The organism is Labrys sp. ALF-8 (assembly GCF_059699065.1).
In genome coordinates this window covers 1,961,980-2,014,807 of sequence record NZ_AP048538.1, presented here as the reverse complement: position 1 = coordinate 2,014,807, position 52,828 = coordinate 1,961,980, and the positions used below count along the sequence as shown (strand labels likewise).

Genomic DNA, 52,828 nt, shown 5'->3' with positions numbered 1-52,828 from the left:
GTGGCGGTGGACCGTAGATCGGTCCCTTCATGGGTGGGGCGCGGGCGCCGTTCGCTCCTGCCGTCTGCGGTTTGCGAGGTAAGGAAGTATGATTCTCGTTCGCCTGTGCAAGATTGCCCTGTTGTGCTCCGCTGCCTTGTTCTTCTCTCTTGTGGCATTCGGGAACGTCACCGACTACGATAGCAACTGGATGTTCGTGCAGCATGTCCTGTCGATGGACACGACCTTTCCGAATTCCTCGCTGCACTGGCGCGCGGTTTCCAATCCCTCCCTGCAGCAGGCCGGCTATCTGGCAATCATCGCCTATGAGACCGTCGTTTCCTTGCTACTATGGGTTGGAGCCTTGTTGCTGCTTAGCAGGATTGCCGCCCCAAGCTTCGACGAAGCAAAGTCGGTCGCGATAGCGGGACTCACGCTCGGGCTGCTTCTCTATGCCGTCGGCTTCATCGCCATCGGCGGGGAATGGTTTGCCATGTGGCAGTCCCAGATCTGGAACGGGCAACAGAAGGCGTTCGATTTCATCGGCATGCTCGGTATCATCCTTCTCGCCTTGCTCATGCCGGACGCGGGACACAAGAGCCGGTGACGCCGCCGCGTGAAGCGCGCGCTCGGATTTTCAGGCTGGCGCATTGTACGCTGGAGCGCGTTGCAAGCTCTGTCCGGACGGAACGCAATCCGAATGGCCGTTGCCGCCTGACCCAGCATCGCGCTTAACGCATTGTAAACTTTTTGTATTCCCTAGCGAAATGTAACGCATTATTTTCCAATTTTGTGATCGTCGTTTCAACAGGCAGGCACAATGCGTCTCTGCCGTGCCGCGCACTCTATAAACGGGCAGGGCGTTGACCGAAGAAGCAAAAAGCATTCGGTATATTTTTCTAAGAAGACTTTAAATTGTTCTGCTATCCATTTACTGGACACGGACCACGGCGCACCAAGTTAACCAGTTATTCATTATGATATACGGTTTCGGGTTGATCCGGTCCTGCCCTTTGGCGTAAGGTTGCGATCCGGGGCAGCGCTCCCGCGGCGTAGCGTGATGAGGGCGCTGTACTATGGCGAGGGGTGGACCAGAGGGGATGAGGGGGCTTTTGCGGCTGAACCGCCTCGCCTTGTCACGCCAGCAACTTGCCAGGAGCCTGGCAGTTTCGGCCGCGGCCTTGGCGCTCCTGGCTGGTCTGAAACCTCAGCCCGCCTCGGCGTTCAAGCTCTTCGGCTACAGCTTTTTTGAATCCGAGCAAAAGTCGACTTCGCCCGACGCGCAGCCCTACACCATCACGGTAAACGTCAGCGGGGGCGACAAGGCCATCAAGTCGGCCGTGGAGGGAGCTTCCAGCCTCTACAGCGGGAAGGACGAGGTGCCTCCGCCCAGCACGCCGGCCTTTCTTTCCAAGGCCCGCGCTGAGTATGACCGCGTCCTCGGCGCTCTGTATGCCAATGCCCATTATGGCGCTTCCATCTCCATCCTGGTGAATGGCCGGCCTCTCGAGCAGATCCAGTCAGACGCCACCCTGCCGCATCCCGTGCCCGTGGTGATCAACGTCGATCCGGGGCCGGCCTTTACCTTCGGCCAGATCAATCTCGAGAACCGGGCGCCTCCAAGCCCTGCCGACGAGAATCCGAAGACAAAAACGCCGGAGCGCCTCGGGCTCGTACCGGGCCAGCCCGCCAATTCCGATATCGTCCTTTCGGCCGAGCAGGCGATGATCGACGCGTGGCGCCGTCAAGGCTATCCCAAGGCCAAGGCCTTGCCGCGCAAGATCGTTGCCGACCACGTCAACAACCGTCTGAACGTGACGCTGGCCGTCGAGCCCGGTCGGCTGGCCCATTACGGGCAGATCACCGTCGACGGTACCAAGGACATGGACCCCGCCTTCACGGCGCGGCAGATGGGGCTGGAACCGGGCGGGCGCTATGACCCGGCCGAGATCGAGCTCGCCAAGCGCCGCCTCCAGCATCTGCAGGTGTTCTCCACCACCAGCATCACAGAGGGCGCCATTGCCAGCAACGGCATGATGCCGCTGATGGTCACGGTGGCCGAGCGCCCGCTGCATGTGTTCGGCGCCGGCGCCGAGTATTCGACCACGGATGGTGCCGGCCTCAACGGCTACTGGGAGCACCGCAACCTTTTCGGCCAGGCCGAGCGCCTGCGCCTGGAAGCCAGCGTCTCGGGCATCGATTCCGTCGATACCTCCAACTTCACCTATTCGGGCGGCATCACTTTCGTAAAGCCGGGCATCTGGGATCCCTTCACCGATCTGACCGCACAACTCCTCGCCAAGCGCGAAGTCTACGATCCCTATTCCCAGAACACCTATCGCGCCCGCATCGGCCTCTCGCATGAATTCTCGGAGCAGCTGACCGGCAAGATCGCCGTGAACGGCGAATACGATCAGGTCGACGACGCCTACAACAAGCGCGACCTGCTGTTCTTCAGCCTGCCGGCGGAACTCGCCTACGACACCACGGACGACAAGCTGGAGCCCACGAAGGGGTATCGTCTCAAAGGGCAGGTCGAGCCATTCTACGAAGCCAAGTTCGGCAATTTCGGCGTGGTGAGCCGGTTCGACGGCTCCGCCTATTTCTCCTTCGATTCCATGGGCCGCTACGTTCTTGCCGGGCGCGTCGCCCTGGGCTCGATCGCCGGGGCTCCCGCCGACGAGATGCCGGCCGACCGCCTGTTCTTCGCCGGCGGCGGCGGATCGGTGCGCGGCTACGACTATCGCAGCCTGGGACCCCGGCTTGCCAACGGCTTCATCGTCGGCGGCCAGTCCTTGGCGGAAGCCTCGCTCGAAATGCGGATACGCGTGACCGACACCATCGGCGTCGTACCCTTCGTGGATGCCGGCAGCGCCTTCTCCTCCTCCTTCCCGTCCTTCGACGAGGATATAAAGGTCGGCGCGGGCATTGGCCTGCGCTACTATACCGGCCTGGGAGCCATCAGGCTCGATATCGCACGTGGCCTCACGCAGATCGACGGTCGCGTCATCGACAACGGCAAGGTCAAGCGGCAGCATACCCCACCCTTTGCCCTCTATATCGGATTGGGGGAGAGCTTCTGATGCAGCGCAGGACGATCCTCGCAATCGCGGTGGTGGCGGTCGTGGTGCCGCTCGGCCTGCGCGAACTTGCGCCCGCGCGCGCTGACGACGCCAGCGACAAGTCGTGGTTCGTCTCCTATGTCGAGAATACCATCTCGACTCCCGACCAGAAGATTTCGCTTGGCCAGATCGACGGCGCCCTGTCCTCGGACGTGAAGATCTCCTCGATCACCATCGCGGATCGGCAGGGTGTGTGGCTGACCATCAAGGATGCCCATCTGGTATGGAGCCGCACGGCGTTGCTGAGCGGCAGGCTTGATATCGATTCGCTCGAGGCGAGTTCGATCGAGATCACCCGCAAGCCCAATCCGCCCGAGGGTGTGCAGCCCGCCGCGAGTTCTCAGGGCTTCTCGCTGCCGGAACTGCCAGTATCGGTGAAGCTGGGCAAGCTCGCAGTGCCCGTCGTCAAGCTCTCCGCGGCGCTGGCCGGCGAGGAGACGGTCTTCGATGTCAATGGCAATGCACTGCTCGAGGGCGGCAAACTGCACGCCGAATTGGCGATCAAGCGGACCCAACCCCCGGGCGGCGACCTGACTTTCACCACCGATTTCGACAACGCCACCCGCCAGCTCAACCTCAATCTGTCGCTGCAGGAGCCTCATGGCGGCTTCCTGAGCAGCATGTTGAAGGTTCCGGGTAACCCGGCGCTCGGCTTCACCATCGTCGGTTCGGGGCCTCTCGATAATTTTGCGGCCGACCTTGCCCTTTCCGCCGACGGCACGAAGCTGTTCGGCGGCAAGACGATCCTCGCCCAGGGAGCGAACGGCCTAACCTTCAGGTCGGACCTGAGCGGTTCGCTGGAGCGGCTGGTCGATCCCGCCTATGCCGATTTCGTCAAGGGCCAGTCGGTCATCTCCGTGGCCGGCGGGCAGGCCGCGGGCGGCGGCTATACCCTCGATCACGCCACGATCAAATCCGGCGTGATCGATCTCGCCCTCTCGGCCGCGCTTTCCCGCGATGCCTTCCCGACCGAACTCAAGCTCGACGGCAAGTTCGGCGCTGCCGACGGCCATGACATCCTGCTGCCGGGCGGGGGCGCCCATATCCGGGGCATGGCGCTGACGGCGCAATTCGGCAATGGCGGCTGGAATGCCAACTTCGACCTGCAGCAGCTGGTGGCCGGTACGGTGCGGGCCGAGAGCGCGACCATTCAGGCCGGCGGCGATGCCCAGAACCTGGAAAACCCGCAGAGCCGGAGCCTGACATTCAAGGTCACCGGCCATGGCGACAAGTTGAACTCGAGCGATCCGGCGCTCGCCAAGGCACTCGGCAAGGTGCTTGATCTGACCGCCGCCGGCAAATGGCAGGCGGGGCAGCCGGTAATCGTGGACGGCGTGCACCTGGCGGCCAACGCCGCTCAGGCCGGTTTCACCGGAAAGATCGATGGTACCACGCTGAGCGGCGTCTACACGCTTTCCACGCCCGATATCTCCGTCTTCTCCGGCCTTGCCGGTCGCGACATGCGCGGCAAGACCGATCTCTCCGCCAAAGGCGATATCGCTCTGGTGGGAGGAGCCACGAACCTCGCCTTCGAGGGCAATGCGACCGACGTGGCGATCGGCGACCCGCGGGCCGACGCCTTGTTGAAAGGCATAACCAATCTCAAGGGTGGGGTGCGGCGCGATGAGCAGGGCCTGCATTTCGATGCCGTCAATCTCGGCAACAAGCAGTTCACTGCTTCCGCAAACGGCCTTTACGGCGCCAAGGCCATGGACTTCAAGGCTACCGCCGGTCTCACGGACATCCGGCTGGTGACGGATCGAGCGTCCGGCGCCATCGACCTCGTCGCCACGCTGAAGGGCTCGGCCGAGAAGCCCGATGTCGTCGCCGACATCAACGCGCCGAAGCTGACGCTCCAGGGCAAGCCCTTCACCGAGGGCAAGGCGAATTTCACCGGTTCTGTCGCAGGCGCCGCCGTCAACGGTGCCTTCAGCCTCTCGGGCTTGCTAGACCACATGCCGGTGAAGGCGGCTGCGGGCATTGTCACCACGGATGACGGTACGCACCAGATCAACGGCCTTTCCGTCAGCGCAGGCGCTGCCCAGATCGCGGGCGACCTCGCATTGCGGCCCGACGGGCTCGCGAGTGGGAAATTGAATGCCGCGGTGCCGGATGTGGCTGCCGTCGCGCCGTTGCTGCTCATCAAGGCATCCGGTTCGGTCACCGCGAACGTCGCGCTTTCGGTCGATGGGACGAAGCAGAACGCCGCGGTCAAGGCGCAGGCCAAGGCTCTGAAGATCGAGAACAATACTGTCGGCGGCGCCAACATCGACCTGACGGCCACCGATCTGAAGGGAGTGCCCGCCCTGGCCGGCAGTGCAACGGCCAGCAATGTTCAGTCCGGATCCTTCATCCTCAACCAGTTGCAGGCCAACGCGCGCTCCGAAGGGGCCAACAGCACGGCATTCCAGGTCCAGGGCACCATGCCGAAGGGCAAGCTTGCCGTTTCCGGCGCCATCAAGCCGGCCGGTGACGGGCTCGATGCTCGCCTCGATGCACTCAACGTCCAGCAGCAGGGCATTTCCGCTTCGCTTGCTTCTCCTGTCACTATCGCCAGCCGCAAGAGCGGCGTGACCATTCCGAAGACCGTGCTGAGGATCGGGCAGGGAGGACAGGTCTCGGTCGACGGCACGGTAGGCGACAATATTGCCATGAACGTGGTGGTCAGCCAGTTGCCTGTCTCGCTGGCCAATCTCTTCTCCCCAGGCCTCGGAGCGAGCGGCACCCTGTCCGCCAATGCCCGGGTCTCAGGCAAGACTGCCGACCCCAATGCGGAATTCCAGGTCACCGGTGCCAATCTCAACGCAGCTCCCCTCAAAGGCATGGGGCTCTCGGCCCTCCAGCTCTCGGCCAGCGGGCGGTATGCCGGCAAGACGGTGAGCATCGAACGCGCAAATGTGACGGGTGGCGGGGGCCTCACCGTGTCAGCGCATGGCCAGGTGCCGCTTTCCGGGCCGGGCCTCTCGGTATCGGTGCAGGGTTCGGCGCCGCTCGCGCTCGCCAACGGCCTGCTTAGGGATCGCGGCGGGAGGGCAACCGGCACTCTCACGCTGAACGCCAGTGCCAGCGGCTCGATTGCCTCGCCTGTCGTTTCCGGACAGGCGGTGATTGCCGGCGGTACGGTGACCGATCCCGAGACCGGCATGAAACTGACAGGTATTGGCGCCACTGTGCGTTTCGATGGCGATCGCGCCACCATCGCCCAGTTCAGCGCGACCACGCAGGGCGGCGGGACGATCGGCGTCAGCGGCTCGGTCTCGCTCAAGCGGGATCTGGCGGCGGATCTCGCCATCACCATGCGAAACGCCAAGTTGACCGACGGCGACCTTGCCACGGCCATTGTCAGCAGCGACGTTACGGTGCGCGGGCCGCTGATGTCGCAGCCGGTGGTGGGCGGGCGTATCACCATCCAGCGCGCGGAGATAACCATCCCCGAACGCTTCGCCACCAACGCGGCAATGCTGGGCGTCAAGCATCTCAAACCGCCCCCGCAGGTGGCGCGCACGCTCGCCAAGGCCAATCCTCCCCTCAAGGGTGGCAGGAAGGGCGGTAGGAGCGGGGCAGGCCCGAACGTCATTCTTGATCTCACGATCGACGCGCCCGCCCGCATCTTCGTGCGAGGCCGCGGCATCGACGCCGAACTCGGTGGCCAGATGACGCTGAAGGGCCCTGCTTCGAACCTGGCACCCGTCGGTGCCTTCGAACTGCGGCGCGGTTCGCTCGACGTGATCGGCCAGCACATCGTGTTCGACAGCGGCAAGGTCACGTTGTTGGGCGATCTCGATCCGGAGATCGATTTCGTCGCCACCACCAGTTCCAGTTCGATTGCGGTGACAGCCCGCGTCACCGGCCGGGCATCCGATCCGCAGATCGTGCTGTCCTCCGTGCCGGAGTTGCCCCAGGACGAAGTGATGGCTCACTTCCTGTTCGGCCGCAGCATCCAGGACCTGTCGCCGATGCAGATCGTGCAGCTCGCCACGGCTGTCGCCCAGCTCGCCGGCGGTCCTTCCGGCCCGGATCTCCTGGGCAGCATCCGCAAGTCGACTGGGCTCGACAATCTCGGCGTCGTGACGGATTCCAAGGGCAACGCCGCAGTGCAGGCAGGTCGCTACATCGGTGACAATATCTACCTGGGTGTGACCACGGGGGTCGGTGGTCAGACGGATGCCACCATCAATCTCGACGTCACCAAGAACCTCAAGCTTCGCGGCCAGGCCGGCACGGATGGATCCAAGGCCGGCATTTATTACGAGCGCGAATATTGATGTGGAGTCCTCGGCGCCAGCCGCGCCGAGGGCAAGATCTTCGTCATCATCCCAGGAGTGGTCGTTTCCTGGCCTCGCTGGCCTCCATCGGCGTTGCCTCAATAATAATCCGGCTCCACCTCATAGCGCGGTGCCGGGACATATCTGGGATGGTCGTAATAGTAGGATGGAGCTTCGCGATAGTAACGGGGGCTGTCATAGTATTCGCGCTCATATCGTGGGCCGACATATCCTCTGCTGTTCGGAACACAACGTCCATTGCTTCGGTAATAGCCCCGTGCGCAGCCTGCATCCACGTTTTGGATGAGCTGGACGGACGCCGTCGCGTCCGGCGATAAGCCATTGGCACGGGCCGCGGGAATAGCCGCAGTCCCCAAGACAGCCGTTAAGCCGGCGATAAACAAATGCCTCATTTCATGCACTCCGTATGACTTGAATGCCACTCTGCAAGCATCGACGGATCGAAGGATCCACGTCAGTAGTACGCCGTGCAGATGCGATTTCCGTAGGAGTCGTAGCCGACGCGTGCGCATTGGCGTCCGCCATCATAGCCATCATAGGCCGGCTCTTGGGATGGGGTGGTCGCAGCCCCGACGGCAGTGCCGCCCGCCGCGCCGATCGCGCCGCCTATGAGCGCACCACGGCCGGGATGCCGGTTGGACACCGCCGCGCCATCCGCGGCGCCGCCTACGCCTCCGATGACGGCTCCGCCGACGGCCCGATCGCCCGGATCATCGGTCTGGCATGCCGCCAGGAACATTGCGAATGCAGTCGCTGAGAGAATGGGTAGAAGCCTGCCCATGTGCTTCCTCCTTGATTGCGATCAAGGGGGAAAACAATTCGCAAACCGGTTCGTTCCACTTTTGCGTGTGGAGCACGCAGGCGCCTCGCGCGTGCAACCCTCCATTTGTGCGGAGGAACGCGCCTCTATCGTCTACAGACGGAGCAGGCCTGTCTGGGTGCAGAACATCATCCCGGCGACCGCGATGGCCGCGACGATGAGTGCCACGATCAGGACATATGCGCCAGTCTCGGAGGTATTCTGGGATCTTGTCGCCATGTTCACAGAGTAGTGCCCGGACCACAGCAGGACAACGCATACAAAGGTGGACGAAGTGTATGGCTTCCTATGTCTCGTGCCGCGGCGGAGGTGGTGGAACTCCCCCATTCGCGTGCGGCCGTATACCGCCTGGAGGTATCAATCGGGGTATGGCCTCACGGGCCGGTTCCTCCCGGATGCGCGCCCGTCGCGTCGCCGGTTGCGTGGTTTCAGGCGAGAGATCGCCCTTGAGACAGTCCCCGGACGCCTGGGCTGCTCGCAATCGAAATGATGGAGGACAAGATGCCTGGGTTCATCACAGTGATAGTAAAGTTATCAGATGATTGTGATTAATATTGTAATGTCGGACAATTATCTCGCTGTTGCTGATACACAGTAAGAAATTTATTCATTATCCATTGACATGAAAACTGTGTTGTGTATTTAGGCGCGGGTCGGAAGTTGAGGCATTATTTACCGGTGTCTTCGCCGAAACGGTTTGGGCCGAGCGTAGATTTCGACCTTGATGACTGCAGATAAATAAATGACTGGGGGAGGTCCTGTGGCCTCCCCCTGTTTCTTGGGCGCGATGCGCCGTCTGCGTCCCATGGACGAAAGGTCGCTATCGTCCCCCCGACACTCTCAGGATAGAACCCGTCACGTAGCTTGCCGCTTCCGAGAGCAGGTACATCACCGCATCCGCGATTTCTTCCGGCTTGCCGATACGCTGCATGGGGATCGATGGCCTGATACGCTCGACCCGATCCGGATCGCCGGTGCTGCGATCATGGATCTCCGTCTCGGTCATGCCCGGTGCGACGGCATTCACGCGCACCCCCTCCATGGCGAGCTCCCGGGCCATGCCGATGGTAAGACCGTCGACGGCGGCCTTCGAGGCGGCGTACCAGACATATTCGCCGGGTGATCCGATATCGGCCGCCACCGAGGAGATGTTGACGATGGCGCCGCCTGGGCCGCCGAGGCGCGTCGACAGGCGTTTGGCCGCCTCCCGTGCGACCAGGATCGCGCCGGTGACGTTCAGGTCGATCGTCTCGCGGATCACCTTGGGATCGACATCCGTGAGGCGGCCGGACCGGCCGGTGATGCCGGCATTGTTGACCATGTGGGTGAGTTTGCCGAACTCGTCGGTTGCGGTGAAGAGGGCTGCGATGTCCGCTTCGTCGGCCATGTCGCCGGCCAGTACGAGCGCGCGGGCGCCGGCCCTGTGCACGGCATCGGCCACCTGGCCGGCCGCGGCGTGGTCGCTGCGGTAGTTGATGACGAGGTCATAGCCGGCCTGGGCTGCCTTGAGGCAGACGGCTGCGCCGATACCCCGGCTTCCGCCGGTGACGAGAAGAAGGGGGCGTTTCGACATGGTCTGCGATTCCTTGCGTGAAATGCTGGCTAGGTTCGATCTCAGGGGGGGCTGCAGGGGATCACCCTATCTCATATCCGATCGGAACGGCCTCCCGGATCACCCAGTCGGCGATGCCGGCGATATCGTCAAGGTGGAAGCGCGGCACCGGGAAAGGACCGGGAGCATCGGTGGCAATCGCGCGGATGAAGGGATCGTCGGGATAAATGTAATCCTTGTCGACAGCCACGCGGTGGATCTCGATCTTCGGATGGGGATCGCGCTTGAATCCCTCGACGATGACGAGATCGACAGGCAAGAGCCGCTTGAGCAACTCCGGCAAAGATGGTTCGGGCGCGCCGCGCAGTTCATGCATGAGCGCGAACCGGTTGGCGGAGGAAACCAGAACCTCCTGCGCGCCTGATTCCCGATGAACGTAGGAGTCCTTGCCTGGCGTGTCGACGTCGAATGCATGATGGGCGTGCTTGACGGTGGAGACCGTCAGGCCACGGCGGCGCAGTTCCGGAATCAAGGCGGCTATCAGGGTCGTCTTGCCGGCACCGCTCCAGCCCGAAAGGCCCATCAGACGCATCATGGTGCCGACGCCTTGCGCAGGCGATAGGCGGTAAAACCCTCCCCCGGGCTGCAGCCTTCGTAGAGGTTGCCCGTTTCGCGGGCGAGATTGGGCAGGTCTATAGCGGCCATCGGATCCGTACATTCGAGGACGAGCAGGTCCCCCGGCCGCAGGCGCGCGAGTTCCTTCTGCGCGCGCAGCACGGGCAACGGGCATTTCAGGCCGCGCAGGTCGAGGCGAAGTGCTTCGGCGGAGGAGGGGCTTGTGGCAGGCATTGCCTTGGCTGTAGCTGTCCTCAGGTGTGCGTTCAACCTTTGTCTATGCGCAGGGGGCAGGGCATGGTGGCGCAATGAAGAGAGATACGAACAGAACCATGGGCCTGATCCTGGCCGGCGGCCTTTCGCGCCGAATGGGCGGCGGCGACAAGGGCCTGTCGCTGCTGGGCGGCGAAACCATTCTCGAGCGTATCGCGGGGCGCATGAAGCCGCAGGTGGAGGTTCTGTTCCTGAACGCCAACGGCGACCCGGATCGTCTCGCGGATCTTGGTCTTGCGATCCTGCCCGATACTTTGCCGGGCTTTCCCGGCCCGCTCGCCGGCGTGCTGGCCGGCCTCGATCATGCCGCGCACGCCGGATATCAACAGGTCGCCGTCGTTCCCTGCGATGCACCCTTCCTTCCGGCCGATCTCGTGGCTCGCCTCGGTGCGGCGGCGGGCTCCAGCGGTGGCGCGGTCGCGACTTCCGGCGGCCGGCGCCATCCTACCGCGGCCCTCTGGCCCGTACGTCTGCATGCGGCGCTGAAGTCGGCGCTGGTCGAGGAGGATCAGAGGCGTGTCGAGACGATCCTGCGGCGCTACGATTTCGTCGAGGTGGAATGGCCGGTGGAACCGCTGGATCCTTTCATGAACGTCAACGATCGCGATGGCCTCGCAGCGGCGAGGGATCTGCTCGAGCGATGGCCGCAAGCCTGAGGCTGCACGGTGGCGGCCTGTCTGGCATCTTCGGCGCATGTCCATGCATAAAATGATCTTCCTGCAAGAAACTGGCCTTGCTTCCACGTGAATGCTAGAAGCGCGCGCATCTACAGGAGTTGCCGTCATTTCCGCCTTGAAGATCGATATCCCGAAGCAAAACCCGATACGCGCTCTTCCGATCCTGCGCCGCCTGTTTCGGGATGAGGGCAGCCGGCACACGAAGTCCTATGCTCTGGCCATCGTCGCGGGGGCGATCGAGGCGTCGATGGGAGGCCTCGTGGCCTGGCTGATCGGTCCGGTGATCCGGGCGATGTGGGACAAGCAGAGCATGCTGCAGATCGCGGGCTTTGCAGCGCTGGTGGTCCTCGTCTTCATGGTTCGCGGCGCGGCGTCCTACATCAAGGATACGGTGCTAGCCCGCATCGGCAGCAGCATCATCGCCAGCGTGCAGAAGCGCCTGTTCAATCATGTCGTGCAGCAGGACATGTCCTACTTCACCGCCCGGCACTCGACGGAGATGGTGGCCTCCAACACCTTCGTGGCGAACTCCTCGCGTGTCGCCTCGAATTTGCTGGTCAATTCGATCAGCAACGTATTGCAGGTGTTCTCGCTGATCGCAGTGATGATCATCCGCGATCCCCTGCTGGCCATTTCGGCCCTGGTGGTCATGCCTCCAGCCGTGATCGGCATTCGCTACATTACCCGACGCGTCGGGCGCGTGGTGAGGCGGCAGTATCAAAGCACCGCACAAATCACGGGAATTATTCAGGAAACCTCGCAAGGGATTCGCGTCGTCAAGTCCTTCGGCATGGAGGACGCCATGCGCCAGCGCATGGATGCCGGCGTGGCGGAAGCGCAGGCGGCCGCGAACAAGATGGCTGCGCTCGGCAACCGCTCCGGCCCGATCATGGAAACGATGGCCGGCTGCGCGGTGGCGGCCGTCATCGTCTATGGCGGCTGGCGCATCACCGCCGGGGCGCTCTCCGTGGACGAACTGGTATCGTTCCTGTTCGCCTTCCTTACCGCCTATGCACCGTCCAAGGCACTGGCCAAGGTCAATGTCGATATCAACGCGGCAGTGGCGGGCGTCAGCATGTTCTATGACATCCTCGACACCCCGGCGGGCGAGGGGCCGTCCGAGCGCGCCAAGCCGTCCTTCGTCAACAAAGGCGGCAATATCGTCTTCGACAAGGTGATCTTCGGCTACAAGCCCGACGAGCCGGTGCTGCGTGAATTGTCACTCACGGCGGAGGCCGGCAAGACCACGGCGCTGGTCGGCCAGTCCGGAGGCGGCAAGTCGACCGTGGTCAATCTCATCCTGCGCTTTTACGAGCCGCAGTCGGGCAGGATCGTGATCGACGGGCAGGATATCGGAAGGGTCTCCGTGGCGAGCCTGCGCGAGGCGATGGCCTATGTCGGCCAGGATGTCTTCCTGTTCGCGGGCACCATCCGCGAGAACATCGCCTTCGGCTATCCAGGCGCCTCGCAGGAGGCGATCGAGAAGGCTGCGAAGGCGGCCTACGCGCATGATTTCATCCGGAATTTCGATCGGGGATACGATACCGAGGTTGGCGAGCGCGGCCTGCAGCTCTCGGGCGGCCAGCGCGCCCGCATCGCCATTGCCCGCGCCATCCTGCGCGATGCCTCGATCATCCTGCTGGACGAGGCAACGGCGGCACTCGATTCCGAATCCGAACAGGCCGTGCAAAACGCGCTGGACGACCTGTGCGCCGGCCGCACCGTCGTCGTCATCGCCCATCGCCTGCAGACGATCCAGGAGGCCGACAAGATCTGTGTGATCGAGGCAGGCCGGGTCGTGGAGGAGGGCACGCATGAGGCCCTGCTCGCGCGCGGCGGCCGTTACGCCAACCTCTATGCCGTGCAGTTTCGCGACGAGCCCGAGCTCTCGCCCCTTTGAGAAGGTTCCTGTTCCGTGAAGTCCGTTGCCCTGTTCGATCTCGATGGCACCCTCGTCGATGCCGATCATCTTCACTACGAGGCATGGAAGCACATGCTCTCGCCGCACGGCATCGATCTCACTGAGAAATCCTATCGCACCGATGTCATGGGGGCGCCCAACAGCCTTCTCCTGTCGAGTTTGCTCAAGGATCTCGACGAAAAAGCCGGCCTCGCCCTGATCGACGACAAGGAGGAGATGTTCCGCCGGCTCTTCGTCAAGGTGGAGCCGGCCCGCGGGCTGAACGCTTTCCTGGACTGGCTCGCAGGCCGCGGCGTGCCGGTTGGCGTCGTCACCAACGCGCCGAGGGCCAATGCCGAGCACCAGCTCAACGGGTTGGGATTGGTGGAGCGCTTTCCGCAAGTGGTGATCGGTGCCGAGGTGGCGCGGCCCAAGCCCTTTCCCGACCCCTATCTGGCCGGGCTGGAGCGTCTGGGCGGTACGGCCGCGAAGAGCCTCGCCTTCGAGGATTCTCGTTCGGGAATCGCCGCCGGCAAGGCGGCGGGCCTTGCCGTCATCGGGCTGATGACGGGCATGAGCGAGGCGGCGATGCTTGCAGAAGGGGTGGACCTCGCCATTCCCGACTATGAGGATCCACGCCTCATGCCCTTCGCCGCACGCCGCATGGAGCTCGCGGGAGGCTAGGGGAATCCGCGGAAGGACGATACCCCGGCTTTGCACTGCCCAGCCGGCAAAGAATCGCCTTTCCCTCTCCCTCCGAACACGCTAACACCAGATCGTCTCATGGGGTGCCCGCAAGGGCTGAGAGGCCGAAGGCGTGGTGCTTTCGGGCCAACCCATCGAACCTGATCCGGGTCGTACCGGCGGAGGGATGAGCCTTGAAGCAGCACGTTTCCATTGCGCTCTCTTCAGAGTCGTTGTCCGTCCCGATCCGTCGTCGATATGGAGGACGCTCATGCTGAAGAAAATCCTGGCCGCGCTCACGCTTGCGGTCCTCGCCACGGCTGCCTCCGCGCAGGAGAAGCCCGTTCTCACCATCTACACCTATGAGAGCTTCTCGGGCGAATATGGTCCTGGCAAGCAGTTGCAGACTGCGTTCGAAGCCAAGTGCGGCTGCACGATCAAGTATGTTACCGCCGACGACGGCGGCGCGCTGTTCGCCAAGCTCAAGCTGGAGGGAGCATCCACCAAGGCCGACGTCGTTGTCGGCCTGGACGACAATCTCATGGGCGAGGCGGAAAAATCCGGCCTGTTCGCGCCACATGGTATCGCGACCGACGGCCTTTCCCTTCCGGAGCCCTGGACCAGCAAGATCTTCGTGCCGTTCGATTGGGGATATTTCGCTTTCGTCTATGATGGCGACAAGCTCAAGAACCCGCCAGCCAGCCTGAAGGACCTCGTTGAAAAAAAGGACGGTCCGAAGGTCGTCATCGAGGATCCGCGTACCTCCACGCCGGGGCTCGGCCTGCTTGCCTGGATGAAGGCGGTCTATGGCGACAAGGCTGGCGATGCGTGGAAGCAGTTGAAGCCACGCATCGTGACGGTTACGCCCGGCTGGTCGGAAGCCTATGGGCTCTTCCTCAAGGGCGAGGCCGACATGGTGCTCTCCTATTCCACCTCGCCTTCCTATCACATCGGGGTCGAGAAGAAGACGAACTACCACGCCGCCATGTTCCCGGAAGGGCATCAGGTGCAGGTCGAGGTCGCCGGTCTGGTGGCGAACTCCAGGCAGCAGGATCTCGGGCGCCAGTTCCTGACCTTCCTGCTTTCCGGTGACGGACAGGCGGTGCTGCCGGAAACCAACTGGATGTATCCCGCCAGGATGCCTGCCGCCGGCCTGCCCGACAGTTTCAAGGCCGTGCCCGTACCCGCCAAGGCGCTGATGTCCGACCCCGCCAAGCTCGCCGAAAGCCGCAAGGCCTGGATCGACGAATGGCTTGCGGCGATGGCGAAGTGAACGCTGGTATGGCGAGCGCAGAGGGATTGGGGGCTGATCCTTCCCGGTTCGACGAGACGGCAAGCCCGCCCCCCGTCTTTTCCAATTCCCGGTCCTGAATGCCCGGCCTCGCTCTTCTCGCAGTCCTGGCCGCTCTCGTCGTTGCCTCCCTCGCCAGCCTGTTCCTTGCGGCGGGCGGCGAGCCCTGGCAGGGCAATGTCGCCTATCTCGTCTCGATCGCGAGTTTCACGCTTTACCAGGCGCTGCTCTCGACACTCCTGTCCCTGGTATTCGGGGCGCTCGTGGCGCTGGCGCTGGCGCGGCGCCATTTCCCCGGACGACGGTTGCTGCTCGCTCTGTTCGGCGTGGCGACGGCATTGCCCGCCATTGTGGCTGTCTTCGCCTTTGCCGGCATCTTCGGCCGCGTGGGAGCCGCCAACGTCATCTTGAACGCCGTCGGACTGCCGGCCATCGCCATTTACGGCATGACCGGCATCCTTCTCGTCCATGTCTTCTTCAATGGCGCCTTCGCGGCCCGCGTCTTCCTGGCGGCGCTCGAGGCTGTGCCGGGCGAACACTGGCGCCTCGCGTCCTCGCTCGGCCTGACCGCCGGCGACGTCTTCCGCCTGATCGATTGGCCGGTGCTCCGTCGGGACATGGCGGCGCTTGGCCTTCTCATTTTCATCGCCTGCGCCACCAGCTTCGCCATTCCCCTTACGCTCGGCGGCGGGCCAGGCAGCGCGACCTTCGAGGTGGCGATCTACCAGGCGATCCATTCCGATGCCGACTTCGCCCGTGCCGCAGTGCTGGCCCTGCTGCAGATTGCGGCGATGGCGCTACTGGTCGCAGCTGCGGCGCCCCTGCTCGTCTCCACGCCCGAGGCCGCGGCCCTGGGCCGGCATATCGAGCGTCCGGACAAGGCTGACCTCCTTCTCCGCGCCGTCGATGGCCTGGTGCTGTTGGCGGCCCTCCTTCTCATCGTGCCGCCGCTGTTGTCTGTCGTCTGGGCGGGCAGGGCACTCCTGGGCGGAATGGATCCTCAGGTACCCAGGGCGCTTGCCACAAGTCTCGCCGTCGCGATCATGGCGGCAACCCTCGCGCTCGGCGCGGCGCTGCTGCTCTCGCGCTCGCGCGCAACCCTCGGAGCCAATGGCCTAAACGCGGCCGCGCGGCTCGTCGCCTCGGCCCCGCTGCTGACGCTGGCGATACCGCCCCTGGCTTTCGCCGCCGGGCTTTATGTCATCGCTCGCGCCGTCGGCGGGGCAGATCTGATCGCCATGCCGGCCCTCGTCCTCGTCAACGCCATGATGGCGCTGCCCTTCGTGCACCGACTCGTCGATCCACCGATGGTGCTCGCCCAGGAGCGCTACGGACGTCTCTCCGAAAGCCTCGGCATGAGCGGCTGGACCAGACTGCGTCTAGTCGAATGGCCGCTGCTGGCACCATCGGCGACGGCTGCCTTCGCCTTCGCCATGGCCTTGTCGCTCGGCGACCTCGGCGTGGTCGCACTCTTCGGATCGGAGGGGCTGGTGACGCTGCCTTCGCTTCTCTATGCCAAGCTCGGCTCCTATCGCATCGAGGAGGCCGATGGCATCGCGGCTTTGCTTGCCGGCCTTGTGCTGGTGCTCTTTCTCGTGGCGGACAGGTTGGGGAAGCGCCATGCTCATCGCTGACAAGCTCACCATCGTCATCGACGACTGGACCGGCATCTACGATCTGTCGATACCTCGGGGTACCCTGGCGGCGATCGTGGGTCCTTCCGGCGGCGGCAAGTCGACGCTACTGCATGCCATTGCCGGCTTCGAGAGGCCATCGAGCGGCAGCCTGAGCTTCGATGGGATGGATCTTCTGCCGCTGAAGCCGGCCGCGCGGCCGGTAGCGATCGTCTTCCAGGACCACAACCTCCTGCCGAATCTCACGGCGCTCCAGAATGCCGGCCTCGCGCTTTCGCCTTCGCTTCGGTTGTCGAGTGCAGACAGGGGCGCTATCTCGGCCATGCTCGACCATGTCGGCCTTGCGGGCATGGAACGTCGCCTGCCCTCCGAGCTTTCCGGCGGACAGCGCCAACGTGTGGCACTCGCCCGGGCGATGCTGACTACGCGGCCCCTTCTGCTGCTCGACGAACCGCTGACCGGCCTCGACCCCGCAATGCGCGCCGGCATGATTGAACTCATCGATGCGCTGCGCCGTGAAAAGGGGCTGACAGTGCTCATGACGACCCATACGCCGGAGGACGTCCAGGGGCGGGCGGATCGAATCCTCACCGTCGCGGACGGGCGCATCGCCGCAGCCTGAGATAGCCATATGCGCAGCTGATGCCCTAGAATTCCTTTTTGCGTAGAGAAGGATTCGCCTGCATGGACGCCGGCCAGCTTGCCAGACTGATTGCCCAGGGGCGAGGCGCCGAACCGGCCGATCTCGTCATCAAGAATGTACGGCTTCTCGATCTCGTCAGCGGCGACATCACGCAGACGGACATAGCAATCGGCGGGGACCGTATCGTCGGCACCTATGCCGGCTATTCCGGGCATCGCGAGATCGATGCGCGAGGGTTGATCGCCGTACCTGGCTTCATCGACACCCACCTCCATGTCGAATCCTCCCTTGTGACGCCGGCCGAGTTCGATCGTTGCGTGCTGCGCCACGGCGTGACCACGGCGATCTGCGATCCGCATGAGATCTCGAACGTCGTCGGGTTGGAAGGGCTCCGTTTCTTCCTGGAATCGGCAGGCTATACGGCGCTCGACCTTCGGGTCCAGCTGTCAAGCTGCGTGCCGGCCACCCACCTGGAGACAGCCGGCGCACGGCTCGCGGCGGAGGATCTCCTGCCATTCGCCCGGCATGAGAAAGTGATCGGCCTCGCCGAATTCATGAACTTTCCCGGCGTCATCCATGCCGATCCGGACTGTCTCGCCAAGCTCATCCCCTTCCAGGATGGGCATATCGACGGCCATGCGCCGCTGCTGCGCGGCACGAACCTCAACGCCTATCTCACGGCACGCATCCGTACCGATCACGAGACGACCACGGCGGAAGAGGGGCGGGAAAAGCTGGCGAAGGGCATGACGCTGCTGATCCGCGAGGGATCGGTCTCCAAGGATCTTCACGCCCTGGCCGAGTTGATCACCATCCGCAATTCACCCTATCTCGCCTTCTGCACCGATGACCGCAACCCTCTCGACATTGCCGAGGAGGGGCATCTGGATTTCATGATCCGTACCGCCATCCATCTCGGCGCCGAGCCTCTCGCGGCCTACCGCACCGCGACGATCTCTGCAGCCATGGCGTTCGGCCTCAGGGACCGCGGCGTGATCGCTCCCGGAAAGCGAGCCGACATCGTGCTGCTCGACGATCTGGAACGCTGTGCCATACGCCAGGTGATCAGTGCGGGACGCCTCGTTGAAGACGAGTTGTTCGCGGGACGGATCCGGGTCCAGCCCGTAGGACTTTCTTCCATGAGGGCGCCGCATGTGGCCGCCTCCGATTTCCTGGTGCCGGCCCAGGGTCCGACCGGACCGGTCATGGGTGTCGTGCCGGGCAAGATCATCACGCAACACCTTCGCCTCAGCCTGCCTTATGCTGATGGCCGGCGTGGTATCGATCTCGGCCAGGACGTGGTGAAGGTGGCGGTAGTCGAGCGCCACGGCGTCAACGGCAATATCGGCCGTGGCTTCGTCAAGGGCTTCGGCCTGAAGGAAGGGGCCATCGCGTCCTCGGTCGGGCATGATTCGCACAATATCTGCGTGGTGGGCGTCGACGACGGCGACATGGCGCTGGCAGTCAATCGTCTGGGCGAGATCGGTGGGGGATTCGTTGTGGTGCGCGGCGGTGCCGTGCTGGCGGAACTGGCCCTGCCGGTGGCCGGGCTGATGAGCTTGCTGCCCTTCGAGGAGGTGCGCGACCGCCTGATGCCGCTGAGGAGTGCCGCCAAGTCTCTCGGCGTGACACTGGACGAGCCCTTCCTGCAGGTCGCATTCCTGCCGCTTCCCGTGATTCCCCATCTGAAGATCACCGACAGGGGCATGGTGGACGTCGACCGTTTCGAACTCATCGATGCCTGATTCAAAATCTGAGGAAGTGATGGAAAATCATCTCCTTTCAAGTTTCTATGGCATCATTCGGAATCGGTTCCTCAGCGATGAAGCTTCTCGTCGTCTTCTGCCATCCCTGTGCGGAAAGCTATGGCGCCGCCGTGCGTGACGCCGCCTTGCGCGGGCTTGCACGGGCTCGGCACGAGGTGCGCCTGCTCGACCTCTACGCCATGAATTTCGACCCGGTGATGAGTGCGGACGAGCGGCGGGGCTATCACGAGAAGGATCTCAACGAGATTCCCGTGGCCGAGCACCTCGCGCATCTGCGCTGGTGCGAGGGATTGATCTTCATCTATCCAACCTGGTGGTACGGCCCGCCGGCGATGCTGAAGGGCTGGCTGGAACGCGTTTGGGTGCCGCATTCCACCTTCACCATGCCCACCGACGGCAAGCCGATCGGCCCGGTGCTGACCCATATCCGGCTGCTTGCCGCGATCTCGACGCTGGGGTCGCCGTGGTGGTGGTGGACCCTGTTCATGAAGGAGCCCGGGCGTCGCATCCTGCTGCGGGGCTTGAGGGTCCTCTGCGCGCCGCGATGCCGGACCATGTGGCTGGCGCTGCATCGTCTCGACGAGATATCGGATACCAAGCGGCGGCATTTCCTCGCCAAGGTCGAGAAGAAAATGGCCCGGCTGAAGGACTAGGAGTCGCGCCCGGCGCCGCCCGCGAAGGCGGCTTGCCTCGCTTTGGCCTCAATTGGATGGGCGAAAGCCGGCCTTTTCTACCCATTTCATTGAATTTGAATACGCATGCACCCGTTCGGACTTGACTCAGCCCGCAGCCTATTGTCTCAACGCGCCGTCTTAAACAGGGTGCTTGCATGAGTATCGCCTTCACGTTTCCCGGGCAGGGAAGCCAGACCGTGGGCATGGGCAAGGGACTGGCCTATGCTTTTCCGGTGGCCCGGGCAGTATTCGACGAGATCGATGCCGCGCTGAACCAGAAACTGACCTCCGTGATCTGGAACGGCCCGGAGAGCGATCTGACCCTGACCGAGAATGCGCAGCCGGCTCTCATGGCCGTTTCGCTTGCCGCTTTTCGCGTTCTGCAGGATGAGGCAGGCCTCGACCTCAGGAAGCATGCGAGCTTCGTCGCTGGTCATTCACTGGGCGAGTATTCGGCGCTTGCCGCTTCGGGCGCCCTGACTATCGCGGATACGGCGCGGCTGCTGCGTATCCGCGGCCGGGCCATGCAGGCAGCGACGCCGGTTGGAACCGGCGCCATGGCGGCTCTGCTTGGACTGGACTTCGAGCAGGCCGCCGCCGTTGCCGCCGAGGCGGCGCAGGGCGAAGTCTGCCAGGCCGCCAATGACAATGCGCCGGGGCAGGTCGTCGTTTCCGGCGCCAAGGCCGCCGTGGAGCGCGCCCTCGAGATTGCGAAGGCGAAGGGCGCCAAGCGCGCGATTCTCCTGCCGGTCTCCGCGCCCTTCCATTGCGCGTTGATGCAGCCGGCGGCCGATGCGATGGCCGAGGCCCTTGCCAAAGTGGTGATCGAGGCGCCCGCGGTGCCGCTCGTCGCCAACGTCCTTGCCCGCCCGATTTCCGATCCGAAGGAGATCCGCAAGCGCCTCGTCGAGCAGGTGACCGGTACTGTTCGCTGGCGCGAGAGCGTGGAATTCCTCGCGGGTGCGGGCGTGACGAAGCTCGTCGAGGTCGGCTCGGGCAAGGTGCTGAGCGGTCTCGTCAAGCGCATCGCATCAGGCGTCGAGGCGGTCAACGTCGGCACGCCCGAGGATGTGGCGGCCTTTGCGCCGACCCTCGGCTGATCCAGCATTGCGATTGAGAATGGCCCTGCGGGGCCGGGATGATAGAGAACGTTGCGCCCAGCTTCGACCGGCATGAGGCCGGTCCGAGCCAAGCGGCGCCTGACAGGGGGAGAGGATGTTCGACCTTACCGGCAAGATCGCACTGGTTACGGGTGCCACAGGCGGCATCGGTGCCGGCATCGCCACGGCGTTCCACAAGCAGGGGGCGATCGTGGCTCTCTCCGGTACCCGTCAGGCAGTACTCGAGGAATTGGCTGCAAAGCTGGGTGATCGTGCCCATGTCTTTCCGTGCAACCTGGGCGACAAGGAACAGGTCGAGGCTCTCGTTCCAAGTGTCGAGGCCAAGCTCGGCCAGCTTGACATCCTGGTCAACAATGCCGGCCTCACCCGCGACGGGCTCATCCTGCGCATGAAGGACGAGGATTGGGACGAGGTCATCGCGATCAATCTCACGGCGGGCTTTCGCCTCTGCAGGGCAGCCGTGAAGGGCATGGTGAGGCGCCGCTATGGCCGCATCATCAACATCGCATCGCTTTCCGGGGTGGTCGGCAATGCCGGGCAGACCAATTATGCCGCCTCCAAGGCCGGTCTGATGGGCATGACCAAATCGCTCGCCCATGAGGTTTCCGCCCGCGGCATCACGGTCAATTGCATCGCTCCGGGCTTCGTCGATACGGCGATGACGGACGCCCTCAACGAGAAGCTGATGGAAACGATCCTGACCACGATACCGATGCGCCGGCTCGGTCACGTCGAGGAGATTGCTGCCGCAGCCGTTTACCTTGCTTCGCTGGAGGCAAGCTATACGACCGGCCAGACAATGAATATCAACGGCGGAATGGCAATGATTTGAAGGGCTTACATAGAAATCACACGCCGGTTTCCGACACGGGGTTGCCCGCTGGCAATGGCATTTGAAGTGTGTTAATCACCGCCAAGGGGCATTCCGATGGCTCCTACGAATGTGATTGTCCGGGAGGCTGGGCGACCGGTCGAAGGATCGGCACGCCCTCGGAACTAATCGAACACCGACCGTCTCACGACGGCAGGGAAAAATAGCCGTCAGGCAGTCTTGGTTTATCAAAGGAACAAAAAATGAGCGATATCGCAGACCGCGTGAAGAAGATCGTGGTTGAACACCTCGGCGTCGATCCGGACAAGGTCACCGAGAATGCGAGCTTCATCGACGATCTGGGCGCCGACTCGCTCGATACGGTTGAGTTGGTGATGGCTTTCGAAGAAGAGTTCAACTGCGAAATCCCCGATGACGCCGCCGAGACGATTCTCACCGTCGGCGACGCCGTGAAGTTCCTGACCAAGGCGACCGCCTGAGCCTGCTGCCCGGGAAGCGGGGCTTTCCCGGGCTTTACCAGGGGGCGAGCGGGGCGAATATGCGTCGCTGCCCGGGGCACCGGAGCCTCGGGTCTTTGCAGTCAGTGGGGTTGAGCAGCCGGGGAGCGCCACTTCCCCGGCCTTTGGAGGTTAAATGAGGCGCGTTGTTGTAACTGGTCTTGGTATGGTCGGCCCCACGGGCGGCGATTTCGAGACATCCTGGGCCAACCTCATCGCGGGCAAGAGCGGTGCAGTGAAGATCGATCGTTTCGAGACGTCCGATCTCAAGGCCCGGATCGCCTGTCTGATCCCGCATGGCGATGGTACCAACGGCACCTACAATCCGGACCAGTGGATGGAGCCGAAGGAGCAGCGCAAGGTCGACGATTTCATCGTCTTCGCCATGGCCGCCGCCACCCAGGCTCTCGACGACGCTGGCTGGCACCCTACCTCCAAGGAGGACCAGGAGCAGACCGGTGTTCTCATCGGCTCCGGCATCGGCGGCCTGCAGGGCATCGAGGATGCCTCGCTGACTCTGCACCAGCGTGGTCCCAGTCGCATCTCGCCCTTCTTCATTCCCGGCCGCCTGATTAATCTGGCGGGCGGCCAGGTATCCATCCGTCATGGCCTCAAGGGGCCGAACCATGCGGTGGTGACTGCCTGCTCGACCGGTGCGCATGCCATCGGCGACGCCTCGCGCCTGATCGCTCTGGGCGACGCCGACGTGATGGTGGCCGGTGGTACGGAATCGCCCGTGTGCCGCCTGGCGCTGGCGGGCTTCGCCGCATGCCGCGCCTTGTCCACCTCTTTCAACGAGGAGCCAACCCGGGCTTCGCGTCCCTACGACCGCGATCGCGACGGCTTCGTCATGGGCGAGGGGGCCGGCTGCGTGGTGCTCGAGGAGTATGAGCACGCCAAGGCCCGAGGCGCCAAGATCTATGCCGAGGTCATCGGCTACGGCCTGTCCGGCGATGCCTATCACATCACCGCTCCTTCCGAGGACGGCGATGGCGCCTTCCGCTCCATGCAGATGGCGGTGAAGCGGGCGGGCATTTCCGTGGGTGATATCGACTATATCAATGCCCATGGCACGTCGACCATGGCCGATACCATCGAATTGGGGGCGGTCGAGCGCCTGCTGGGCAATGCCGCGGCAACGGCTTCTATGTCCTCGACCAAGTCGGCCACGGGACATCTGCTCGGCGCGGCCGGTGCCATCGAGGCCATCTTCTCGATCCTGGCCATACGCGACCAGATCGTGCCACCGACACTCAATCTCGAGAACCCCGAGGTCGAAACCCCGATCGATCTCGTGCCGTTGGTCGCACGCAAGCGCGAGGTGAACGTGGTCCTGTCCAATTCCTTCGGGTTTGGCGGTACCAATGCTTCGCTCATTCTGCGTAAAGCGCACTGATCGTCGGGGTGTCTTTGGGATACCCTGAGCGGATCTGGGTACCCTTGAGTTTGGACTGGCCGGCATTTTCGCCATATTCGCGGGGCATGCCGTTGTTCACGATGCTTGAATCGCATATCGATCCTTTTGATTCGGAAGGCGATTTCGTATTTCTGTTTTGAAGCATCCTTGCTGAGGCAGGCTGGTGCCCCGGCGCTCCGCAAACCCGATCACCAATCGGGGCGGGGCGCGACCGGTGGGCTGCCGGCTTGAGGATGCCCGCAGACGGATGAGGTTTTCATGGTCGACGACCGCGACGATTCGGGAACGCCGAACGAACGCTCCCGCTCCTTCGGTAGGGGCAACCAGGGAGGCCGTGGGTCACGCAACATGATCCAGCCGGAAGCCGTTGCCAAGCCGGCGACGCGCTCGACGGCGGTGCGCAATCCCTTCGTGGTGGCAGGCAACGCGATCTTCGTCATTCTCATGCTGCTTGCGGTGGGCGGATATTTCGGCCTGCGCCAGTTCACCGGCCCTGGCCCCCTGACGGCGGCAAAGACCGTCTATGTTCCCAAGGGCAGCGGCCGTGACGAGATTGCCGACGCTCTTGAGCGGGAGGGGGTCATCACGGGGGCGACGACGTTCACCACCGGCGTCTTCCTCATGGGCCGCGGCAACGACCTCAAGGCGGGCGAGTACGCCTTCCAGCCGTCCGTTTCTATGTACGACGTCATGAAGACAATGGTGGCCGGTAAAGTGATCCAGCATTCCCTCACCGTTCCCGAGGGGCTTACCAGCCAGGCGATCATCGACAGGCTCAACCAGGACGATCTGCTGACCGGCGATGCTCCGGCGGTGCCGCCTGAAGGCTCGCTCCTGCCGGACACCTACAAGTACGAACGCGGGACCACGCGTTCGGCGATGGTGCGCCGCATGCAGGAAGAGCAGAAGCAACTGGTCGATCAGATCTGGAAGCAGCGCGCCCCCAATTTGCCGCTGAAGAGCCCGGCCGAGATGGTGACGCTCGCCTCCATCGTGGAGAAGGAAACGGGCCAGGCCGATGAACGCCCGCATGTGGCCAGCGTGTTCATCAATCGCCTGCAGAAGAACATGCGCTTGCAATCCGATCCTACCGTGATCTACGGCATGGTCGGCGGCAAGGGCAAGCTCGACCGGTCGCTGACGAGCGCTGACCTGAGCCAGCCCACTCGCTTCAACACCTATGTCATCGGCGGCCTGCCGCCGTCCCCGATCGCCAATCCCGGCCGCGCGGCCATGGAGGCCGTCGCCTCGCCTCTGGCGACCAAGGATCTCTATTTCGTTGCGGACGGTTCGGGCGGACATGCCTTCGCCCCGACTCTGGAAGAGCACAACAAGAATGTAGCGCGCTGGCGCCAGCTGCAGCAGGGCGGCGATGCGACCCCGGCACCAGCGGCAGATCCTCCAGCCGGCGCTCCGGCGCCGGTGGCACCCGCGGCCGCGACAGCCCCCGCCACTCCCGCGCCGGCTGTGGCGCCGAGCGCGGCGGCAGCGCCCGTTGCGCCGCCGGCCAAGCCTTGCAAGAAAGGCAACAAGAAGTGCAAGCAGCAGGCGACGCAGCCGCCGGCGGCGCCCGAGGCCGCTGCGTCCCCGGCTCCTGCGCCCGAGGCAGCTGTACCGGCTCCAGTGGCGCCGGCAGCACCGATTCCTACGGCGCCGGCAGCGCCAGCGGCCGCGGCCCCTGCACCGACCCAGCCCGTGCCTGATGCGACTGCTGCCACACCTGGTCCGGTGCCGGACCAGGGAACCCCCACGGCCCAACCCGCCCAGCACAAGAAGGGCGCCTTCGAGGATCCGGTCGCCAACACGTCGCATGATCCACTGCTCGACAAGACCTTCGACCTGAACTCTCCACAGACCGTGCAGTGAGGCCGCCAGCCCCTGCTTGAGTGCTGCGCTCCGGGGCACTATCGTCCGGCCTGGCCCTGCCTCGCTCGGAGGCAGGGCGCTTCCGCAGATCTAGTTGCCGGTGATTGCGGCCGGCAGGATGCAACAACATGTCCGTGACCAGCATGACCGGCTTTGCCCGGGTGGAAGGGCACACCGGCGCCAATCGCTGGGCGTGGGAAATCAAGACCGTCAATTCCAAGAGTCTGGATGTACGATTCCGCCTGCCGCCTGGGCTCGATGCCGTGGAGACGACGGCACGGGCGACGCTCGGGACTGCTTTTGCCCGAGGTTCATGCCAGATCGGCCTGGTGTTGAAGCGCGACGCCGTCGCGCCCGTGGTGCGCATCAACCAGCCTGTGCTCGACGCCATCGTCGTCGCCATGGCTGAAGCCAGCCATAAGATCGATGCCGCCGCCCCGCGCCTCGATGGGCTGTTCGCGATCAAGGGGGTGCTGGAGGTCGAGGAGCAGGAGGAGGACGAGGAGGGGCGCTCCGCGCTGCAGGTCGCCCTGCTTGAGGGCTTCTCCCGCGCCGTGAAGGAATGCGCGCAGATGCGCGGTAACGAGGGTGCCGTGCTGGCACGGGTTCTGCTCGGCCGTGTCGATGAGATCGAGGCGCTTACCAACGAGGCCGAGGCCAATCCGGCCCGCCAGCCGGCGGCGGTGCGCGAAAAGCTCGCCACCCAGGTCGCGGTCTTGCTTGACGCCTCCAAGAGCCTGGACCCCGACAGGCTGCACCAGGAAGCTGTCCTGCTGGCTGCCAAGGCCGACATACGCGAGGAACTGGACCGACTGCATGCCCATATCGCGGCTGCGCGCGATCTGCTGGGGAAGGGCGGGGCAGTCGGGCGCAGGCTGGATTTCCTGGCCCAGGAGTTCAACCGAGAGGTCAACACTCTCTGTTCAAAGGCCAATGACGTCAGCTTGACCGCGACGGGGCTTTCTCTCAAAGCAGTGGTCGAGCAATTCCGCGAACAGGTTCAGAATATCGAATGAGTATGACTGCGTCCGCACCCCAGCGCCGGGGCCTTCTCCTGATCGTGTCCTCACCCTCGGGGGCCGGCAAGACCACGCTGACGCGGCTGCTGCTGGCGGAGGACAAGGCGATGCACCTTTCGATCTCCGTCACGACGCGCCAGCGCCGTCCCAGCGAGATAGACGGCGTGCACTACCGCTTCGTGGATGCCGGCACGTTCGAGGCCATGCGCGAGCGGGGAGACCTGCTGGAATCGGCCAAGGTTCATGGCAACTATTACGGAACCCCCGCGGGTCCGGTGGAGGAAGCACTGGCCGCCGGCCGCGATGTCCTGTTCGACATCGATTGGCAGGGCACCATGCAGATCTACAACAAGATGCGGCCGGACATCGTCTCGGTCTTCGTGCTTCCGCCCTCCGTTGCCGAACTGAAGGCGCGCCTGGAACGCCGCGCCGAGGATTCGTCCGAGATCATCCTGCAGCGCCTGCAGAATGCGCGTGTCGAGATCAGCCACTGGACGAAGTATGACTATGTGCTGGTCAATACCGACCTGCAAACCACCTATGCGAAGCTGAAGGAGATCCTCGACGTCGAGCGCATGAAGCGCCAGGACAAGTCGCAGGTGTCCAATCTCGTCGATTCCCTCAAGGCCGATCTCGACGCTTTGACCAGGAAATGAATCGCGGTCCGGCCGCAGCTACACCTTCCTGATCTCGGCCGCCACGGCGAGCGCCGTGTCGCCATCGATGATCACACCCTTGACGATGCCGCTGCGCAGGAGTGCGATGGTCGCGATGGTCTTTTCGAGGCCGGCGGCCAGCAGCACGACATCGCGCCCGCGCAGATAGTCGGTTCCTACGGTAAGGCTGCGCTCGCTCAGCGAATGGGGCACCTCATGGCCCTCTATGTCGAAGAGGTTGCCCAGGGTGTCCGCCACGGCACCGCTGGCGCGGACGCTCTTCATCTCTTCGGTGGAGATCATGTCCTGCAGGCGGAGCACGGCGGTCTCCTGCAATTCCCCCACGCTGATCAGGTAGAGGTCCGCGGCGCGTGCCATTTCCACGGCATCCATCACCAGGCGCTGCGACATCAGAACCTGCTGGTCGGCGACCGAATCGGCAATGAACGGCACGGGTAGAAAATGCACCTCGCCGCCGGTGCGGGCAGCGAAGGCCTGCACGACCTCGAATGGATTCGAGGCCGAGTTGCGCGTCAGCGACCCGATCAGCGAGACGAAGCGCGCCTGGGGATTGCGCACCCCCGAGAGCTGGAGGGCGACCTGTTCGATCGTCCGCCCCCAACCGACACCGACCGTTATCGGACCCGTGCCGAGCTTGCCCTTTAGGAAATTGGCGCCCGCATTGCCGACGGCGCGACGAGCGACCACGCTCTGGATACGCGTCAGCTCGGGATCAGCCGACGCCTGCGAAAACCCGACGGTGGGGGTCGAAATGCAGAAATCGAGCCCGAATTCGCGGGCGATGGCATGCTCCACCCCGATGTCCCTGGCTGAATCGTGATTGATCGTAATGCTGACGAGACCACGGTCGCGTGCTTCCGAAAGCAGGCGGTTGACACGCGTGCGGTGCAGGCCGAGCCGGGAAGCCGTCTCCTCCTGGTTGAGGCCCGCCACGTAGTAGAGCCACGCCACCCGCACGATCAACGCATCATCGGTTTCATGGGCCAGGTTGAGATTGAGCATCGAACTTACGCCGGTTGATTGCAGCTTCATATTGACAACTGTGTCGTTCCAAATCAAATGTAGAGCAAATGTCGTGACGCAAGACAAATGTGCAAACGACGAGAGCCGGCGGCAGGTCGGCCTGGAGGGAAGGCATGGGCTTCGTTATCGGCATAGATGGCGGTACAGAAAGCTTGCGGGCACGGGTGTTCGACCTTGCCGGCGAGTGCCTGGGCTCGGCGGCCTGTCCCTATGAGACAAAGTTCGCGCCCGGGGCCCGGGCCGAGCAGGACCCTGAGGACTGGTGGCGCGCTGCTGGCGTCGCCGTGAAGAAGGCGGTGGCCGAAGCCGGTATCGCCGCCTCGGACGTGGACGCCATCGGCCTCGCCACGACGAGTTGCACCGTCGTCGCGCTGGATGCGCAGGGCAGGGCGCTGCGGCCTGCCATCATCTGGATGGACGTGAGGGCCGAAGCAGAAGCCGCCGAGGTCCTGGCGACGGGGGATCCCGCGCTCGTGGTCAACTGCAACGGCAACGGGCCGGTCTCGGCCGAATGGATGATTCCCAAGGCCCGCTGGATCGCCAGGAACGAGCCAGCGATCTTCGAGCAGGCAGCGACGATCTGCGAGTACCAGGACTACATGAGCCTGAGATTGACTGGCCGGCGCTGCGCCAGCCTCGACAATGTTTCGATGCGCTGGCACTACTCCACCCTGCGCGGCGGCTATCCGCACAGCCTCGTCGCCAAGCTCGACATGGAGGCCCTGCTCGACAAATGGCCCGCCGACGTGGTGGCCCCGGGCGAGGTCATCGGCACCCTTACCGCGGAGGCGGCCGACCATCTCGGGCTCGACCGCGGCGTCAAGGTTGCACAGGGTGGGGCCGATGCCTTCATCGGCATGATCGGTCTCGGCGTCTCCCGACCGGGACAACTCGCGCTGATCACCGGCTCATCGCATCTGATGTTCGGCGTCTCCGCCAAGCCCGTATCCGTGAACGGGTTGTGGGGCACCTATGCCGATGCGGTCTATCCCGGCCTGCACATCATCGAGGGTGGCCAGACTTCCACGGGGTCGATCATCAACTGGCTGCGTCGCCTCGCCGGCGGCACACTCGATTTCGCGGCCCTGAACATCGAGGCGGCCAAGCTCGAACCAGGCTGTGACGGCCTCCTGGTGCTCGACCATTTCCAGGGCAACCGCACCCCCTACGTGGATGCGCTCTCGCGCGGCGCCTTCGTCGGCCTGACCCTCGGCCATGGCATGCCGCATCTCTTCCGGGCCGCCATCGAGGGCATCTGCTTCGGCACGCGGGCCATTCTGGACGGGATGACCGGCGCGGGTTTCTCCGCAACCGAGATCACCATCGGCGGCGGCGCCACCTCATCCGATCTCTGGCTGCAGATCCACGCCGATACCGCGGGGCTGCCCGTCAGCGTGCCGGCTTCCAGCGAGGCGCCTTCGCTCGGTGCGGCCATTCTTGCTGGCGTCGGCAGCGGTCATTTCGCCACGATCGACGAGGGCATGGCGGCGATGGTGCGGCCCGGCCGCCGCATCGAGCCGAGGCCACGCGAGCAGGCCCTCTACGACGATCTCTACAAGCGTTACGCCCAGCTCTATCCCGCCCTCAGGCCGTTCACGCGAAAGCCGGCGTAACGCCCCGTATTCCCGAAAGATTCTGGTGGTTTCAGATGCCGTCCAACACGCCCCTGTTCGATCTCTATCGCACGATGCGCCGCATTCGCACCTTCGAGGAGCATGTGGGTGAACTCTATGTCCGGGGGCTCTCCGCAGGCTCGATGCTGCATCTGTCGATCGGCGAGGAGGGCGCCGCGGCCGGCGTTTGCGCGGCGATGAAGCCGCAAGACAGCTTCACCACCCACCATCGCGGCCACGGCATCTTCCTGGCGCGTGGCGCCGAGCCCAATCGCATGATGGCGGAGATCGGCGGCAAGGAAACCGGTTATTGTCGCGGCAAGGGCGGTTCCATGCATATCGCGGACATGGCGCTCGGCCATCTCGGTGCCAACGCCATCGTCGGCGGCGGCATCTCGCACGTGGTCGGCGCGGGGCTCAGCTACAAGCGCCTGAAGAAGGATGCCGTCTCGATCGCATTTTTCGGTGACGGTGCCATGCAGCAGGGCATCCTCTACGAGAGCATGAACATGGCAGCGCTCTGGGAATTGCCGGTGCTGTTCGTGTGCATCAACAACCAGTACGGCATGGGCACGCGCATCGACAAGGCGACGCGATCCACCGCTTTCGACAAGCGAGCCGAGGCGTTCGGCCTGAAGGCGGAGATGGTGGACGGCGAGGATGTCGAAGAGGTCTACCAGAAGGCGCAGGGCCTGATCGATGGCGCCCGCGCCGGGCAGCCAGGCTTCATGGCGATCTCCTGCTTCCGCTTCTACGGCCATGGCCGCATGGACAAGAGCCCCTACCGCAGCGCCGAGGAGGAGGAGGCGGGGCGCAAGCGTGATCCCATAGCCCATGCCCGCGGACGCCTCATCGAGCGCTCGCTCGCCACCGGGGCCGAACTCGACGCACTGGACGCCGCCATCGCCAAGGAGATGAGCGACTCGATCGATTTTACAGCGGCCTCCACCGCGCCGCCGCTCACCTCGATGTTCCGCGATGTCTACGGCGTCGGCCAGCCCGAGCCGGAGCCGATACGCGCCCGCATCGACCGCATTCTGGCTCGGGCTTGAAGGAGGCAGCGATGGTCGAGATCACTTACCGCGACGCCCTGCGCCAGGCTCTCCATGATGCCATGGTGGCCGATGAGAACGTCGTCGTCATCGGCGAGGAGGTCGGTGTCTACGGAGGCGCTTATGGCGTCACGAAGGACCTCATCAAGCAGTTCGGCCCCGAGCGCCTCATCGACACGCCCATCAGCGAACCAGCGATCATCGGCACTGCCGTGGGTGCCGCGATGACCGGGCTGCGGCCGGTGGCGGAGCTGATGTATGTCGACTTCCTTGGCATGACCATGGACCAGGTGGGCAACCAGGCGGCCAAGATCCGCTACATGTTCGGCGGCCAGATCGGCGTGCCGATGGTGCTGCGAACCCAAGGCGGTACCGGCCGTTCCGCCGGGGCGCAGCATTCGCAGAGCCTTGAAGCGTGGATCATGCATACGCCCGGGCTTCGCCTTGCCATGCCCGCCACGGCCGCGGATGCCTATCACCTCCTGCGCCACAGCCTGACCCTTCCCGATCCGGTCGTCTTCATCGAGCACAAGTCGCTCTACGCGCGGAAAGAGGAGGCGAACCTCGATCTCCCGGATGCTCCGTGGGGCAAGGCGGTCGTTCGGCGCCGTGGCGATAACGTCACCGTCGTGACCTATTCGCGCATGGTTCATGTGGCGCTCGAGGCAGCGAAGGTCCTGGCCGGCAAGGGCATCGAGATAGAGGTCATCGACCTGAGGACGCTTAATCCGCTCGACATGGACACTGTGATCGCCTCGGTCAACCGGACCGGCCGCGCGGTGGCCCTGAGCGAGGGAGCGCTGACGGCCGGCGTCGCCGCGGAACTCGGCGCGCGCATCTCCGAGGAGTGCTTCGACTTCCTGGAGGATCCGGTCCTGCGTCTTGCGGGAGAGGATATTCCGATATCGGTATCCCAGGCGCTTGAGAGTTCCAGCATCCCGACGGTCGATCTCGTCGTGGAGAGCATCGAGAAGATGGTGCGCTGATGGCTGCGATCCTCGCATTACCGCGCCTCGGCGAGACCATGGAGGAGGGCAAGGTGGTCGGCTGGCTCAAGAAGCCGGGCGACGCCTTCAAGCGTGGCGAAACCATCGTAGAGATCGAGACCGACAAGACGGTGGTGGAACTGCCGGCGCTCAACGATGGGGTGCTCGTCGAGATCCTGGCGGGGGAAGGCGACCAGATCAACGTCGGCGATCCGCTCTGCCGCTATGAGGGAGAGGGCACGCAGGAGCCTGCAGAAGCGGCGGCGAAGCCTGAGATGCCCGCTATACCCTCGACTGAGGGCGCTGCAGCGTCATCGCCTATTGTGGAGGGCTTGGCGCTCGACCGCCCACGCGCCACCCCGCTCGCTCGCCGCATCGCGCGCCAGAACGGCGTCGATATCGGTACGGTGAAGGGTACGGGCCGGCGCTCCCGCGTCCAGGCTCGGGACGTCGAGGCGATTCTGACAGCACCACGAGCTGTCGAGCCCGTGGTGGCCGAGACCAGCGGCACCGCCTTCTGCGAGGTACCGGCCGGACGCATCGCCTATCGCGCATGGGGCAGGGGCACCGAACGTCCCATCCTGCTCCTGCATGGCTTCGGCGGTGACAGCCAGACCTGGACGCTTCTCGCTTCGCCGCTCGGCCGGCAAGGCCGCAAGGTGGTAGCGCCGGACCTCCCCGCCCATGGTGCTACCGATTTCGACGAGACCACCCTCGACGCGATGGCAGACGCCATCGTCGTCTTCATCGACAGGTTGGGCCTCGGCGGTGCCGAACTGGTCGGCCATTCGCTCGGTGGCGCGGTTGCCATGCGCGTCGCCCGCAGGCTCGGCGAGCGCGTCGGCCGCGTCACGTTGATCGCGCCGGCAGGCCTCGGAAGCGCCATCGATGCCGACTTCATCGACGGCATGGCGCACGCCTCGGCAGGAGGCGGGCTGGCCCATCTCCTGCGCAGAGTGGCGGTGCACCCGCCCGTTCTGTCTGCGCGGCAGCTCGACGCCATGGCTGCGTCACTCGGCACGCGGCTCGAGGGGCTTGCCGGAACGATCGTGCGCAACGGCCGCCAGCAGATCGACATCGTCCCCGATATCGGCGCCTTCGGTGGCGAGGTGCGGCTCGTCTGGGGACTGGAGGACCGGATCATTCCCTGGATCCAGGCCGTGGAGGCCGGCAGTGCCACGCCGGTCCACTTCATCCCCGAGGCCGGCCACATGCCGCAATGGGATCAACCGCAGAAACTGGCGGCGCTCTTCACCTGAGCCCGCCCAACAAGAAGACGGCATGACAACGAGCATGCACCGCGCAAACCGGAGGAAAGATGATGGACGAAAAGAAACTGGATCTGATCCAGCCCACCCGCCGCAGCCTGCTGGGCGGCATGGGGCTGGCGGGCGCCGCGGCCGTTCTCGGCTCGCAGTTCGCGAACTTCACCCTCGGCAGCACGCCGGCCCATGCCCAGGCGGCCAAGCCGCTGAAGGTGGCGGTCGTGGCCCAGCAGATGTCGGCGCAGTCCGACCAGCGCTCCTGGGACGGCTTGCAGCAGTGGCTGAAGAAGACGGGTCTCGACAAGAGCTGGCAGATCAACCAGACGGACGCCAAGGGTGATCCCGGCCAGTTGGTCAGCCAAATCGAGGACGCGATAACGGCAAAGTCGGATGCGATCCTGGTGATGTACGGCACGCTGACGGCCGCCAAGAGCGCGCTCGACAGCCTCACTGCGTCGAAGATCCCGTTCTTCAGCCTGGACTCCGGCTGGCAGGCGCCGGCGATCGCCGATATCACCTCCAACAACTACGCCATGAGCGCACAGACCGTGCAGTTCATGATCGACACCCTGCTCGCCAAGGGCAAGACCTCCGCCAACATGTGCGCCGTAATCGCGAACTTCCATCATGGCACCCGCAAGCGCGGCAAGGTGATGAAGACGGCGCTCACGGAAAACGAATGGATCTCGCTGAAGACCGAGCGGGTCATCCAGTACTCGGGCTTCTACGAGACCACCCAGAATACCGTGAACGACTGGCTCACCACCTACGGATCGGATCTTGACGTGATCTGGTGCCCGTGGGACGAGCCGGCTATGGCGGCGGCCGAGGTGATCGCCTCCCGCGGCCTTCAGGACAAGATCTTCGTGATCGGCCATGACGGCCATCCCACCGCCCTCGACCGCATGCGCAAGCCCGACTATCCGCTGCTCGCCACCACGGCGCAGGCCTTCGAGGTTTGGGGTGCCTATACGGGCTGGCTGATCAACGAGATCGTGGGCAAGGGCGGGGACGTGAAGAAACTGGTGCCCGTTCCCACCGTCGAATTCCCTGCTCCGCTCCTGGTCAAGGGCGTCAACATCCCCGATGCCAACACGCCGACCTACAATGCGCAGGACCTCTACTACATCTACCGCGATCGCGCTCTCGCGGGAATGTAGCCTGCCCGATCGATGGACGGGCTTCTCCCGCCCGTCCATCGATCATTCACGGTGGAGACGAATGATGGATGCTTCTGCGGCCAAGGCCGAGCCGCGCCTGAGTGCCCGGGGGATCGGCAAGAGCTTTCACGGCAATCCGGCCCTGAGCGATGTCGATCTCGACCTCAGGGGCGGGGAAATGCTGGCGCTCGTCGGCGCCAACGGCGCCGGCAAGTCGACCCTTATCAAGATCATCTGCGGTGCGCTGAAGTGCGACCACGGCGAGATCCGCATCGACGGAAAGCCCGTGACCATCCATTCCGTGCGCGACGCCCATGCCGCCGGCATCGCGGTCGCGCATCAGCAGATAGCGATCATTCCGTGCCTGACGGCCGCCGAGAACATCATGCTCGGCCGGGAGCCCCTGCGCGGTGGCTTTATCCAGAACGGTCCGCTCTACGCGGGGGCCCGAAAGATCGCTGCCCGCTTCGGCATCGATATCGCGCTCGATCGCGAATGCGGACAACTGGGGCTCGGGGAGAACAAGATCCTCGACATCCTCAAGGCCTTGGTGAGCGAACCGGCCATCCTCATCCTGGACGAACCCACCGCCTCGCTCACTCTCAACGAGAGTCGCAAGCTCTTCGCTTTCCTGCGTGAGCTCAAGGCCAAGGGCCTCGCCATTATCTTCATCTCGCATCATATCAACGAGATTTTCGAGGAATGCGACCACGTCGTCGTGCTCAAGGACGGCCGCAAGGTGCATGATGGGCCCGTGTCCCGGACCACACCCGAAAGCGTGGTCCATCTGATGGTAGGGCGCACCATCGAGGATACCGACTGGTCCAGCCACAAGGTTCCCGGCGAAGTCACCCTGAGTCTCAGGGGCACTACCATCGCCGGCCTCAATGTTCCCGAGCTCACCGTCCATGCCGGGGAAGTCGTCGGGATCGCAGGCGTTCTCGGCGGTGGCCAGACGCAGCTTCTGGAAACCCTGGCAGGCGACGGTCCACGGCCCGTAGGCGGAGAACTGACGGTCAATGGCGAGGCCGGCTGTCCCCGCACGGTGTCCGACGCCATCGTTCGCGGTGTCTATCTCGTCGCGGACGAGAGGCTGAAGAAGGCGCTCTTCCCCGGACTCTCGGTGGAGGAGAACCTGCTCACGGGATCGCTGAACGAGACCAGCCGCCTCGGTTTCATGCAGACCGGCAAGATCGTCGCTGCTGCGCAGGAGGCGATCCGCCGTCTCGCCATCAAGTGCAGCGGCCGAGCGCAGGACATCCTGCAACTCTCGGGCGGCAACCAGCAGAAGGTTGCCTTCGGCCGCTGGCTGATCCGCATGGACAGCGGCAGCAGGAAGGTCAAGCCATTGCTTCTGCTCGACAATCCGACAGAGGGCGTCGATGTGGGCAGCAAGGCGGAACTCTACGCGCTGATCCGTGATCTGGCCCGCTCGGGCGCAAGCGTCCTCATCGCCAGTGCCGAATTTCCGGAAATGCTGAAGCTGTGCGACCGCATCTACTGCATTGCCAACAAGTCGATCGGCACCTGCCTGGAGCGGGCCGATTTCTCCGAAGAACGCTTGCTGCTCGAGGTGAACTGATCATGAGCATGAATTCACAGGCTGCGGCAGGCAGCCGCTTCGATTTCAGTGGCCTGATCGCTCGCTATGGCACGGTAGTGGCCGCCGTGCTGATCTTCATCGGCTTCGCGCTCGCCACGGAGCGCTTCCTGTCGGTCGGCAATCTCAGCAATGTCCTCATCCAGATCTCGGTGCTGATGGTGATCTCCTCGGCCCTCACGGTGGCGGTGGCAAGCGGCGAATTCGACCTCTCCATCGGCTTCGTCGCCAGCCTGGCCGTGGTCCTCGTGGCGGGCCTCATCGCCTGGTCCGGCTATTCGGTCGCGGTCGCCATCATCCTGTCCATGCTGGCGGGGGTCGCCGTAGGGTTGATCAACGGCATGCTGGTGACGGTCCTGCGCATACCCTCGCTGATCGCGACTCTGGCCATGGGTCCGATGGTGCTCGGGCTCAACTATGCCTACACCAATGGCGATTCGATCTATGAGCCGATGCCCGAGAGCTTTTACTACATCGCCAAGGGCAAGCTGTTCGAGGTGATCCCGGTGCCGGTGGTGATCGCGGTCGTGATCGTGATCGCATTCTACGTGTTGCTCAACCGCACGAGGCTCGGCCGCAACATCATCGCGACGGGGGCGAACATCCAGGCTGCCCGCCTGTCGGGCATCAAGGTGAACCGGGCTCGGGTGGTGGCGCTGGTGCTGTCGGCGGTGGGCGCGGCAATCGGCGGCGTGATGCTCACGGCTCGCCTCGGCAGTGGCCAGTCAGGCGCCGGCGACGCCTACCTGATGGACAGCCTCACCGCGGTATTCCTCGGAATGACCGCCTTCAAGCCGGGACGAGCCACCGTGCAGGGCACGCTCGTCGGCGTCGTCATTATCGGCATGCTCAACAATGGCCTGAACCTCCTCGGTGCACCGTTCTGGGTGCAGAACGAGGTGCGCGGCCTCGTCATGCTTGCGGCCGTCAGCCTTGCGGTGCTGACGACGGAAATCCGCTTCTTCCGATAATCGCTCAGGAATACGAAAGGGTACCCCATGGCCAATCCATCCAACGGGCGCGTCGCGCTGGTCACCGGCGCCAGCCGTGGCATCGGGCGCGCCATCGCCCTCGGGCTTGCCGAGGAGGGCTATGACGTCGTCATCAACGATATCGAACGCCAGTCGGTGCAGCTTGACGGCGTGGCCGGCGAGATCCGTGCCAAGGGCCGCAAGGCCTGGCCGGTCCTTGCCGATGTGAGCAGCAAGGCCGAGGTCGAGGCCATGGTGGCCAAGGCGCTGGCGGAGGCCGTCAAGATCGACGCCGTCGTCAACAATGCCGGCATCCTGATCGCCAAGCCCGTCGACACGCTCGAGGAGCGTGAGTGGGATGCGGTCCTCGACGTCAACGCCAAGGGCACCTTCCTCGTCATCCAGGCGTTGCTGCCGCATTTCAAGGCCCGGAAATATGGGCGCATCGTCAACATCGCCTCGATCGGCGGCAAGCATGGTGCTCCGGAACAGGCGCATTATTCCGCTTCGAAGGCGGCGGTGATGGGCTTTACCCGCGTGCTGGCGCAGGAGGTCGGTCCGTTCGGCATTACCGCCAACTGCATCTGCCCGGGGATCATCGTCACCGATATGGGCCGCACGAACCTGGAAGTGAAGGAGATCGCCGACAGATGGATCGCCAATACGGCGCTCGCCCGCCTGGGGCAGCCCGAGGACGTGGCCGGCCCCGTCTGCTTCTTTGCTTCCGATGCCTCGGCCTTCGTCACCGGCCAGACGTTGAATGTGTGCGGCGGCATCGTGCTGACCTGAGATCGCAGGCAAAAAGGGGGAATCCGTGGCCGCAGGGCGCTCCCCGTCAGCTCGCGAACGCGTTGGCGAGAGCCACGAAGCCCTCGACCGGCACTTCCTCCGCTCGCATGTCCGGACGTAGTCCCGCTGCGTCGAGGGCTGCCTGCAAGTTACCGCCAAGGCCCTTGAGGCTCTGGCGCAACATCTTGCGGCGCTGCCCGAAAGCCGCCTGCGTCACCCGCTCCAGCGCGGCGGCGGTACAGGGCAGGGGCTGGGCGCGGGGGCGCAGGTGCACGACCGAGGACGTCACCTTCGGCGGTGGCACGAAGGCGCCCGGCGGCACATCGAAGACGATCTGGGCCTGTGTGCGCCAGCCCGCGAGGACCCCGAGGCGGCCATAGGCGTCGTCCGCCTCGGTGGCGACGATGCGTTCGGCCACTTCCTTCTGGAACATCAGGATCATGGAGTCGAACCAGGGCGGCCAGGGCTCGGTCTTGAGCCAACCGATCAGGAGCGGCGTCGCGACGTTGTAGGGGAGGTTGGCGATGATGCGGACAGGTCCGGCCAGTCTCTCGATCAACTCCGGCCACCTGGCCTCCAGGGCGTCGCCTGAATGCACCGTGAGCCGGCCGGGATAGTGCTCCGCAACCTGTGCAAGGGCCGCCAGGCAGCGCTCGTCGCGCTCGACCGCCACGACATGCCGTGCGCCGCTGGCGAGCAGTGCACGCGTCAGGCCTCCCGGGCCCGGACCAACTTCCACGACGTTGATGCCCTCGAGAGAGCCGCCGGCGCGGGCGATCTTGGCGGTGAGGTTGAGGTCCAGCAGGAAGTTCTGGCCAAGGGACTTCTTGGCCATCAGCTCATGCTGGCGGATCACCTCGCGCAGAGGGGGGAGCGTGTCGATTTGGGCCATGCTGTCAACGCGAGAGGCGGTCGGCCAGCTTGAGGCTGGCGAGGAAGCTGGAGGGATTGGCCTTGCCGGTGCCGGCCAGATCGAAGGCGGTGCCGTGATCGGGCGAGGTGCGCACGAAGGGCAGGCCCAGCGTCACATTCACGGCCTCGTCGAAGGCCAGCGCCTTGGCGGGGGCCAATGCCTGGTCGTGATACATGCAAAGCGCTGCGTCGTAGGTCTGGCGAGCCCTGGCGTGAAACATCGTATCGGCCGGCAGGGGTCCCCATGCGTCGATGCCCTCGGTCTTCAGCCGGGCAATGGCGGGCGCCACGATGTCACGATCCTCGCTGCCGAGCGCCCCGTTCTCTCCGGCGTGAGGGTTCAGTCCGGCCACCGCCAGGCGAGGGGAGGCAATGCCGAAACGCGCCTTGAGGTCATGGGCGACCGTCAGGCCTGTCGCATAGACCAGATCCTCGGTGAGGGTCGAAGGCACCTGCGCCAGCGGTATATGGATCGTCACCGGCACGACGGCGACCGTCTCCGACCAGATCATCATCACCGGCTCCGCCCGGCTGTTCCAGAAGCGCTCGCCGAGCTCACCCAGGAACTCGGTATGGCCCGGATGCTTGAAGCCGGCGCGATAGAGCACGTCCTTCATGATCGGCGCCGTGACCATCGCACGGGCCTGGCCATCGCATATCGCCCGCGCCGCGCGCTCGATGGATTCGATCACGGCAGCAGCGCCGGCGATGGACGGTTTACCCGGTTCATCGGGCGTGCCGTTGGCGAGGGCGACCACCGGTAAGCCGCGTGCGAAGGCATCCCTGACTCCGGCTTCATCGGTCTCGATCACAGGCACGTCAATGCCGATCCGGCGCGCGCGTGCGGCGAGCAGAGCAGGGTCGGCATAAGCGAAGAAAGGCGCACTTGCGGCCCGGTTCGCCGCGGCCATCAGGAGCAGCTCGGGGCCGATGCCGGCGGGTTCCCCCAGGGTGAGGGCAATCGGCGGTAACTCCTGGTCCTGATGAAGCAAGGCGGTGATCCCTGGGCGTGTCCGGAAGCTGCTTTAAAGCATCGCGGAGGCCTTGTCTCGCAAATCCCGGACACGCGTTCCGCCGGAAATGCAAATGCCCGGAACTCTGTCCGGGCATTGCGAAACCGTCCATATCAGGCGGAACGACCGTCAATTGGTGTTCAGATTGCCTTCCGTGTCGGTAAAGCTGCTCGATTTGGTGACGTTGGCATTGGTGAAGCCGTCGTTCCACATCTTGTCGGCGAATTCCTTCGGATTGCCGCTCACCCCGAGGCCACGCAACTGCAGTTGGAACTGAACGGTCGTGTCGTTCTTGAGTGAGGTGGTATCGTAAGTCCGCTCCAGGCTCAGGCCGAGGGCGATACAGGCATCCACATAGGTCAGGCCGACATAGCTCGTCGAGAAGCGCTTCGACTTCATGTCATACTGGGCGCCGGCGCTGGCGATCCAGTTCTCGGTCAGCTTCCAGGCCGCCTTGCCGTTGATGCCTTCGCGCTGGTCGAGACCGAGCAGGGGCTGGGCGTCATAGCGCGCATAGGTGATGTCGGTCTTCAGATTGCCGATCGTGCCGATCGCGCCGACCTCGAAGGCCTTCATGTCCCAGCTCTTCTCGTCGAAGCGGGCGTCGGTCAGGACGGCGAAGTTGTTCACGGGCTGCAGATACAGCCGGCCGACATAGTCGGACACATTGGTGTCAAGCCCCGATTCCAGGCCGGTATTGGCCATGTCGGGATCCTTGTAGGGATTTGTGCCGCCGAAGGAATAGGACTGCCCGAACATGGCATTGTAGTAGCCGCCGCCATTGGTGGTCAGCGAATACTGGAAGCCGGCATTGATGCGCGAGCCATCTTCGACGCGGTCATACCCGGAAAACTTGTCCCAGGCGAAGAGGTTCGAGTCGTCGAAGATCAGGCTCTGCGAATCCTCGTTCGGGAAGGAGCCGCTTTGGGCCGCCTTCGGCCGCAGGATAATCTGCGCGATGGGCTCGAAGATCTGCGTGCCCCAGTCCGACTGCGAGATGAAGGGATAACGATAGTCGAGGCCGATCGCCGGCACGACGCGCGCCGCCGTATCGCTCTTGTTGCCGACGAACTGCTGGTTTGTGGGATCATCGAGACGAGTGAAGCCGAGATCGCCACGGACATAGGCGAAGGGGGTCCACTGCTGGCCCCAGCTGTCCGTGAAGGTCTTCTTCCAGTAGACGTTGAGCGACGTGCGCGCATAGTCGCCGTCGATGCCGCGCAGGAGGCAGTTTGCCCGGGTCTTAGCGGTGGTGGAGTCGCAGATCTGGCCCAGTATGTTGTCGTAGGCCGACTGCTGGCGCGTCAGGTTGGTGAAGTTGAAGTTCCAGCCGACTTCGCCGCCGAACACCGGGTGATTGACGACGTAGTCATAGTCGAGAACCGGCAGAACCGTCGGCAGCTGCTTCTGCACGTCGGCCGTGGTCAGCCCCTGGAAGTAGTAGCCGCGCAGGTCGAACCACGATTTGTCGCCCGAACCCGTCAGATACACGGTCGAGGTCGCCGTAGGCTGGCCGCGCAGATTGTCGAGCCTGTAGTCGCGCCAGTAATATTTGTCGCTGAGGGCGTTCACATCCCAGCCGAAGCGCCACTTGTCGTTCAGCCAGAACTCGCCCTTCGACGAGACCGACCCGCGGAAATTCGGTTCTCCGATGTTCTCGTTGGCGAACTTGTCCGGATCGGTCAGGAAGGCACCGGAAGCCATGATCGAGTAGCTGCCGTTAAGAAGGCGGTGGCGCCATTCGATCTGTCCGGTCGGGCCCTGCGACGTGGTGAAGCCCGGGGTCAGCGTCAGGTCGTAATTGGGGGCGAGGTTGATGAAATAAGGCGCCTCGAACCCGTAGCCGAGGTCCGAGGTGTGATAGTAGCGCGGCGAAACGAAGCCGGACTTGCGCGTCACCGAAGGATCGGGACTCGACATATAGGGCAGGTAGGCGATCGGCAGGCCGTAGACCTCGAAGTAGGCATCTTCGAAGTACAGCATCTTCTCCTGCTCGTTGTGAATCACCTTCATGGCTTTGATCTGCCACAGGGGGGGCTTGGCCGGATTCTCTTTGCAGGGCTCGCAGGCGGTGTAGACGCCGTTCTGGAAGACGGTGACGTTGCCGTCCGTGCGCTCGGCCCGGTTGGCGGCCAGCCGTGTCTCGTCGGTGGTCAGCACTCGCAGCGAATTGACGAAACCGTCCTTGAAGTCGTCCGTGAGGTCGAAATCGCTCGCATGCGTGATGGTGCCGTCAGCCTCCGTCACCACGACATTGCCGTAGGCATGCACTCGCTTGGCCTTGCGGTCATACACGACGCGATCGGCCTGCAGTGCGCGGCCGTTGTAATAGATCTGGACCGACCCCAGCGCAGTGACGACGTCCTTGTCCTGGTCGTACTGCATCTCCCTGGCCTTGAGGACCATGTTGGAGCTCTTGTTGTCGGTGGTGCCTACCCCCCCTTCGTTGAGGACGCCGAGCATGCCGCTCTGGGCCTGGGCAGGTGACGGAAACAACGCAAACGACAGCGCTGCCACCGCGACAGTGGTGCAGAGCATATTCGTAAGGAAGTGGCGAGCTGATACGCGCATCAGCCATCCTCCTGGTTAAGCAACACAGTAAAACCGATCAGGGCACCAATGACAGCAGGAGTCCAGGCGGCCGCAGCTGGATTGACCAGCCCCGCAATTCCCAGATCCCGAGCCATTTTGGTTACGACGTACAGCACAAAGCCAGCCCCGATACCACTCAAAACCATAACGCCGATACCGCCCAAGCGAGCAAATCGCAACGAAACGGTCGCCGCGATCAGCACCATCGCCACGAGCAGAATGGGGCGAGCCAGAAGTACCTGATATTGCAGCCGGTAGTCATTTGCTTCAAGTCCCGCAGCGCCTTGTTGTGCGATTGCGGATGGGAGTCTCCAGAAAGACACGCTGTCGGCTTCCACCGCAAAATTCTGGTCGACCTGAGCCTTGGTCAAAGATGTAGGAAAATCAAGAGTTTCCATGGATTTGGGCTCTTGATTGGGCACGAATTCCCGAACTTTTGAAAGACGCCAGACGTGATTGTCAAGCTTTGCCGTATCGGCTTCCAGACGTTTGGTAAATCGATTGTCAGGGTCGAAAGCGTAGATCGTGACCCCCGAAAGGGTGCCGTCGTCGGCATTTTCGGCCAGGGCGTGGATTACCGCCTGCCCTTCGATCGAGCGTTGGCGGATCCAGAACACCTTGTCGCTGTCGCGCTCCTGGCGTGAGCCGAACACCCTGGCGTCGAGGAGGTCGCTCCGTGCCTTGAGGGTGGCGGACAATGGATTGAAGCCGATCGCTGCCAGGATGCCGAGTGCGAGGGCACAGGCCAGCGGCGGCATGAGAAACTGCCAGACCGAGAGGCCGGCGGCGCGCATGACGACCAGTTCCAGGCGAATGCTCAGATTGACGAAGCAGATGATGGCGCCGAACAGGAAGACGAAGGGAAGCGTCTGCTCGATGATCGACGGCGTGCGCAGAAGCGAGATCGCGGCGATGGACGCGATCGAGACATGCGGCATATCGCCGGCCCGCCGTGTCGTGTCGGCGAAGTCCAGGAGGAAGATCATCACGAACAGGAACGCGAGCACGCCGAAGATGGAGGCGACGAAGCGCCTGCCGAGGTAGCGGCCGAGAGTCGAGGTCAGTATCATGCGCGCGCCGCCCGGCTGGAAAGACGCGTGGTGATGTCGCTGAACCAATCCGTCACGCCGCGCGGCAGCGAAAGCCGAATCCAGCCCAGGATGATTCCAAGGCAGAAGAGCGAAGTCAGGAGCGGCACGCCGAAGGCCACGTAGACGCCGCCCGAGGAGTGGACGCTGAGGCTCTGCGTGGCGATGAATCCGATGATGCGGACCACGAGCACCCCGAGGATTGCGAAGCCGATGGCGCTGGCGCGGCCCTGGCGTGTCGTGCGCGCCTGGCCGAGGGCGGCGAGGGCGATGAGCATGAAGGCGATCGGATAGAGCGGCGCGGTGAAGCGATCGACGAGTTCACCGCGGATGCGGCTCATCTCCACCGGGCTCTTCACATCCGAGGGCTTGGTGTTCCACAACTCGGTGGTATAGCGGTCGCGCGGCTTGAAATTGATGGTGTCGTTGTCGTCATTGGCAAGCTGCGACAGATCGAACTGATACTGCTCGAAGGTCACGATCGACGCATTGGAGGCGTTGCCGCCTTCCTGCTGCTGCAGCGAGCCCTTGTTGAGCACGAGGATGAGGCCGGAAGGCGAATCGACCACCTTGCCGGTCTCGGCGATGTAGGTCGTGGTCTTGCCCTTGTCGCGAGCGTCCTGCACGAAGATGCCGAGCAGCGTTCCGTCGGACTGGCGCTCGCGAATATGGAAAGTGTAGCCGCGCAGGGTGGTGAACTGGCCTTCCTTCAGGAAGTGCTGCACCACGTCGGCAGCGGCTGCGACACGCCAGCTCGTGAGTTCGTGCTGGCTCGCCGGCTGGCCATAGAGCGTTATCGCGGCGATTCCGGCGGCGGCGAGCAGCGTTATGCTGGCAAAGGGCGTGATGAGGCGCGCGGGCGAGTAGCCTGCGGCATTGAGCACCACCAGCTCCGAACCGGCATTGAGGCGCTGCAGAAGCCAGATCGCTGCGACGAAGACCGCGAGCGGGGCAACCACCACCACGAGGGCCGGCAGCGCCAGGGAGCTGATCACCAGGAACACCAGGACCGATTGCCCCTGGGCTGTCATGACATTGAATTCGCGCAGGGCGCCGACCATCCAGGCCAGGAGCGTCAGCACGACGAGGCAGACCAGAAAGGCAAAGCCGAACTGTCTGGCGATATATCGGCTGACGAGATTCATTTACCCCTCGGGACTCCTGATCGGGTTTTGTAGCTTCCCGCTACGGGGCAGGCGAGACGTTTGTGTGGCGAGGTCGGCTTCTCAAAGCGATTGTTGTAGACATGGTTACGGATTGACATGCAAAAGTCCCAACAACCCGTCAATCCCGCGGCATCTTTTTGGCATAGGCATGGAATATGGTTTCCGAATTGAAACTGTCGTTTTCGAAATTTGAAAAGATTGTCGACGGCATCGCCGTCATCTTCACCAATGCTGATCTGGCCGTATCGGCCGAAACGGAGGCTGCTCTACCCGGAGTGGAGAGCCTGGTCAAACGTGCGGCTGCGGCGGACAATTTCAAGGGGGCCGCGCTCGCTTCCCTCGACATTCTCGCACCCGCCGAGTTGCCGGTGGATCGCCTGATCGTCGTCTCCCTCGGCAAGACCGAGGAAATCGCCGGCACCGATTGGGTCAAGGCGGGGGGCAGCGTCGCCGGCAAGCTGCCGGCGTCGGCAAAGGCGGCGACCATCGTACTGGACATTCCCGGTGGCGGAGTCACGGCAGATCAGGCGGCCGATTTCTCGCTCGGTGCCCGGCTGAGGACCTATGGTTTCGAGCGCTATAAGACGAAGAAGAAGGACGAAAAGGCGACCAAGAGCCTGGCTCTGACCGTCCTGTGCGCCCATGATGGCCATGTTCGCAAAGCCGGCAAGAGCCGTGAAGCGATTGCCGAGGGGGTCAATCTTGCCCGCGATCTCGTCAACGAGCCGCCGAACGTGCTCTTCCCCGAGGAACTCGCCAAGCGCGCCTCCAAGCTTGCCGAACTCGGCGTCGAGATCGAGGTGCTCGACGAAAAGGCGATGAAGAAACTCGGCATGGGCGCTCTGCTCGGCGTCGGCCAGGGCTCCAGGCACGAGAGCCGCCTCGTCGTCATGCGCTGGAACGGCGCCAAGGACGCTGATGCCAAGCCGGTTGCCTTCATCGGCAAGGGCGTCACCTTCGATACCGGCGGCATCTCGATCAAGCCGGCCGCGAGCATGGAGGACATGAAGGGCGACATGGGCGGCGCGGCCTGCGTGGTCGGTCTCATGCATGCGCTGGCCGCACGCAAGGCCAAGGTCAATGCCATCGGCGCCATCGGGATCGTCGAGAATATGCCGGATGGCGATGCCCAGCGCCCCGGTGACATCGTGACGTCGATGTCCGGCCAGACGATCGAGATCATCAACACCGACGCGGAAGGCCGCCTCGTGCTCGCCGACGTGCTCTGGTACATCCAGGACAGGTACAAGCCGCAATTCATGGTGAACCTGGCGACGCTCACAGGCGCCATCCTCGTGGCCCTTGGACAGGAGCATGCCGGCCTGTTCTCGAACAATGACGAACTCGCCAACAGGCTGCACAGCGCCGGCCAGTCGACGGGAGAGCGTGTCTGGCGCATGCCGCTCGGCCCGGAATATGACAAGCTGATCGATTCGCGCTTCGCCGACATGAAGAATACCGGTGGCCGCAATGGCGGATCGATCACGGCGGCCCAGTTCCTGCAGCGCTTCGTCAACAATACGCCCTGGGCTCACCTCGACATCGCCGGGACCGCCATCAGCGCGCCGGCGACGGAGACCAATCGCAGCTGGGGATCGGGCTGGGGCGTGCGGCTGCTCGACCGTCTCGTAGAGGAGCACTACGAGGCGTGAAGATAACGCTGTTCGGAACACCCGAGAGTGTCTACACCCGCATTGCAAGATTGATTCTCGAGGCTAAGAAGCGCCCCTATGGCTTTGTGCTTGCCGACGTTTTCGGGGATCGCGTGCCTGCAGACTATGCGGTACGGCATCCTTTCCGGAGAATTCCGAGCATAGAGATCGATGGTATCAATCTTTATGAAACGGACGCCATCGCTCACTATCTTGAGGCTGTCTGTCCGCTACCCGCGATGCTTCCGGATGATCCGCTGGAGGCGGCCCGAATGCGCCAGATCATGCGGGTGATCGACGCGTACGGCTATCGCGCCCTGGTGTGGAACGTCTATGTCCCACAGTGGTGGAGGGGAGGAACTCCGCCGGAGCCGGAAGCCCTGGCCGCGGGCCTGCAAGTGCTGCAGGCTCTGGACGCGCTGATGACGCCGGTATTCCGAGCCTCTCCGCCAACGCTCGGCTGGTGTTATCTAGCCGCCGTGCTTGCGGTGGCGGACAGTGTCGCACCCGGCGCCGGGTTGATCGACCAGGTCCCCTTGATGCGGTCGTGGTGGAACGGTATTCGGGAGTGTCCGCTCATGATCGCCACGCGTTCCGATGAAAGCCTGTACTGAACCGGGAGGAGCGGATGACCGAGTTGCTCTTCTACCACCTGCAGCGCGCACCACTCGACAAGGTGTTGCCCGGCTTGCTGGAGAAATCGCTCCAGCGAGGCTGGCGTTGCGCCGTCCAGGGGCCACCTGAACGCCTGCGCGCCCTCGACGACACGCTCTGGACCTATGGTGACGAGACCTTCCTGCCGCATGGCCTGGAGAGCGACGATGGGCCGGCCCAGCCGATCGTGCTGGTGAGCCATGACGGCAATCCAAACGAGGCGGCCATCCGGTTCCTGATTGACGGGGCGCCCCTGCCGCCCGACGCGACAAGCTATGAGCGCATCGTTCTCCTGTTCGACGGCAATGACACCGATGCGGTGCAAGGCGCGCGCGAGCATTGGAAGGAGGCCAAGACGCTCGGCTTCACTGCTACCTACTGGCAGCAGAGCGACGAGGGGCGCTGGGAGAAGAAGGCGTGAGTTTTGTCGGGCAATGCGGTGAAGTCTGTTCCGGTGATGCAGGCTTTCGTTTAATTCATTGATATCGAGGGATTTTATAGGCTTCGGTCGCTTACCCGGTGGTAATGGCTATCCTTTCAGCTGGGCGAGTACACCGGCAATGTCGCCCATGCCCCAATGTTCCGCGATTCTGCCGTCCCGGATCCTGAAGATGTCGCAGGACGTAAAACGCAGTATCTTGCCCGTCGGAGCGACACCGAAATAGGGACCGCGATGGGTGCCGGCATAGACGAAGCTCGCCGCTACCTTGTCGTTCGCTGCGAGCTGCGCCTCGATGGTGACCTGCAGGTCGGGCAACGCGATGAGACGGGCCTTGAAGAAGGCCACCGTCCCCTGCTTGGGTGTGGCCCCTGCCGGAGGCGGTGCGGCCGCACTGACCTGATGATTGACGTAGTCATCGGCGAAGAGGGCGGCAAAGCCCTCGATGTCATGAGCGTTCAGCCGGGCGGCGAAGCGGTCTGCCAGGCTGTCGGAAGCGGCCTGCGCGTGTGCGGCCAGGGACACGGCGCCGGCCAGCGACAATCCGCCGATGATGATCTGCCTGCGATCCATGGTCTTCCTCCTGTCCGGTGCATGGACGCTACACCAGCTCAGGGCCGCGGAGGAACCGAGCTGGTGCTGCACATCGAACAAGATCGGGTGATCGCTCAGCGACCGTAGAGCACCGTGATGCTTGCCGACCCGAGGGCATTGGCGCGGGTCAGGAAGCCGATCATGGCGCCACCCGCCCCGCTGTCGAGACCGAGCTTGTCGACCTTCAGCGCAGTGACGGTCACGATATAGCGATGGGCCGGCCCGGGGGGTGGGCAGGCGCCCATGAAGGCTGGCTGACCGGCATCGTTGGCACCTTGCAAAGCTCCTTGCGGCAGGTCGTTGCCGCCGGCAGCGCCCGCGCCCCGGGGAAGCGCCTTCACCGTGGCGGGAATGTCGAACACCGTCCAGTGCCACCAGCCGGAACCGGTCGGTGCGTCCGGATCATAGACGGTCACGACGAAACTCTTCGTCCCGGCGGGAGCATTGCGCCATGACAGGGCTGGCGAGAGATTGCCGCCTGTGCAGCCAAACAAATTCGCGACCTGCGCGGCCGGCAATGCGCCGCCCTCGCGCAGATCGGGGCTCGTCAGCTCGAACGAAAAGGCCGGCACGGGTGCACAGAGGCAGAAGGTGGCGATCGCCGGCAACGAGCCGCGGAACAGTTTGTCTGCCTGCATGATATCCTCCATTGGACGCGTCCCTTTCGTGGGCGCCGAATGGAGGCAGTGTTTCATTCTGCGGCGAGGGGTGCAGCGCCGGGTTGATCGGATATTGTGCCGTTTCGCTCAAAATGACCTCCCCGGCCCCGGATAGCGCTGGGCGGAAAGTCGAAGCGAGCACGAAAGCGAGCGGCAAAACGCGACGGTGAATCATAGCCGACGTCGAGGGCGATCGTCGTCACGGGCCTGTCGGTCGACTGGAGCAACGACAGCGCGGCGGTCATGCGGACATCGACGAGAAGCTGTCCGAAGCTGGTGCCGGCAGCGGCGAGCCGCCGGCGCAGACTTGGTTCGCTCATGCAGAGCAGTTCGGCCGCATCGCCGGCGCGCCAGTTCCGGGCCGGATCGGCCGCCAGGGCCTTGCGCAGCCGTGCCGGCGTGCTGGCCGGAGCCGCAACCGGAACGAAGCGATAGCCCGCAAAGGCGAGCCACAGCAGCACCTCGCCCACTCGCGCCGCTGCGACGGCATCGGGCAAATCCGCGCCGGCGGCGATGGCCGCGCCGGCTCTTTGGCAAGCCTCCCCGAAGCCTTCCGGCAAGTTCCCGAGCAGCAGGATGTCCTGGACGGCACGGCCCTCCTGAATGGTGAGGCCCTGGACGAGTTCGCTGCCGAAATTCAATGCGAAGGCCTCGTATGGCCCCTCCAGTCCCGGCTCGTTGACGACGTCGAAATCGATGCCGTCGGGAATGAGAACGACCTGTCCCGCATCGGCCGCTATCGCGGCACCGCGACGGCGCATGATCTTGCGCCCCCTGAGGACCAGGACGGCGCCCGGGCCTGGCGAAGCCAGGCGCCGACAGAGCAGGGGCGCTTGTTGCACCACATGGGCGGTGTCGCCGATTCCCTCGCGCCGGTGCAGCCGGCGTCCGAGAGAGGGGGTATATCGAGAGGAGGACATGCCCCCATCGAATCGCGCAGCCGTTCCGTCGTCAAGGGCGTAGCGGTTTGCCTCCACGCTGCCGCTCAGGCGCCGGCGTCTTCCAGTGCGGCGCTCGCCTCCAGCCAAGCTTCTTCGGCCAGCAGCAGGCGCTCGGCGGCCGTGGCACGAGCCTTCGCCATCTCCGCTGCCCTCTCGGGCGATTTCTCGAACAGGCCGGGACGGGCCAGCTTCTCGTCGAGATCGACGATGATGGCCTGGAGCTTATCCATGGCCATCTCTATCTGCTTCACCCTTTCTCGACTGGAGGCGAACTGGGCGCGCCTCGCGGCGTTGCTTTGGCGCTGGGTCGGCTCGTTCGCACGGTCGCTCTTCTCGACGGCCGGCTTGGCCAGCACCAGGCGGCGATAATCCTCCATGTCGCCTTCGAAGGGCTTCACCGTACCGTTGCCTACCAGCCACAGCCGGTCGACGCAGGCTTCCAGGAGATACCGGTCGTGGCTGATGAGGATGACCGCACCGGGATAGTCGTTGAGCGCCTGGACGAGTGCCTGGCGGCTGTCGATGTCGAGATGGTTCGTCGGCTCGTCCAGGATCAATAGGTGCGGGCCGCCGAAAGTCGCGAGGCCCATGAGAAGGCGCGCCTTCTCACCGCCGGAGAGGTTGTCCACCGGCGTGTCCGCCTTGTCGGCGCCAAAGCCGATCTGCGCCGTACGGGCGCGGATCTGGGCCTCGGTAGCTTCTTTCATCAACTCGGCGACATGGTCGCGTGCGGTTGCGCGTGGATTGAGCTCGTCGAGCTGGTGCTGGGCGAAATAGGCGACCTTCAGGCTCGAAGCCCGCCGTGCCCTGCCGCTCATCGAATCTAGACGCCCGGCCAGCAGCTTGGCGAAGGTCGACTTGCCGTTGCCGTTCGAGCCGAGCAGGCCGATGCGATCCTCGTTGTCCACCGAGAGGTCCAGGCGCGACAGCACCGTGCGGTCGCCATAGCCCGCGCTGGCACCTTCCAGGGCAATGATGGGCGGCGACAGCGGCTTGGCGGGTGCCGGAAAGTCGAAGGGTTTCACCTCGTCGTCGATCAGGGCGGACACGGGTTCCATGCGCGCCAGCATCTTCATGCGTGACTGGGCCTGGACGGCCTTGGAAGCCTTGGCCTTGAATCGATCGATGAAGGATTGAATGTGGCGGCGTTGATCTTCCTGCTTTTTCCTGAGCTTCAGGCTGAGGGCCTGCTTTTCTCGGCGCTGCTTTTCGAAACCGTCATAGCCGCCGCGGTAAAGCTCGAGCCTGCCCTCGCTGAGATGCAGGATGTAGTCGACCGAGGCGTTGAGAAGGTCACGGTCGTGGCTGATCACCACCACGGTGTGGGGGTAGGCGGCGAGGTAGTCCTGTAGCCAGAGCGTGCCTTCCAGGTCGAGATAGTTGGTAGGCTCGTCGAGCAGGAGCAGGTCCGGCTCGGTGAAGAGCAGGGCGGCCAGGGCGACGCGCATGCGCCAGCCGCCCGAGAATTCCGAACAGGCGCGGCTCTGCGCTTCGTGGTCGAAGCCCAGGCCGGCGAGGATGGTGGCGGCCCGGGCGGGAGCCGCATGGGCCCCCTTGTCGGCCAGGCGCGTCTGGATCTCGGCAATCCGGTGAGGATCACTGGCGGTCTCCGCCTCGGCAAGGAGAGCGGTACGCTCCTCATCCGCGGCGAGCACCACGTCGATCAGGCTTTCCGGCCCGCCCGGCGCCTCCTGTGCGACCCGGCCGATACGCATGCCCCTCGGCACCGAGACCGTGCCGAGGTCGGGCGAGACTTCGCCCATGATCATCCGGAAAAGAGTAGTCTTGCCGGTGCCGTTGCGGCCGAGGAAGCCGACGCGCGCGTCCGGCGGCAGCGCCACTGTGGCGTTGTCGAAGAGGACACGAGGTCCCAGGCGATAGGTGAGGCCGTTGACATGCAGCATGGCGGGCTTTTGGCACGAGCGGCGCGGCGGGGCAATGGCCTGGGCCGGAGAGGGAGGGCGTCCGCCGCGCTCGCAAGTCCGCGAGAAGACTAATCAAACGCTTACGCTTCGTGAGTTGGCGGGCTGGTCTTGCCTGCTATTGGAGCCTTCCCCGTGTGCCGGCAGCCCATTTTGTAGGCTTTCTACTCGCGAATCATGCGTTTGATTCATGGCTTTGTAGGGGAATCATGTTATTTCATCCGCTTGTAGCGAACGGCGAGGTATAATATTAGGGGATTTCCCCAGCGTTAGGCTACGAACCCGGGCGAAAGTAGAAATTGGTCCATGAAGATGGATCGATAACGGTGTGAACCAGACAATATCTCGATAACAAGCCCATATGGATTAGACATGATTAAAAAACTCGCGGCAGAGTTCTTTGGAACGTTCTGGTTGGTTTTCGGTGGCTGTGGCGCCGCCGTCCTTGCGGCAGCTTTCCCGCAGCTGGGTATCGGCTTCGTGGGTGTTGCCTTCGCCTTCGGTCTGACGGTCCTGACCATGGCCTTCGCGGTCGGCGGTATTTCCGGCGGCCATTTCAACCCGGCCGTCTCGCTCGGGCTGGCCGTCGGCGGCCGTTTGAGCTGGGGCGAACTCATCCCTTACTGGATTGCGCAGGTCGTGGGCGGCTTCGTCGGCGCGGCGGTGCTCTATGCTATCGCTACCGGCAAGCCTGGCTTTGAGGTGGGCGGCTTTGCTTCCAACGGCTACGGCGATCTCTCGCCCGGCAAATATAGTCTGATCGCCTGCCTGATCGCGGAGATCGTGCTCACGGCCGCCTTCATCGTCATCATCCTGGGCTCGACGTCCAAGGTCGCGCCGGCCGGGTTCGCGCCGATCGCCATCGGTCTTGGCCTTACGCTGATCCACCTGATATCGATCCCGGTCACCAATACCTCGGTGAATCCGGCCCGCTCGACGGCGGTTGCCTTCTTCGCGCAGACCGGCGCGGTGAGCCAGCTCTGGCTGTTCTGGGTCGCTCCCTTGGCGGGTGCCGTCGTAGGCGCCCTGATCTGGAAGGTGCTGCTCGAGCCTGAAGAAGCCTGAGACCGATCCCTCCTGAGATAACGCACGCGGCGACCGGCGATCCGGTCGCCGCTTTCGCTTGGAGGGATGGAAAGTCCGTACCGCCGGGGGTTGAAGCCGGGCAGGGGGCTGGCTATAAGCCGCTCACCTCAACCGCAAGCAATCAGGACGACCATGGCAATCGAGCGTACCTTTTCGATCATCAAGCCCGACGCGACCAAGCGCAATCTCACCGGTGCGATCAACGCCGTGTTCGAGAAGGCCGATCTGCGCATCGTCGCCCAGAAGCGCGTCCGCATGACCCGCGAACAGGCCGAGACCTTCTACGGTGTGCACAAGGAGCGTCCG

Annotated in this window: 46 protein-coding genes and 1 riboswitch (1 of these 47 cut by a window edge); of the genes, 31 read left to right on the top strand and 15 right to left on the bottom strand. The window is 64.0% G+C overall.

The window, feature by feature from the left end; genetic code table 11:
* The first annotated feature begins 88 nt into the window (after positions 1 to 88).
* The 3 genes from AC6H34_RS29740 (at position 89) to AC6H34_RS29730 (ending at position 7,366) form a co-directional block, all read left to right on the top strand.
* A complete protein-coding gene (locus AC6H34_RS29740) occupies positions 89 to 586 on the top strand; it encodes a DUF2165 family protein (protein WP_448148233.1) in 498 nt (165 codons plus the stop codon).
* Between the two features lie 493 nt (positions 587 to 1,079).
* A complete protein-coding gene (locus tag AC6H34_RS29735; protein WP_497541245.1) occupies positions 1,080 to 3,062 on the top strand; it encodes an autotransporter assembly complex protein TamA in 1,983 nt (660 codons plus the stop codon).
* The gene (locus tag AC6H34_RS29730; protein WP_497541244.1) at positions 3,062 to 7,366 is read left to right on the top strand and encodes a translocation/assembly module TamB domain-containing protein; all 4,305 of its coding nucleotides are present in this window, start codon (positions 3,062 to 3,064) and stop codon (positions 7,364 to 7,366) included. Before AC6H34_RS29735 ends, AC6H34_RS29730 begins: the two co-directional genes overlap by 1 nt.
* A 475-nt stretch (positions 7,367 to 7,841) precedes the next feature.
* Here AC6H34_RS29730 and AC6H34_RS29725 read toward each other — a convergent pair whose 3' ends face one another.
* From AC6H34_RS29725 to AC6H34_RS29705, 5 genes are all read right to left on the bottom strand, one after another.
* Positions 7,842 to 8,168 carry a YMGG-like glycine zipper-containing protein gene (locus tag AC6H34_RS29725; RefSeq protein WP_497541243.1) on the bottom strand — a complete coding sequence of 109 codons (327 nt, stop codon included), beginning with the start codon at positions 8,166 to 8,168 and terminating at the stop codon, positions 7,842 to 7,844.
* A gap of 132 nt (positions 8,169 to 8,300) precedes the next feature.
* Entirely contained in the window at positions 8,301 to 8,426 is a 126-nt protein-coding gene (locus AC6H34_RS29720) for a hypothetical protein (RefSeq protein WP_448148229.1), read from the bottom strand.
* Between the two features lie 601 nt (positions 8,427 to 9,027).
* On the bottom strand, positions 9,028 to 9,780 hold the full coding sequence (locus AC6H34_RS29715; RefSeq protein WP_497541242.1) for a glucose 1-dehydrogenase: 753 nt from the start codon (positions 9,778 to 9,780) through the stop codon (positions 9,028 to 9,030).
* Positions 9,781 to 9,841: 61 nt separating this feature from the next.
* The gene (gene mobB / locus AC6H34_RS29710; protein WP_497541294.1) at positions 9,842 to 10,351 is read right to left on the bottom strand and encodes a molybdopterin-guanine dinucleotide biosynthesis protein B; all 510 of its coding nucleotides are present in this window, start codon (positions 10,349 to 10,351) and stop codon (positions 9,842 to 9,844) included.
* A complete protein-coding gene (locus AC6H34_RS29705) occupies positions 10,351 to 10,608 on the bottom strand; it encodes a sulfurtransferase TusA family protein (protein ID WP_448148227.1) in 258 nt (85 codons plus the stop codon). The genes mobB and AC6H34_RS29705 overlap by 1 nt, the downstream gene beginning before the upstream one ends.
* A gap of 74 nt (positions 10,609 to 10,682) precedes the next feature.
* Here AC6H34_RS29705 and mobA point away from each other — a divergent pair, with 74 nt between their 5' ends.
* From mobA to gmk, 15 genes are all read left to right on the top strand, one after another.
* Complete coding sequence (gene mobA, locus AC6H34_RS29700) at positions 10,683 to 11,303, top strand: molybdenum cofactor guanylyltransferase MobA (protein WP_497541241.1); 621 nt, start codon at positions 10,683 to 10,685, stop codon at positions 11,301 to 11,303.
* A 136-nt stretch (positions 11,304 to 11,439) separates the two neighbouring features.
* On the top strand, positions 11,440 to 13,224 hold the full coding sequence (locus AC6H34_RS29695; RefSeq protein WP_497541240.1) for an ABC transporter ATP-binding protein: 1,785 nt from the start codon (positions 11,440 to 11,442) through the stop codon (positions 13,222 to 13,224).
* A gap of 15 nt (positions 13,225 to 13,239) precedes the next feature.
* Positions 13,240 to 13,908, top strand: coding sequence for an HAD family hydrolase (locus AC6H34_RS29690; RefSeq protein ID WP_448148224.1), 669 nt, complete (start codon positions 13,240 to 13,242; stop codon positions 13,906 to 13,908).
* Positions 13,909 to 13,998: 90 nt separating this feature from the next.
* Positions 13,999 to 14,113: riboswitch (TPP riboswitch) on the top strand.
* A gap of 66 nt (positions 14,114 to 14,179) precedes the next feature.
* Positions 14,180 to 15,181 carry a thiamine ABC transporter substrate binding subunit gene (gene thiB / locus AC6H34_RS29685; protein WP_497541239.1) on the top strand — a complete coding sequence of 334 codons (1,002 nt, stop codon included), beginning with the start codon at positions 14,180 to 14,182 and terminating at the stop codon, positions 15,179 to 15,181.
* 98 nt (positions 15,182 to 15,279) lie between these two features.
* On the top strand, positions 15,280 to 16,833 hold the full coding sequence (locus AC6H34_RS29680; RefSeq protein WP_497541238.1) for an ABC transporter permease subunit: 1,554 nt from the start codon (positions 15,280 to 15,282) through the stop codon (positions 16,831 to 16,833).
* A complete protein-coding gene (locus tag AC6H34_RS29675) occupies positions 16,820 to 17,455 on the top strand; it encodes a thiamine ABC transporter ATP-binding protein (RefSeq protein ID WP_497541237.1) in 636 nt (211 codons plus the stop codon). The genes AC6H34_RS29680 and AC6H34_RS29675 overlap by 14 nt, the downstream gene beginning before the upstream one ends.
* A gap of 62 nt (positions 17,456 to 17,517) precedes the next feature.
* Positions 17,518 to 19,221, top strand: coding sequence for an adenine deaminase (ade, locus tag AC6H34_RS29670; protein WP_497541236.1), 1,704 nt, complete (start codon positions 17,518 to 17,520; stop codon positions 19,219 to 19,221).
* A gap of 77 nt (positions 19,222 to 19,298) precedes the next feature.
* The gene (locus tag AC6H34_RS29665; RefSeq protein WP_497541235.1) at positions 19,299 to 19,895 is read left to right on the top strand and encodes an NAD(P)H-dependent oxidoreductase; all 597 of its coding nucleotides are present in this window, start codon (positions 19,299 to 19,301) and stop codon (positions 19,893 to 19,895) included.
* A 176-nt stretch (positions 19,896 to 20,071) separates the two neighbouring features.
* Positions 20,072 to 21,016 carry an ACP S-malonyltransferase gene (gene fabD, locus AC6H34_RS29660; RefSeq protein WP_497541234.1) on the top strand — a complete coding sequence of 315 codons (945 nt, stop codon included), beginning with the start codon at positions 20,072 to 20,074 and terminating at the stop codon, positions 21,014 to 21,016.
* A gap of 115 nt (positions 21,017 to 21,131) precedes the next feature.
* A complete protein-coding gene (gene fabG / locus AC6H34_RS29655) occupies positions 21,132 to 21,869 on the top strand; it encodes a 3-oxoacyl-[acyl-carrier-protein] reductase (protein WP_448148217.1) in 738 nt (245 codons plus the stop codon).
* Between the two features lie 242 nt (positions 21,870 to 22,111).
* Positions 22,112 to 22,348, top strand: coding sequence for an acyl carrier protein (locus AC6H34_RS29650; protein ID WP_068287214.1), 237 nt, complete (start codon positions 22,112 to 22,114; stop codon positions 22,346 to 22,348).
* Positions 22,349 to 22,502: 154 nt separating this feature from the next.
* Positions 22,503 to 23,762, top strand: coding sequence for a beta-ketoacyl-ACP synthase II (fabF, locus tag AC6H34_RS29645; RefSeq protein ID WP_448148216.1), 1,260 nt, complete (start codon positions 22,503 to 22,505; stop codon positions 23,760 to 23,762).
* A 279-nt stretch (positions 23,763 to 24,041) separates the two neighbouring features.
* Complete coding sequence (mltG, locus tag AC6H34_RS29640) at positions 24,042 to 25,649, top strand: endolytic transglycosylase MltG (RefSeq protein ID WP_497541233.1); 1,608 nt, start codon at positions 24,042 to 24,044, stop codon at positions 25,647 to 25,649.
* A gap of 128 nt (positions 25,650 to 25,777) precedes the next feature.
* Positions 25,778 to 26,665 (top strand): YicC/YloC family endoribonuclease, encoded by an 888-nt coding sequence (locus AC6H34_RS29635; protein WP_497541232.1) that lies wholly within the window; start codon positions 25,778 to 25,780, stop codon positions 26,663 to 26,665.
* Entirely contained in the window at positions 26,662 to 27,324 is a 663-nt protein-coding gene (gmk, locus tag AC6H34_RS29630; protein WP_448148213.1) for a guanylate kinase, read from the top strand. Before AC6H34_RS29635 ends, gmk begins: the two co-directional genes overlap by 4 nt.
* A gap of 18 nt (positions 27,325 to 27,342) precedes the next feature.
* Here gmk and AC6H34_RS29625 read toward each other — a convergent pair whose 3' ends face one another.
* Positions 27,343 to 28,347, bottom strand: a complete 1,005-nt coding sequence (locus tag AC6H34_RS29625; RefSeq protein ID WP_497541231.1) for a sugar-binding transcriptional regulator — start codon at positions 28,345 to 28,347, stop codon at positions 27,343 to 27,345.
* Between the two features lie 134 nt (positions 28,348 to 28,481).
* On the opposite strand from AC6H34_RS29625, the gene AC6H34_RS29620 reads away from it, so the two are divergent.
* From AC6H34_RS29620 to AC6H34_RS29585, 8 genes are all read left to right on the top strand, one after another.
* The gene (locus AC6H34_RS29620) at positions 28,482 to 29,981 is read left to right on the top strand and encodes an FGGY-family carbohydrate kinase (protein WP_497541230.1); all 1,500 of its coding nucleotides are present in this window, start codon (positions 28,482 to 28,484) and stop codon (positions 29,979 to 29,981) included.
* Between the two features lie 35 nt (positions 29,982 to 30,016).
* Entirely contained in the window at positions 30,017 to 31,033 is a 1,017-nt protein-coding gene (locus AC6H34_RS29615; protein ID WP_448148210.1) for a thiamine pyrophosphate-dependent dehydrogenase E1 component subunit alpha, read from the top strand.
* A gap of 11 nt (positions 31,034 to 31,044) precedes the next feature.
* Entirely contained in the window at positions 31,045 to 32,019 is a 975-nt protein-coding gene (locus tag AC6H34_RS29610; protein ID WP_497541229.1) for an alpha-ketoacid dehydrogenase subunit beta, read from the top strand.
* Complete coding sequence (locus AC6H34_RS29605; RefSeq protein ID WP_497541228.1) at positions 32,019 to 33,278, top strand: acetoin dehydrogenase dihydrolipoyllysine-residue acetyltransferase subunit; 1,260 nt, start codon at positions 32,019 to 32,021, stop codon at positions 33,276 to 33,278. The genes AC6H34_RS29610 and AC6H34_RS29605 overlap by 1 nt, the downstream gene beginning before the upstream one ends.
* Positions 33,279 to 33,337: 59 nt before the next feature.
* Complete coding sequence (locus AC6H34_RS29600) at positions 33,338 to 34,444, top strand: sugar ABC transporter substrate-binding protein (protein WP_448148207.1); 1,107 nt, start codon at positions 33,338 to 33,340, stop codon at positions 34,442 to 34,444.
* Positions 34,445 to 34,505: 61 nt separating this feature from the next.
* On the top strand, positions 34,506 to 36,026 hold the full coding sequence (locus AC6H34_RS29595; RefSeq protein ID WP_497541227.1) for a sugar ABC transporter ATP-binding protein: 1,521 nt from the start codon (positions 34,506 to 34,508) through the stop codon (positions 36,024 to 36,026).
* Between the two features lie 2 nt (positions 36,027 to 36,028).
* Positions 36,029 to 37,015, top strand: coding sequence for an ABC transporter permease (locus tag AC6H34_RS29590; RefSeq protein ID WP_497541226.1), 987 nt, complete (start codon positions 36,029 to 36,031; stop codon positions 37,013 to 37,015).
* A 27-nt stretch (positions 37,016 to 37,042) separates the two neighbouring features.
* Positions 37,043 to 37,804 carry an SDR family NAD(P)-dependent oxidoreductase gene (locus AC6H34_RS29585; protein ID WP_497541225.1) on the top strand — a complete coding sequence of 254 codons (762 nt, stop codon included), beginning with the start codon at positions 37,043 to 37,045 and terminating at the stop codon, positions 37,802 to 37,804.
* A 46-nt stretch (positions 37,805 to 37,850) separates the two neighbouring features.
* Here the strand turns inward: AC6H34_RS29585 and rsmA are convergent, their stop codons facing one another.
* The 5 genes from rsmA to lptF form a co-directional block, all read right to left on the bottom strand.
* On the bottom strand, positions 37,851 to 38,696 hold the full coding sequence (gene rsmA, locus AC6H34_RS29580) for a 16S rRNA (adenine(1518)-N(6)/adenine(1519)-N(6))-dimethyltransferase RsmA (RefSeq protein ID WP_448148203.1): 846 nt from the start codon (positions 38,694 to 38,696) through the stop codon (positions 37,851 to 37,853).
* Positions 38,697 to 38,700: 4 nt separating this feature from the next.
* Positions 38,701 to 39,708 carry a 4-hydroxythreonine-4-phosphate dehydrogenase PdxA gene (pdxA, locus tag AC6H34_RS29575; RefSeq protein WP_497541224.1) on the bottom strand — a complete coding sequence of 336 codons (1,008 nt, stop codon included), beginning with the start codon at positions 39,706 to 39,708 and terminating at the stop codon, positions 38,701 to 38,703.
* A gap of 150 nt (positions 39,709 to 39,858) precedes the next feature.
* Positions 39,859 to 42,300 carry an LPS-assembly protein LptD gene (locus AC6H34_RS29570; protein WP_448148201.1) on the bottom strand — a complete coding sequence of 814 codons (2,442 nt, stop codon included), beginning with the start codon at positions 42,298 to 42,300 and terminating at the stop codon, positions 39,859 to 39,861.
* Complete coding sequence (gene lptG, locus AC6H34_RS29565) at positions 42,300 to 43,391, bottom strand: LPS export ABC transporter permease LptG (protein ID WP_448148200.1); 1,092 nt, start codon at positions 43,389 to 43,391, stop codon at positions 42,300 to 42,302. Before lptG ends, AC6H34_RS29570 begins: the two co-directional genes overlap by 1 nt.
* Positions 43,388 to 44,554 (bottom strand): LPS export ABC transporter permease LptF, encoded by a 1,167-nt coding sequence (lptF, locus tag AC6H34_RS29560; protein ID WP_497541223.1) that lies wholly within the window; start codon positions 44,552 to 44,554, stop codon positions 43,388 to 43,390. Before lptF ends, lptG begins: the two co-directional genes overlap by 4 nt.
* A gap of 176 nt (positions 44,555 to 44,730) precedes the next feature.
* Here lptF and AC6H34_RS29555 point away from each other — a divergent pair, with 176 nt between their 5' ends.
* From AC6H34_RS29555 to AC6H34_RS29545, 3 genes are read left to right on the top strand one after another with little or no spacing between them, the layout of a single operon-like run.
* Positions 44,731 to 46,227: a leucyl aminopeptidase gene (locus tag AC6H34_RS29555; protein WP_497541222.1), complete on the top strand. Its 1,497-nt coding sequence runs from the start codon at positions 44,731 to 44,733 to the stop codon at positions 46,225 to 46,227.
* Positions 46,224 to 46,841: a glutathione S-transferase family protein gene (locus AC6H34_RS29550; protein ID WP_497541221.1), complete on the top strand. Its 618-nt coding sequence runs from the start codon at positions 46,224 to 46,226 to the stop codon at positions 46,839 to 46,841. Before AC6H34_RS29555 ends, AC6H34_RS29550 begins: the two co-directional genes overlap by 4 nt.
* A 14-nt stretch (positions 46,842 to 46,855) precedes the next feature.
* Positions 46,856 to 47,302, top strand: a complete 447-nt coding sequence (locus AC6H34_RS29545; RefSeq protein ID WP_448148197.1) for a DNA polymerase III subunit chi — start codon at positions 46,856 to 46,858, stop codon at positions 47,300 to 47,302.
* 108 nt (positions 47,303 to 47,410) lie between these two features.
* On the opposite strand, the gene AC6H34_RS29540 is transcribed toward AC6H34_RS29545, so the two are convergent.
* From AC6H34_RS29540 to AC6H34_RS29525, 4 genes are all read right to left on the bottom strand, one after another.
* A complete protein-coding gene (locus AC6H34_RS29540) occupies positions 47,411 to 47,893 on the bottom strand; it encodes an ester cyclase (RefSeq protein WP_497541220.1) in 483 nt (160 codons plus the stop codon).
* A 95-nt stretch (positions 47,894 to 47,988) separates the two neighbouring features.
* Positions 47,989 to 48,552, bottom strand: a complete 564-nt coding sequence (locus tag AC6H34_RS29535) for a YbhB/YbcL family Raf kinase inhibitor-like protein (RefSeq protein WP_497541219.1) — start codon at positions 48,550 to 48,552, stop codon at positions 47,989 to 47,991.
* Positions 48,553 to 48,605: 53 nt separating this feature from the next.
* On the bottom strand, positions 48,606 to 49,493 hold the full coding sequence (locus AC6H34_RS29530; protein ID WP_497541218.1) for a helix-turn-helix transcriptional regulator: 888 nt from the start codon (positions 49,491 to 49,493) through the stop codon (positions 48,606 to 48,608).
* 65 nt (positions 49,494 to 49,558) lie between these two features.
* Positions 49,559 to 51,418 (bottom strand): ABC-F family ATP-binding cassette domain-containing protein, encoded by a 1,860-nt coding sequence (locus AC6H34_RS29525; RefSeq protein ID WP_497541217.1) that lies wholly within the window; start codon positions 51,416 to 51,418, stop codon positions 49,559 to 49,561.
* Between the two features lie 390 nt (positions 51,419 to 51,808).
* Here AC6H34_RS29525 and aqpZ point away from each other — a divergent pair, with 390 nt between their 5' ends.
* Together aqpZ and ndk are read left to right on the top strand one after the other, a co-directional pair.
* Positions 51,809 to 52,501 carry an aquaporin Z gene (gene aqpZ / locus AC6H34_RS29520; protein WP_448148192.1) on the top strand — a complete coding sequence of 231 codons (693 nt, stop codon included), beginning with the start codon at positions 51,809 to 51,811 and terminating at the stop codon, positions 52,499 to 52,501.
* Between the two features lie 153 nt (positions 52,502 to 52,654).
* A protein-coding gene (gene ndk, locus AC6H34_RS29515) for a nucleoside-diphosphate kinase (protein ID WP_448148191.1) crosses the window boundary here: on the top strand, positions 52,655 to 52,828 show its 5' portion. The gene runs 249 nt beyond the window's last position; only the first 174 of its 423 coding nucleotides appear in the window; the start codon lies at positions 52,655 to 52,657; the stop codon falls past the right edge of the window.

What these genes read in the sequence shown, in the direction of transcription:
- AC6H34_RS29720 (WP_448148229.1), bottom strand. Translation starts at nt 8,426, where the DNA reads ATGGCGACAAGATCCCAGAATACCTCCGAGACTGGCGCATATGTCCTG.
- AC6H34_RS29705 (WP_448148227.1), bottom strand. Translation starts at nt 10,608, where the DNA reads ATGCCTGCCACAAGCCCCTCCTCCGCCGAAGCACTTCGCCTCGACCTG.
- rsmA (WP_448148203.1), bottom strand. Translation starts at nt 38,696, where the DNA reads ATGGCCCAAATCGACACGCTCCCCCCTCTGCGCGAGGTGATCCGCCAG.
- AC6H34_RS29540 (WP_497541220.1), bottom strand. Translation starts at nt 47,893, where the DNA reads ATGGATCGCAGGCAGATCATCATCGGCGGATTGTCGCTGGCCGGCGCC.
- AC6H34_RS29675 (WP_497541237.1), top strand. Translation starts at nt 16,820, where the DNA reads ATGCTCATCGCTGACAAGCTCACCATCGTCATCGACGACTGGACCGGC.
- AC6H34_RS29635 (WP_497541232.1), top strand. Translation starts at nt 25,778, where the DNA reads ATGTCCGTGACCAGCATGACCGGCTTTGCCCGGGTGGAAGGGCACACC.
- gmk (WP_448148213.1), top strand. Translation starts at nt 26,662, where the DNA reads ATGAGTATGACTGCGTCCGCACCCCAGCGCCGGGGCCTTCTCCTGATC.
- AC6H34_RS29725 (WP_497541243.1), bottom strand. Translation starts at nt 8,168, where the DNA reads ATGGGCAGGCTTCTACCCATTCTCTCAGCGACTGCATTCGCAATGTTC.
- AC6H34_RS29680 (WP_497541238.1), top strand. Translation starts at nt 15,280, where the DNA reads ATGCCCGGCCTCGCTCTTCTCGCAGTCCTGGCCGCTCTCGTCGTTGCC.
- AC6H34_RS29525 (WP_497541217.1), bottom strand. Translation starts at nt 51,418, where the DNA reads ATGCTGCATGTCAACGGCCTCACCTATCGCCTGGGACCTCGTGTCCTC.
- AC6H34_RS29730 (WP_497541244.1), top strand. Translation starts at nt 3,062, where the DNA reads ATGCAGCGCAGGACGATCCTCGCAATCGCGGTGGTGGCGGTCGTGGTG.
- AC6H34_RS29600 (WP_448148207.1), top strand. Translation starts at nt 33,338, where the DNA reads ATGATGGACGAAAAGAAACTGGATCTGATCCAGCCCACCCGCCGCAGC.
- AC6H34_RS29555 (WP_497541222.1), top strand. Translation starts at nt 44,731, where the DNA reads ATGGTTTCCGAATTGAAACTGTCGTTTTCGAAATTTGAAAAGATTGTC.
- AC6H34_RS29620 (WP_497541230.1), top strand. Translation starts at nt 28,482, where the DNA reads ATGGGCTTCGTTATCGGCATAGATGGCGGTACAGAAAGCTTGCGGGCA.
- AC6H34_RS29735 (WP_497541245.1), top strand. Translation starts at nt 1,080, where the DNA reads ATGAGGGGGCTTTTGCGGCTGAACCGCCTCGCCTTGTCACGCCAGCAA.
- lptG (WP_448148200.1), bottom strand. Translation starts at nt 43,391, where the DNA reads ATGATACTGACCTCGACTCTCGGCCGCTACCTCGGCAGGCGCTTCGTC.
- AC6H34_RS29605 (WP_497541228.1), top strand. Translation starts at nt 32,019, where the DNA reads ATGGCTGCGATCCTCGCATTACCGCGCCTCGGCGAGACCATGGAGGAG.
- AC6H34_RS29535 (WP_497541219.1), bottom strand. Translation starts at nt 48,552, where the DNA reads ATGCAGGCAGACAAACTGTTCCGCGGCTCGTTGCCGGCGATCGCCACC.
- AC6H34_RS29610 (WP_497541229.1), top strand. Translation starts at nt 31,045, where the DNA reads ATGGTCGAGATCACTTACCGCGACGCCCTGCGCCAGGCTCTCCATGAT.
- mltG (WP_497541233.1), top strand. Translation starts at nt 24,042, where the DNA reads ATGGTCGACGACCGCGACGATTCGGGAACGCCGAACGAACGCTCCCGC.
- mobB (WP_497541294.1), bottom strand. Translation starts at nt 10,351, where the DNA reads ATGCGTCTGATGGGCCTTTCGGGCTGGAGCGGTGCCGGCAAGACGACC.
- fabD (WP_497541234.1), top strand. Translation starts at nt 20,072, where the DNA reads ATGAGTATCGCCTTCACGTTTCCCGGGCAGGGAAGCCAGACCGTGGGC.
- AC6H34_RS29665 (WP_497541235.1), top strand. Translation starts at nt 19,299, where the DNA reads ATGAAGCTTCTCGTCGTCTTCTGCCATCCCTGTGCGGAAAGCTATGGC.
- AC6H34_RS29590 (WP_497541226.1), top strand. Translation starts at nt 36,029, where the DNA reads ATGAGCATGAATTCACAGGCTGCGGCAGGCAGCCGCTTCGATTTCAGT.
- fabG (WP_448148217.1), top strand. Translation starts at nt 21,132, where the DNA reads ATGTTCGACCTTACCGGCAAGATCGCACTGGTTACGGGTGCCACAGGC.
- AC6H34_RS29570 (WP_448148201.1), bottom strand. Translation starts at nt 42,300, where the DNA reads ATGCGCGTATCAGCTCGCCACTTCCTTACGAATATGCTCTGCACCACT.
- AC6H34_RS29530 (WP_497541218.1), bottom strand. Translation starts at nt 49,493, where the DNA reads ATGTCCTCCTCTCGATATACCCCCTCTCTCGGACGCCGGCTGCACCGG.
- AC6H34_RS29615 (WP_448148210.1), top strand. Translation starts at nt 30,017, where the DNA reads ATGCCGTCCAACACGCCCCTGTTCGATCTCTATCGCACGATGCGCCGC.
- ade (WP_497541236.1), top strand. Translation starts at nt 17,518, where the DNA reads ATGGACGCCGGCCAGCTTGCCAGACTGATTGCCCAGGGGCGAGGCGCC.
- thiB (WP_497541239.1), top strand. Translation starts at nt 14,180, where the DNA reads ATGCTGAAGAAAATCCTGGCCGCGCTCACGCTTGCGGTCCTCGCCACG.
- lptF (WP_497541223.1), bottom strand. Translation starts at nt 44,554, where the DNA reads ATGAATCTCGTCAGCCGATATATCGCCAGACAGTTCGGCTTTGCCTTT.
- AC6H34_RS29625 (WP_497541231.1), bottom strand. Translation starts at nt 28,347, where the DNA reads ATGCTCAATCTCAACCTGGCCCATGAAACCGATGATGCGTTGATCGTG.
- mobA (WP_497541241.1), top strand. Translation starts at nt 10,683, where the DNA reads ATGAAGAGAGATACGAACAGAACCATGGGCCTGATCCTGGCCGGCGGC.
- AC6H34_RS29715 (WP_497541242.1), bottom strand. Translation starts at nt 9,780, where the DNA reads ATGTCGAAACGCCCCCTTCTTCTCGTCACCGGCGGAAGCCGGGGTATC.
- AC6H34_RS29545 (WP_448148197.1), top strand. Translation starts at nt 46,856, where the DNA reads ATGACCGAGTTGCTCTTCTACCACCTGCAGCGCGCACCACTCGACAAG.
- aqpZ (WP_448148192.1), top strand. Translation starts at nt 51,809, where the DNA reads ATGATTAAAAAACTCGCGGCAGAGTTCTTTGGAACGTTCTGGTTGGTT.
- AC6H34_RS29595 (WP_497541227.1), top strand. Translation starts at nt 34,506, where the DNA reads ATGATGGATGCTTCTGCGGCCAAGGCCGAGCCGCGCCTGAGTGCCCGG.
- AC6H34_RS29585 (WP_497541225.1), top strand. Translation starts at nt 37,043, where the DNA reads ATGGCCAATCCATCCAACGGGCGCGTCGCGCTGGTCACCGGCGCCAGC.
- AC6H34_RS29740 (WP_448148233.1), top strand. Translation starts at nt 89, where the DNA reads ATGATTCTCGTTCGCCTGTGCAAGATTGCCCTGTTGTGCTCCGCTGCC.
- AC6H34_RS29650 (WP_068287214.1), top strand. Translation starts at nt 22,112, where the DNA reads ATGAGCGATATCGCAGACCGCGTGAAGAAGATCGTGGTTGAACACCTC.
- fabF (WP_448148216.1), top strand. Translation starts at nt 22,503, where the DNA reads ATGAGGCGCGTTGTTGTAACTGGTCTTGGTATGGTCGGCCCCACGGGC.